At 48.2% G+C, this 54458-nt stretch carries 66 protein-coding genes, 10 tRNA genes and 1 pseudogene (1 of these 77 running past the window's edge); 26 read left to right on the top strand and 51 right to left on the bottom strand.

What is annotated here, in order from left to right; translation table 11 throughout:
• The 4 genes from N7387_RS16195 to N7387_RS16180 form a co-directional block, all read right to left on the bottom strand.
• On the bottom strand, positions 1-195 hold the 5' portion of the coding sequence (locus N7387_RS16195) for a helix-turn-helix transcriptional regulator (RefSeq protein ID WP_279800278.1). The gene continues 99 nt to the left of window position 1, outside the view; the window shows 195 of its 294 coding nt (coding positions 1-195); it begins with the start codon at positions 193-195; the stop codon falls past the left edge of the window.
• A 505-nt stretch (positions 196-700) separates the two neighbouring features.
• Positions 701-1066: a hypothetical protein gene (locus N7387_RS16190; RefSeq protein WP_279800277.1), complete on the bottom strand. Its 366-nt coding sequence runs from the start codon at positions 1064-1066 to the stop codon at positions 701-703.
• A 14-nt stretch (positions 1067-1080) separates the two neighbouring features.
• A complete protein-coding gene (locus tag N7387_RS16185) occupies positions 1081-1473 on the bottom strand; it encodes a M15 family metallopeptidase (protein ID WP_279800275.1) in 393 nt (130 codons plus the stop codon).
• A complete protein-coding gene (locus N7387_RS16180) occupies positions 1473-1808 on the bottom strand; it encodes a phage holin, lambda family (RefSeq protein WP_279800274.1) in 336 nt (111 codons plus the stop codon). Before N7387_RS16180 ends, N7387_RS16185 begins: the two co-directional genes overlap by 1 nt.
• A 275-nt stretch (positions 1809-2083) precedes the next feature.
• Here N7387_RS16180 and N7387_RS16175 point away from each other — a divergent pair, with 275 nt between their 5' ends.
• Positions 2084-2626, top strand: a complete 543-nt coding sequence (locus N7387_RS16175; protein WP_279800273.1) for a DUF2441 domain-containing protein — start codon at positions 2084-2086, stop codon at positions 2624-2626.
• Here the strand turns inward: N7387_RS16175 and N7387_RS16170 are convergent.
• The 14 genes and pseudogenes from N7387_RS16170 to N7387_RS16105 all read right to left on the bottom strand — a co-directional run bounded on the left by N7387_RS16170 (position 2617) and on the right by N7387_RS16105 (position 11315).
• Complete coding sequence (locus N7387_RS16170) at positions 2617-2838, bottom strand: hypothetical protein (RefSeq protein ID WP_279800271.1); 222 nt, start codon at positions 2836-2838, stop codon at positions 2617-2619. The two genes, N7387_RS16175 and N7387_RS16170, sit on opposite strands and share 10 nt — an antisense overlap.
• An 87-nt stretch (positions 2839-2925) precedes the next feature.
• The gene (locus N7387_RS16165) at positions 2926-3462 is read right to left on the bottom strand and encodes an antiterminator Q family protein (protein ID WP_279800270.1); all 537 of its coding nucleotides are present in this window, start codon (positions 3460-3462) and stop codon (positions 2926-2928) included.
• Complete coding sequence (locus tag N7387_RS16160; protein ID WP_279800269.1) at positions 3450-3761, bottom strand: Ref family recombination enhancement nuclease; 312 nt, start codon at positions 3759-3761, stop codon at positions 3450-3452. Before N7387_RS16160 ends, N7387_RS16165 begins: the two co-directional genes overlap by 13 nt.
• A gap of 12 nt (positions 3762-3773) precedes the next feature.
• Positions 3774-4367, bottom strand: coding sequence for a DUF1367 family protein (locus N7387_RS16155; protein ID WP_046024848.1), 594 nt, complete (start codon positions 4365-4367; stop codon positions 3774-3776).
• A gap of 387 nt (positions 4368-4754) precedes the next feature.
• A complete protein-coding gene (locus N7387_RS16150; RefSeq protein WP_279800265.1) occupies positions 4755-5216 on the bottom strand; it encodes a hypothetical protein in 462 nt (153 codons plus the stop codon).
• A complete protein-coding gene (locus N7387_RS16145) occupies positions 5209-6321 on the bottom strand; it encodes a hypothetical protein (RefSeq protein WP_279800264.1) in 1113 nt (370 codons plus the stop codon). The genes N7387_RS16150 and N7387_RS16145 overlap by 8 nt, the downstream gene beginning before the upstream one ends.
• Positions 6322-6816: 495 nt before the next feature.
• A pseudogene (locus N7387_RS16140) lies at positions 6817-6999 on the bottom strand (SAM-dependent methyltransferase); the annotation flags it as partial.
• Positions 6996-7232 carry a hypothetical protein gene (locus tag N7387_RS16135; protein ID WP_279800262.1) on the bottom strand — a complete coding sequence of 79 codons (237 nt, stop codon included), beginning with the start codon at positions 7230-7232 and terminating at the stop codon, positions 6996-6998. The gene N7387_RS16135 and the pseudogene N7387_RS16140, both read right to left, overlap by 4 nt.
• 199 nt (positions 7233-7431) lie before the next feature.
• Complete coding sequence (locus tag N7387_RS16130) at positions 7432-8802, bottom strand: replicative DNA helicase (protein ID WP_279800261.1); 1371 nt, start codon at positions 8800-8802, stop codon at positions 7432-7434.
• A 2-nt stretch (positions 8803-8804) separates the two neighbouring features.
• Positions 8805-9377: an ATP-binding protein gene (locus N7387_RS16125; RefSeq protein WP_279800260.1), complete on the bottom strand. Its 573-nt coding sequence runs from the start codon at positions 9375-9377 to the stop codon at positions 8805-8807.
• Complete coding sequence (locus tag N7387_RS16120) at positions 9370-10332, bottom strand: hypothetical protein (protein WP_279800259.1); 963 nt, start codon at positions 10330-10332, stop codon at positions 9370-9372. Before N7387_RS16120 ends, N7387_RS16125 begins: the two co-directional genes overlap by 8 nt.
• Position 10333: 1 nt before the next feature.
• On the bottom strand, positions 10334-10558 hold the full coding sequence (locus N7387_RS16115; protein ID WP_279800258.1) for a hypothetical protein: 225 nt from the start codon (positions 10556-10558) through the stop codon (positions 10334-10336).
• 15 nt (positions 10559-10573) lie between these two features.
• Positions 10574-11020 (bottom strand): toxin YdaT family protein, encoded by a 447-nt coding sequence (locus N7387_RS16110; RefSeq protein WP_279800257.1) that lies wholly within the window; start codon positions 11018-11020, stop codon positions 10574-10576.
• Between the two features lie 46 nt (positions 11021-11066).
• A complete protein-coding gene (locus N7387_RS16105; protein ID WP_262868398.1) occupies positions 11067-11315 on the bottom strand; it encodes a helix-turn-helix transcriptional regulator in 249 nt (82 codons plus the stop codon).
• Positions 11316-11419: 104 nt separating this feature from the next.
• Here N7387_RS16105 and N7387_RS16100 point away from each other — a divergent pair, with 104 nt between their 5' ends.
• The 9 genes from N7387_RS16100 (at position 11420) to N7387_RS16060 (ending at position 17274) form a co-directional block, all read left to right on the top strand.
• Complete coding sequence (locus N7387_RS16100) at positions 11420-12172, top strand: helix-turn-helix transcriptional regulator (protein WP_279800255.1); 753 nt, start codon at positions 11420-11422, stop codon at positions 12170-12172.
• A 384-nt stretch (positions 12173-12556) separates the two neighbouring features.
• Entirely contained in the window at positions 12557-12889 is a 333-nt protein-coding gene (locus N7387_RS16095; protein ID WP_279800254.1) for a hypothetical protein, read from the top strand.
• Between the two features lie 15 nt (positions 12890-12904).
• The gene (locus tag N7387_RS16090) at positions 12905-14899 is read left to right on the top strand and encodes a hypothetical protein (protein WP_279800253.1); all 1995 of its coding nucleotides are present in this window, start codon (positions 12905-12907) and stop codon (positions 14897-14899) included.
• Positions 14896-15393 (top strand): siphovirus Gp157 family protein, encoded by a 498-nt coding sequence (locus N7387_RS16085; protein WP_279800251.1) that lies wholly within the window; start codon positions 14896-14898, stop codon positions 15391-15393. The genes N7387_RS16090 and N7387_RS16085 overlap by 4 nt, the downstream gene beginning before the upstream one ends.
• A gap of 66 nt (positions 15394-15459) precedes the next feature.
• Complete coding sequence (locus N7387_RS16080; protein WP_279800250.1) at positions 15460-15624, top strand: hypothetical protein; 165 nt, start codon at positions 15460-15462, stop codon at positions 15622-15624.
• On the top strand, positions 15621-15809 hold the full coding sequence (locus N7387_RS16075) for a hypothetical protein (RefSeq protein ID WP_279800249.1): 189 nt from the start codon (positions 15621-15623) through the stop codon (positions 15807-15809). The genes N7387_RS16080 and N7387_RS16075 overlap by 4 nt, the downstream gene beginning before the upstream one ends.
• Before the next feature lie 70 nt (positions 15810-15879).
• On the top strand, positions 15880-16059 hold the full coding sequence (locus tag N7387_RS16070; protein WP_279800248.1) for a hypothetical protein: 180 nt from the start codon (positions 15880-15882) through the stop codon (positions 16057-16059).
• Positions 16043-16261, top strand: a complete 219-nt coding sequence (locus N7387_RS16065) for a DUF4224 domain-containing protein (protein ID WP_046894825.1) — start codon at positions 16043-16045, stop codon at positions 16259-16261. Before N7387_RS16070 ends, N7387_RS16065 begins: the two co-directional genes overlap by 17 nt.
• Positions 16261-17274 carry a tyrosine-type recombinase/integrase gene (locus tag N7387_RS16060; protein WP_279800247.1) on the top strand — a complete coding sequence of 338 codons (1014 nt, stop codon included), beginning with the start codon at positions 16261-16263 and terminating at the stop codon, positions 17272-17274. The genes N7387_RS16065 and N7387_RS16060 overlap by 1 nt, the downstream gene beginning before the upstream one ends.
• 145 nt (positions 17275-17419) lie before the next feature.
• On the opposite strand, the gene N7387_RS16055 is transcribed toward N7387_RS16060, so the two are convergent.
• From N7387_RS16055 to tdcB, 9 genes are all read right to left on the bottom strand, one after another.
• Positions 17420-17506, bottom strand: a tRNA-Leu gene (locus N7387_RS16055).
• Positions 17507-17512: 6 nt separating this feature from the next.
• Positions 17513-17586, bottom strand: a tRNA-Cys gene (locus tag N7387_RS16050).
• 1 nt (position 17587) lies between these two features.
• Positions 17588-17663, bottom strand: a tRNA-Gly gene (locus N7387_RS16045).
• 142 nt (positions 17664-17805) lie between these two features.
• Positions 17806-18354: a CDP-diacylglycerol--glycerol-3-phosphate 3-phosphatidyltransferase gene (gene pgsA, locus N7387_RS16040; protein WP_025152910.1), complete on the bottom strand. Its 549-nt coding sequence runs from the start codon at positions 18352-18354 to the stop codon at positions 17806-17808.
• 209 nt (positions 18355-18563) lie between these two features.
• The gene (gene uvrC, locus N7387_RS16035; protein WP_279800281.1) at positions 18564-20396 is read right to left on the bottom strand and encodes an excinuclease ABC subunit UvrC; all 1833 of its coding nucleotides are present in this window, start codon (positions 20394-20396) and stop codon (positions 18564-18566) included.
• A gap of 52 nt (positions 20397-20448) precedes the next feature.
• Entirely contained in the window at positions 20449-21138 is a 690-nt protein-coding gene (locus N7387_RS16030) for a response regulator (protein ID WP_025152908.1), read from the bottom strand.
• A 216-nt stretch (positions 21139-21354) separates the two neighbouring features.
• On the bottom strand, positions 21355-21975 hold the full coding sequence (locus tag N7387_RS16025; RefSeq protein WP_025152907.1) for a nitroreductase family protein: 621 nt from the start codon (positions 21973-21975) through the stop codon (positions 21355-21357).
• Positions 21976-22121: 146 nt separating this feature from the next.
• Positions 22122-23450, bottom strand: a complete 1329-nt coding sequence (gene tdcC / locus N7387_RS16020) for a threonine/serine transporter TdcC (protein ID WP_279800246.1) — start codon at positions 23448-23450, stop codon at positions 22122-22124.
• Positions 23451-23482: 32 nt separating this feature from the next.
• Positions 23483-24469 carry a bifunctional threonine ammonia-lyase/L-serine ammonia-lyase TdcB gene (gene tdcB / locus N7387_RS16015; protein ID WP_004240287.1) on the bottom strand — a complete coding sequence of 329 codons (987 nt, stop codon included), beginning with the start codon at positions 24467-24469 and terminating at the stop codon, positions 23483-23485.
• Between the two features lie 1330 nt (positions 24470-25799).
• Between tdcB and fabG the strand changes: the two genes are divergently transcribed.
• Entirely contained in the window at positions 25800-26555 is a 756-nt protein-coding gene (gene fabG / locus N7387_RS16010; RefSeq protein ID WP_279800245.1) for a 3-oxoacyl-ACP reductase FabG, read from the top strand.
• Between the two features lie 37 nt (positions 26556-26592).
• On the opposite strand, the gene efeB is transcribed toward fabG, so the two are convergent.
• From efeB to N7387_RS15985, 5 genes are all read right to left on the bottom strand, one after another.
• Complete coding sequence (gene efeB / locus N7387_RS16005; RefSeq protein WP_279800244.1) at positions 26593-27882, bottom strand: iron uptake transporter deferrochelatase/peroxidase subunit; 1290 nt, start codon at positions 27880-27882, stop codon at positions 26593-26595.
• Entirely contained in the window at positions 27879-28778 is a 900-nt protein-coding gene (locus tag N7387_RS16000) for an EfeM/EfeO family lipoprotein (protein WP_279800243.1), read from the bottom strand. The genes efeB and N7387_RS16000 overlap by 4 nt, the downstream gene beginning before the upstream one ends.
• Positions 28768-29607 (bottom strand): FTR1 family protein, encoded by an 840-nt coding sequence (locus N7387_RS15995; RefSeq protein WP_262860572.1) that lies wholly within the window; start codon positions 29605-29607, stop codon positions 28768-28770. Before N7387_RS15995 ends, N7387_RS16000 begins: the two co-directional genes overlap by 11 nt.
• Positions 29608-29630: 23 nt before the next feature.
• Positions 29631-29951, bottom strand: a complete 321-nt coding sequence (locus N7387_RS15990) for a cupredoxin domain-containing protein (protein ID WP_279800280.1) — start codon at positions 29949-29951, stop codon at positions 29631-29633.
• Between the two features lie 99 nt (positions 29952-30050).
• Positions 30051-30605, bottom strand: coding sequence for an iron transporter (locus N7387_RS15985; RefSeq protein ID WP_004240274.1), 555 nt, complete (start codon positions 30603-30605; stop codon positions 30051-30053).
• A gap of 271 nt (positions 30606-30876) precedes the next feature.
• Between N7387_RS15985 and N7387_RS15980 the strand changes: the two genes are divergently transcribed.
• The gene (locus N7387_RS15980; protein ID WP_279800242.1) at positions 30877-31131 is read left to right on the top strand and encodes a hypothetical protein; all 255 of its coding nucleotides are present in this window, start codon (positions 30877-30879) and stop codon (positions 31129-31131) included.
• Here N7387_RS15980 and N7387_RS15975 read toward each other — a convergent pair.
• Together N7387_RS15975 and sra are read right to left on the bottom strand one after the other, a co-directional pair.
• Positions 31124-31642 (bottom strand): YgjV family protein, encoded by a 519-nt coding sequence (locus N7387_RS15975; RefSeq protein WP_262860611.1) that lies wholly within the window; start codon positions 31640-31642, stop codon positions 31124-31126. The two genes, N7387_RS15980 and N7387_RS15975, sit on opposite strands and share 8 nt — an antisense overlap.
• A 152-nt stretch (positions 31643-31794) precedes the next feature.
• Positions 31795-32022: a stationary-phase-induced ribosome-associated protein gene (gene sra / locus N7387_RS15970; protein ID WP_025152896.1), complete on the bottom strand. Its 228-nt coding sequence runs from the start codon at positions 32020-32022 to the stop codon at positions 31795-31797.
• A gap of 161 nt (positions 32023-32183) precedes the next feature.
• On the opposite strand from sra, the gene N7387_RS15965 reads away from it, so the two are divergent.
• Positions 32184-32648 (top strand): HIT family protein, encoded by a 465-nt coding sequence (locus tag N7387_RS15965; RefSeq protein ID WP_143971400.1) that lies wholly within the window; start codon positions 32184-32186, stop codon positions 32646-32648.
• A 36-nt stretch (positions 32649-32684) separates the two neighbouring features.
• Here the strand turns inward: N7387_RS15965 and N7387_RS15960 are convergent, their stop codons facing one another.
• The 7 genes from N7387_RS15960 to N7387_RS15930 form a co-directional block, all read right to left on the bottom strand.
• Positions 32685-33791, bottom strand: a complete 1107-nt coding sequence (locus N7387_RS15960) for a hypothetical protein (protein WP_279800241.1) — start codon at positions 33789-33791, stop codon at positions 32685-32687.
• 235 nt (positions 33792-34026) lie between these two features.
• Positions 34027-34102 (bottom strand) — tRNA-Lys (locus N7387_RS15955).
• Between the two features lie 24 nt (positions 34103-34126).
• Positions 34127-34202, bottom strand: a tRNA-Lys gene (locus N7387_RS15950).
• Positions 34203-34234: 32 nt separating this feature from the next.
• Positions 34235-34310, bottom strand: a tRNA-Val gene (locus tag N7387_RS15945).
• 37 nt (positions 34311-34347) lie between these two features.
• Positions 34348-34423, bottom strand: a tRNA-Val gene (locus tag N7387_RS15940).
• Between the two features lie 55 nt (positions 34424-34478).
• Positions 34479-34554 (bottom strand) — tRNA-Val (locus N7387_RS15935).
• A 40-nt stretch (positions 34555-34594) separates the two neighbouring features.
• Positions 34595-34744, bottom strand: a complete 150-nt coding sequence (locus N7387_RS15930) for a hypothetical protein (protein ID WP_262861443.1) — start codon at positions 34742-34744, stop codon at positions 34595-34597.
• Positions 34745-34890: 146 nt separating this feature from the next.
• Here N7387_RS15930 and gltX point away from each other — a divergent pair, with 146 nt between their 5' ends.
• The 3 genes from gltX to N7387_RS15915 all read left to right on the top strand — a co-directional run bounded on the left by gltX (position 34891) and on the right by N7387_RS15915 (position 36658).
• Entirely contained in the window at positions 34891-36306 is a 1416-nt protein-coding gene (gene gltX / locus N7387_RS15925; protein ID WP_279800240.1) for a glutamate--tRNA ligase, read from the top strand.
• Positions 36307-36465: 159 nt separating this feature from the next.
• Positions 36466-36541: transfer RNA gene (locus N7387_RS15920), tRNA-Ala, on the top strand.
• A 41-nt stretch (positions 36542-36582) separates the two neighbouring features.
• Positions 36583-36658: transfer RNA gene (locus N7387_RS15915), tRNA-Ala, on the top strand.
• Between the two features lie 48 nt (positions 36659-36706).
• Here N7387_RS15915 and N7387_RS15910 read toward each other — a convergent pair.
• Positions 36707-37459, bottom strand: coding sequence for an SDR family NAD(P)-dependent oxidoreductase (locus N7387_RS15910; protein ID WP_279800238.1), 753 nt, complete (start codon positions 37457-37459; stop codon positions 36707-36709).
• A gap of 123 nt (positions 37460-37582) precedes the next feature.
• On the opposite strand from N7387_RS15910, the gene N7387_RS15905 reads away from it, so the two are divergent.
• Positions 37583-38005 (top strand): MarR family transcriptional regulator, encoded by a 423-nt coding sequence (locus N7387_RS15905; RefSeq protein ID WP_045138659.1) that lies wholly within the window; start codon positions 37583-37585, stop codon positions 38003-38005.
• On the opposite strand, the gene N7387_RS15900 is transcribed toward N7387_RS15905, so the two are convergent.
• From N7387_RS15900 to zipA, 3 genes are all read right to left on the bottom strand, one after another.
• On the bottom strand, positions 37999-38220 hold the full coding sequence (locus N7387_RS15900) for a DUF3820 family protein (protein WP_045138658.1): 222 nt from the start codon (positions 38218-38220) through the stop codon (positions 37999-38001). The genes N7387_RS15905 and N7387_RS15900 overlap by 7 nt on opposite strands.
• A gap of 59 nt (positions 38221-38279) precedes the next feature.
• A complete protein-coding gene (gene ligA, locus N7387_RS15895; protein ID WP_279800236.1) occupies positions 38280-40301 on the bottom strand; it encodes an NAD-dependent DNA ligase LigA in 2022 nt (673 codons plus the stop codon).
• A gap of 72 nt (positions 40302-40373) precedes the next feature.
• Positions 40374-41369, bottom strand: a complete 996-nt coding sequence (gene zipA / locus N7387_RS15890) for a cell division protein ZipA (RefSeq protein WP_274371671.1) — start codon at positions 41367-41369, stop codon at positions 40374-40376.
• A gap of 234 nt (positions 41370-41603) precedes the next feature.
• Here zipA and cysZ point away from each other — a divergent pair, with 234 nt between their 5' ends.
• The 7 genes from cysZ (at position 41604) to uspF (ending at position 47642) form a co-directional block, all read left to right on the top strand.
• A complete protein-coding gene (gene cysZ, locus N7387_RS15885) occupies positions 41604-42356 on the top strand; it encodes a sulfate transporter CysZ (RefSeq protein WP_262861446.1) in 753 nt (250 codons plus the stop codon).
• A 189-nt stretch (positions 42357-42545) separates the two neighbouring features.
• Positions 42546-43502, top strand: a complete 957-nt coding sequence (gene cysK / locus N7387_RS15880; protein WP_279800235.1) for a cysteine synthase A — start codon at positions 42546-42548, stop codon at positions 43500-43502.
• 276 nt (positions 43503-43778) lie between these two features.
• Positions 43779-44036: a phosphocarrier protein Hpr gene (gene ptsH / locus N7387_RS15875; RefSeq protein ID WP_004240254.1), complete on the top strand. Its 258-nt coding sequence runs from the start codon at positions 43779-43781 to the stop codon at positions 44034-44036.
• 122 nt (positions 44037-44158) lie between these two features.
• Positions 44159-45883 (top strand): phosphoenolpyruvate-protein phosphotransferase PtsI, encoded by a 1725-nt coding sequence (gene ptsI / locus N7387_RS15870; protein WP_279800234.1) that lies wholly within the window; start codon positions 44159-44161, stop codon positions 45881-45883.
• A 49-nt stretch (positions 45884-45932) separates the two neighbouring features.
• The gene (crr, locus tag N7387_RS15865; protein ID WP_004240252.1) at positions 45933-46442 is read left to right on the top strand and encodes a PTS glucose transporter subunit IIA; all 510 of its coding nucleotides are present in this window, start codon (positions 45933-45935) and stop codon (positions 46440-46442) included.
• Between the two features lie 285 nt (positions 46443-46727).
• On the top strand, positions 46728-47075 hold the full coding sequence (locus N7387_RS15860) for a DUF3024 domain-containing protein (RefSeq protein ID WP_262861449.1): 348 nt from the start codon (positions 46728-46730) through the stop codon (positions 47073-47075).
• A 132-nt stretch (positions 47076-47207) separates the two neighbouring features.
• Positions 47208-47642 (top strand): universal stress protein UspF, encoded by a 435-nt coding sequence (gene uspF / locus N7387_RS15855; protein WP_072870176.1) that lies wholly within the window; start codon positions 47208-47210, stop codon positions 47640-47642.
• A 74-nt stretch (positions 47643-47716) separates the two neighbouring features.
• On the opposite strand, the gene N7387_RS15850 is transcribed toward uspF, so the two are convergent.
• From N7387_RS15850 to N7387_RS15840, 3 genes are all read right to left on the bottom strand, one after another.
• Positions 47717-48652, bottom strand: coding sequence for an alpha/beta hydrolase (locus tag N7387_RS15850; protein WP_279800233.1), 936 nt, complete (start codon positions 48650-48652; stop codon positions 47717-47719).
• A 3-nt stretch (positions 48653-48655) separates the two neighbouring features.
• Positions 48656-49426 (bottom strand): GNAT family N-acetyltransferase, encoded by a 771-nt coding sequence (locus tag N7387_RS15845; protein ID WP_279800232.1) that lies wholly within the window; start codon positions 49424-49426, stop codon positions 48656-48658.
• A 107-nt stretch (positions 49427-49533) separates the two neighbouring features.
• Positions 49534-50709, bottom strand: coding sequence for a benzoate/H(+) symporter BenE family transporter (locus N7387_RS15840; protein ID WP_279800231.1), 1176 nt, complete (start codon positions 50707-50709; stop codon positions 49534-49536).
• A 93-nt stretch (positions 50710-50802) separates the two neighbouring features.
• Here N7387_RS15840 and N7387_RS15835 point away from each other — a divergent pair, with 93 nt between their 5' ends.
• Positions 50803-51375 (top strand): XRE family transcriptional regulator, encoded by a 573-nt coding sequence (locus N7387_RS15835; protein ID WP_279800230.1) that lies wholly within the window; start codon positions 50803-50805, stop codon positions 51373-51375.
• Between the two features lie 487 nt (positions 51376-51862).
• Here N7387_RS15835 and catA read toward each other — a convergent pair whose 3' ends face one another.
• The 3 genes from catA to N7387_RS15820 form a co-directional block, all read right to left on the bottom strand.
• Positions 51863-52504: a type A chloramphenicol O-acetyltransferase gene (gene catA / locus N7387_RS15830; RefSeq protein ID WP_279800229.1), complete on the bottom strand. Its 642-nt coding sequence runs from the start codon at positions 52502-52504 to the stop codon at positions 51863-51865.
• A gap of 196 nt (positions 52505-52700) precedes the next feature.
• The gene (locus N7387_RS15825) at positions 52701-52823 is read right to left on the bottom strand and encodes a hypothetical protein (RefSeq protein ID WP_279800228.1); all 123 of its coding nucleotides are present in this window, start codon (positions 52821-52823) and stop codon (positions 52701-52703) included.
• Between the two features lie 202 nt (positions 52824-53025).
• Positions 53026-53634, bottom strand: coding sequence for a hypothetical protein (locus N7387_RS15820; RefSeq protein ID WP_279800227.1), 609 nt, complete (start codon positions 53632-53634; stop codon positions 53026-53028).
• Between the two features lie 542 nt (positions 53635-54176).
• On the opposite strand from N7387_RS15820, the gene N7387_RS15815 reads away from it, so the two are divergent.
• Positions 54177-54404, top strand: coding sequence for a DNA polymerase III subunit theta (locus N7387_RS15815; protein ID WP_279800225.1), 228 nt, complete (start codon positions 54177-54179; stop codon positions 54402-54404).
• Positions 54405-54458 lie beyond the last annotated feature (54 nt).

The raw sequence follows: 54458 nt of genomic DNA, 5'->3' as shown, positions 1-54458 counted from the left end.
ACTCTCATAAGGAACATCAAATATATTTATTATCTTAAATACAGTGCTGGCATCTATTTTATTTATTCCACGCTCATACCTTGATATCTGTTGCGAGGATATTCCCAGCCGATCTGCTAAGTTTCTTGTGGTCATACCGTTACGGCACCTTAAAGTGCGGATATTCTGACCTACAATAAGATTAATGTCTTTCACAACGCCTCCTAATTAACGCAAATAAAGAGTAATTCACATTGTGTGACATGACAAACAAAATAACCTAAAACTCATCAAAACACAGCACTTGTTTAGTTTTAGTTTAACTTAGGTCACTACACTAAACCCCGAGTACTCAAGTGTGTGATTATGACTTACTGCCCGATTCGCCCCATATCTCTCTTGCGGGGCTTTTTTTTGCCTGTTAAAAGCCATGCGGTTTAGCGAGCTGTTATTTATCTTTCGTTTAGTTTTTGTTTAATTTTATTTATATTAAGTCTGTATAATTCACTGATAGTAATGTTAACTTTTTGATTTTGCTGTCCCTTCCGATCTTTCTTGCCCCTTCCCTTGGTTATGGGGCTATTTTTTTACCCTCTCCGCTTCTATCTCTCGTATTGCCCGCTTATCGTGATTGCAGTTGGCAATGTATTTCATAGCATCAGCCAGCAGCTCAACTGCACCACCGAACGTCAGATCATCCGGTATAACTACCTGCTCACAATCAGCGGTCAGTTGTGGCGGAATTGGCACCACCGGCGAGGGAACGTATTCCGTCCGCGTACTTCCGCAGCTCGTCAGTGACACCAACAGGGACAGGAGCAGCAGCACATTCGTTGTCTTTGAAAACCGTTTTGATGACAGTCTTAATTTTGACATTCTCTGCCCCTTCCGTTTGTTTCGCGCTGATGTTATCGAGTGAAATGCGGTGATTGGCGGCTACCGCCGCTAAAGTGATGTCATTAACTGTGGTCAGCCGCGTGTGCTGATCTGATAGTAGCCGGTGGTTATCTTTCAGCCCGTCATACAGATGCCAGAGCAGCAACAGGACAATCAGCATCACCACACATACGCCTGACAGTATTTTCACTGTGCCGCTCATCGTCAGGCCGGGTAAGATTTGTAAGACAACTGGAAGTGCGGCCCATCCTTGAATGTCTTCCAGTTGCCGCCCCATTCAAGATCGATACCGAACTCTTTGGCTGCCGCCATCATTGCGTCAGACACCTTCCGGAACATCGACCAATCATTCCAAGGGATAACACCGTTAATGATGGGGGCACAGTCCACCGCATGACCCGTCAAGTGTCGGCTGTTCATCGTCTGGCTTTTGCCTCCGGCGACCAGGGCACGCTGACGTGCTTCATTGCGTTTACCTTCAATGACCATAAAATCGATATCAGTTAATTCGAGCGCCCGGCGGACGACTCGCTCAAGATCAGGATGAATGCCGCGTAAGTTTTCTTCGCTGCGTTTACTGAATCTGTATTTAGTCATTACTTATTGACTCCGAATCTGTTTTTAAAAAATGAAAACACGGCATCTGTAACCACGCCGATCTTCTTTGTCCCCAGGAACCCGATAAACACGCCGAAGAACTGCGCCAGGCTCAGCGGCAGTGCGACGTATTCCAGACCAGTGATGATCCCGATGCTGATGCAGGAACAGATGAATGCCTCAGAGAGTGATGCTTTCCATCCTGCCCCCTCGCGTTTTTCACGGGTGAACGCTGTCATCGCAGCGAGTGCGACACCGGCCAGCAGCGGCGCATTGATAGATATCCAGCTCCAGACCTGAGTCCAGAGCTCAGTATTTTTTTCAGGCATGCGCATACATCACCCCCTGCGGAGTGTTCCGTGTGTTGATGAGATGGGAAATGCCGCCGAAGCAGCAGGAAAGAAAAAACAATAAGAAGAGCACCGGACCAAATGGTGCAGATTGGGGGATGAGCCCGTTACACCCCAGTGCTCTTCTTATTGCCTTTGGAAATAAAAAAGGCCACGCAATGCGCAGCCCTGTAATAAGTGCCAGTTAAGCGACTGGCAGCGCTAAACCCTGTCTGATAATGTTAAATCGCCAAAAATAACAACCTCAGCAAGGAAATTACGTGGATACTTTTTATACTCTTGACCGATGCCTATCTTTAAAAACAGGCATGCAGTTAACTCTGGCGGCGCCACAATGTCCCGTTATCCCGCTTCAATCTCATGCAACTATGATGCTCCCTGATGGCATATCCAGACACGCGGAAAATTATTTTCTTACCCTTTCGGTCAATCTTGTTAATTCTGATGAAAGGTATTCAGCCATAATCGAAATGATGCTTGAAGACAGAAGGAGGTCCTGCTTTCCTGAAAAACCATCACGATTTCAGTCCATATTTGCATGTGAATCAGTAAAGGACGTGACATGGTTTCGCGGGTATTCAAGAGCGCCAATTGCCACTCCGATATTTGAGATTCATTCAACTACAAATTGTCACCGAGGCGACATGAACTTGCTGAACATGAATTGTCCACCCTTAGAGTTATCCCGCCGCCTGGACCTATACTGGCGCGGGGAAACTGATGTTTTATGGGACAACTACACCCCATTTTGGGAAGTGCTTATTTCGTTACCTGCCACCGTTGGTAATGTCGTTCAGGAATAACGAAATGTAGCTTTGACGCTCTGGCAATTTTTATATTCAGAATTTTCATGATGAAAATGTAAGTGACGCTTCTTTAAATCCTCGACTGCTTTTTCGAGGGTTTTTAACGCCCCGAGGGTTGAGTGCGCATTCACTTCGATTGTGAACGTCTTCGGTCGCTCCTCATCTATGCCAGAAAACAATGAGTGCAGATGTTGCCCTGAACGATTCATGCTACCTCCGGAAACGAAAAAACCCAGCGCATTGGCTGGGTTAGTTGGTAAAGTTACAAAATCGGCAACTTACCTTTAAATAGTGGCTCACTGGTTCAAAGAAGTCAACATGTTTTTGCTATTTCGCCTCAGGATCTTTTCTTTTTCCTTCCTTTTAAACGCATCTACCAGCGGTTGGTATAATAAATACTCAGCTGCTTTTAGTATTTCGTCCACCTCCCGGCGGCATGTAGATAATGATGGTACTTTCTTTGCTGGTAGCCCGTTTTTTTGTGCGACGATGGCTTTTAGCCTGTATTTTCCATGCCGTGCACGGGCTATTGCTCTGTCTGATGTACAATAAACATATCGGCTGAGCAGCATATCAAAGGCTTCCGTATCAATATGGTAAATCAGCTTTACCACCTCATTGATTAGCAGACCTTCATCATCATTACAAACGGGGCGAACGGGGTAATCTCTGCGCTCTACGGTAGCCATAAATTGGGCTATCATACTGCTCCGCCGCTTTTCTAATCTTCCGCTATAAACCCAGGCACCAAACAAAGATAACCAGTTTTGTAACCACTCTTCACGTTCTTTATCGAGCCTCAGCCCATCAGAAACATTTTTCATACCCGGCATAAACGCAGCTCCCTGACTTCCTGTTTTACCTGCTCCAGCAATTCACGTTCGCTGCCGTGGAGCTGCTGCCATGTTTCCGGCGCTGCATGGAATCCCGTTGCGTAGCATGCCCGGTGGTGCTGCGGACACAACGGGAGTACGGAATAATGATCCGCCCGTTGCCCCATACCCTGCCCGTTTCTCACATGATGCAGTTCTGCACGAGATGCCCCGTACCCCATGTTACGGCAGCAGATACAGCCGAGTTCGGCCACATCCGACAGCCATTGCTGTTCTGCTTTGGTCTTTGATTTGGTCATTGGTCTTGCCTCTCAGGTAAAATCTAATAACTGTGCTGCCGCGTTCTCTGCGGCCTGTTGCGTGGAAAAATTGCGGTACAGAATGAAGTTCCACAGCACATCTAGCGTGGATTTATAGAGTTCGCCAAATTGCAGGTCGTCCATTTTGGCAAAGCTGATTGATTTGGCGACACGGCGCAGGCTGCCGTCAGGCATTTCGTAGGTGTCGTACTGGCCGGATTGTTCAATGGCCCAGGATCGGAAAGCGTCGAAGGATTTTGTCGCAGTAATATTCTGAGCGCGTTTTTGTGCTACATCATCAAGATAGACGTCAGCCGCTGACTGCAGAGCATCATCATTGTCCGTGTAATAAGCGAGGAATTTCACATACCCGCGAACCAGTTCTTTTTCTTCCGGCGAAATGGTACCGCCAACCGGTTCCCAATATTCATAACCGAGGTTCAGGAGTGCGAAGTATTTACGGTGAAATCGCGGGTTACGTGCCTTTTTGAAGTCTGCTGACAGCACATCACCGCACTTAACTTTTGAATGCAGATAATCCCTTGCTGCCGGATTTGCAGGCGCAAGAGTATCGTTGGGTAGTTTGATAAAGCTATGCTGTGCCATGGTGTTCTCCGGTGACACAGCGGGTATTCAGGATGCTGGTTGTTCAAGTCAGCACTTTGGATAATACATTGATATAATAAATATTGCTAGTTTGCATTAGCTCAGATTTCGACCAATAAATTTTTGGAGTATAGCGCAACTAAATCTAACCGTCTTGCTTGAATAAATAACTAACATGCTAAAAAATTAATCATATTTACATAATGGAAGTATGATTATCCATCTACTCTAAAATAAAATAGCTATAATTAAATTGAATAAGTTGCGATAAAAAACAAACTAAAGATATAGTGAACTTCTATCTCACAGAATTTTGATAGGTAGTAAAAGTACCCATGCGATATTTTATATAGCATGGGCTGATAGATTCGAAACCAGAAAATAGCTCTACAATTTAGCCGTACGTTTACAGTAGATTGACGTTCCTACTTTAACGGCAAAAAATAATAATATGGCAATAAATTGAGTAATAAAAATAGACAAGGAATTTGAAATATTAAGTTCGGAAATTAAATATACTGATATGGTAGTTATTATATAAGGTGTTACCTTTGCTTTTACCCCCCCCAGTTTTCTCCATAAAACCTCATACTTAGGTGAATCTTCACATAAAAAAACATTAAACTCTGCTTTTATATCTAGCCATATTTTTTTCGATGGTTTTTGGTTGTCATCTTGTTTTTGGTCACCAAAGGCTAGAGGTAATGATTTACCCCCTTGATATAAATACATAGCTATATCATCTGGAGTTTTAATATTACCGTCTATTTCCTGAGCCATTAAAACTGGCGCAATTGAATATAACTCACTCAACTCTATATTATCCTGAATGAAATTTTTCTTATCCATTATTTTTTCCATTATAAAAACTCATAAGTTCACTTTCATAGCTTTTAAAAAAATCCTGATTAAATTCTAACTTTAATAGTTTTCTTATACAAGTTATTTTTATTGTTTTTTGTTCCGCTATTTCAGAAGTTTCATATTTATTTATTAGACAATGATGTCCAATAGAACTATCACACCTTGTTATTACACAAACAAACGGGGAGGAAAAACTATTTTTTGCAATAAAATCAGAGCTATTTAAAGTAGACTGAATAGAAAAACTCTCATTGTACGTAATTTTTGAAAGTAGCACTTCATCACCTAAACCTTCAATGGCCTCAAAGTTTATTTTATTAACAATAATCTCCTCATTATTTAAACATTGTTTAATTATACTACCAGACCCATTAATTATTATAATCCCAGAATCGTTTGTATTTGCATCCAAAAATATAAAAGTCACCTCATTTAACCTTTGAAATTTATTATCATAAAATATAACAAGGTCATAGTACCCACCAAACTTATCATTTAGAGTATTTGCTTTATCCTTCATCAGCATTTCGTGATTCATCAAATGACTAAACATAAATAATGCGGTGCACGCAGAGTCAGCAACTACATCATCTATAGTTATAGATTTGCTTTTACTTTTAAAAATATCATCTGCTTCTTCTACAATAGAATCATTTGTTCCTGCCACAACTGATTTATCAAAATATTTTTTACCATGATTCTCCTTGGCATTATAACCACGTAGTTCTAATCCTGAGTCATTTTTTATGATCCAAATAAATTGTACACAATTAGCTTCATCTATACAATCAAAAATCTCTTGATGGGTTGGTATTCTATTCCTAAACTCCATCTTTATTTTCTTTATTATCACCTTTGCTTTAAATACATCACCAGCCCAAGAAATAACAAAGTGATCATTTATTATCTCTATTTTTGTCAGTAACCCTAAAATATTATAGTCATCCTGAGTGACAAAGTTTGAAACATCCCCAAGTGTAGGGATGGCATTATATTCATAGCTATCTACATCGTTACTCTTATTTGTTATTAGCGTATCACTAATTAAAAATGAGTAGTTATTTATTTCAAGGCCTGCGATTATCGTCATAAGCATATCCATTTGGGAGTTTAATAACACTTTAAAATGCAAGCTAATTGTTAACTTGCTTCATACTATTATGATAAATTAAAGATAGCTAGAGTAAACGTTATATATCCCTTTATAGCCTCATGGACTAATTTTATGTGAGTATGTAAAACACCAGTTTCCTGCGTTATCGAATTACATTAGTTATCAGCCACATTAATACCATTAAATCCAATAAGTAACAATACGTAAAAACACCGTATAAAATTAGCTCATAGCCTTACAACTAAAAGAGTATAGATTTTAAATAACTGGCTCCGGAATATGGCAAGTTACCATATGCGGCACCACCTAAATAGCTACACAAAATAGCGCTACACTTTTTCCAGCCCTTACGGAAAAAGGGATCGGGAGTGTTCTCCCTTCTAAGCAGCTCCGTACATAGCTTACGATATACCGCTCTTTTGCGTGCCAGCAAATGGCAAGTGTAGCGCTATTTTGTGCAGCTATTTAGTGAAATGTTTCATCCGGAAATGGCGATTTTTTAAAATCAGCGATAATATCTGGTGTTATGTTTAATTTTCTCCCGTCACAGAGAATATGTTTTTCAATCCTGATATCGCTGAAAACCACTCTATTATCTTGCTTGTCAAACCAAAACATCCGGCTACCACAACACATATCAAGAATTGGTTTCATACCTTAATCACCCCCTGCCAATAATTCAGACGTTCCCGGAAAAACGGTTGCTGATCCGCCGGTGTTTTTTCGATAGCCACCAGTACAGCCGTTCTGTGTATTTTCTGCATTCTGAACTGCTTAATCAGACGGCTGGCAGCCAAATCAAGCTGCTCTTTTTCCTGATACTCAGCAGGCCACAGTGCGCGATTGTGAGGCAGACCTGCAGGTAAATAATTTGATTGTCCGGACATACTCACTCCCCCTGTTTCTTTGGTTCAGGGGCAGACTGATACGGGATTTTTTTCTGGGCCCGGCGCGCGGCATGCAGCCGGTCTAAGTGACAGTTGGTATGATCACAGCCATCATCCGGCATGCGGGGATAGTTATCACGCACGAGAGACTCGCACGTAACAGGGTCTTTGATTATCATGGTCTTTGCCTCTGTTAGTCTTAAAATGCCTTATCGGCGTAGCGGCGTCTTTTAGGCACCTCCGCCTGTTGCTGCATACGGCTTACTTCTGCTGCTGAAATCTGGTCGGTTGACAGATAGTGGCCGTTTTTAAATTCCTGATACACAGTGCCGGTTTCTCCGTGCCGGTTCTTCTCGATGATGATCTCCGCATAATTTTTTGCCGGGCTGTTCGGGTTATAAACCGCGTCCCGGTAGGTGAGGAAAATATAATCGGCATCCTGTTCCAAGCTGCCGGAGTCACGCAGATCCGCAGCCACCGGGCGGCGCTGGTTCAGTGGTCGTTTATCCACGTCACGGGATAACTGACTCAGAGCCACAACCGGGGTGTGAATACGTTTAGCCAGGCCTTTCATGCCAGCCGATATCGCAGCAATCGCCAAGTCGTTACGCTCCGCTTTAGGCTTCTTAATCAGCCCGAGGTAGTCGATGAAAATACCTTTTGTGGCCGGATATTTGCGCTTATGGCGCTCACTGATAGCGCATATCTGATCAATGGTCAGATTACTGGCATCGATAATGTGAATATCCCGGTCAATCAGATGAGCGATTGCTGAACTGATCCGCGCCCAGCCCTCGTCGTCCAAATCACAGTTGCGCATTTTGGATACCGGCAGCTGCGCAGCCCCGGCAATCATGCGCTCGGCGATCTGCATGTTTGCCATTTCCATGGAGAACATCAGCACAGAGTCACCGGCGGTTGTCATTTTTTCCATCATCGTGAGTGCCAGTTCAGTTTTACCCATACCCGGCCGGCCGCCGATAAAAATCAGGTCCGTAGGGTTAAAACCACCGATTTTATCGTCCAGTGCTTCAATACCGGTCCGGATCATCATGCCGCTGCCCTCGCCCCGGTTCCGCTTCTCCAGCACATCAACATAACCGTCAATCAGTTCGTTGAGATGTACCGGTACCAGGCTTTCTTGCTCACTTGAGAGCAGTGTGAACTCACTGCTGAACTTCTGAATTACGCTTTCAGCCTGGTCATGAGTGGCCGCGTCAGTAATTTCTTTCTGAAATTTATTTATCAGCGCTGTAATTTTACGAACAGCCGCATAGTTCCTGACTTTTTCGGCATACCCTTTCAGGTTTGCGTATGAGATGGTTTTTCTGGTGAGCTCCATGATATGAGCAAAATCACCATTTCCCCCGAGTGCGTCCGCGATAAATACCGGATCGATAATCGCACTCGTCAGTGCCTGTTTTTTAATTTCCCGGTACACCCTGGAAAAGTACCCGACACTGAAAGCATCATCAGGCAGTGTTGCCAGAACGTCATAGGCATCCTGAGTGGCACCACCGGCCAGCAAACCACCAATAACCGCGGCTTCTAATTCCTGCTCACTGAACATAATCAATTACTCCGGTAGCTTGACCAGTTGAACGACAGCACTGCGCCACCTTCCAGCATGCGGTCAACAACGCGTTCACCCAGCAGCGGGGCCAGTTCGTTCAGCGGCAGATTGCTGATCATGATGGTCGGCAGCATGTCCTCATACCGGTCGTTAATCACTTCAAACAAAATATTGCGCTCTGAGTCAGTTCCGTACTGAACACCGATTTCGTCGATAATCAGCAGGCCCGGCCCGCAGTATTTTTCCAGTACGTCGAGCTCGCTGTATTCCGCATCGCCAGCCCATGTACGGCGAAAAGCCCGGATGATACGCGCCGCTGTGGTGATAAATACCGATTCCTTCGCCTCAGTGGCAACCTGACGGGCGATTGACACTGCGAGGTGTGTTTTACCGGTTCCGGGTGTTCCGCACAAAATAAGTGCCTCTCCGGCGGTTTTACGGGACAGCCATGTTTCGGCATACTCGCGGCAGATTTCCAGATTGTTTTTTGCATCAGGATTCGCCGGGTGATACGTCTCAAATGTCGCAGCAGCAAAGCGCGGCGGGATGTTCACGTTCAGTTCGTCAGACATGCTTGCCCCCGTTCACCCATGCCGCTGGGCGGCTCTCGTAGTTTTTATCGCTGAATCCGGAGTGTGTGCTCGGCTTAGCCGGTTTCCGACTTGTGGTGCGTTCCGGGAATATTCCCTGCCAGCCGTTGGCGATCGAGTCACACAGCACGGAATCAGGATCCGGGTGCACGGACAGTTTTTTGGCAATCTGGCGGCAGCTGGTTTCCGTCAATGGTTTTTTAATCTCCTTCCGGAATTTCACCCAATCCTGCCAGACAGGTTCGCTGACGTTTTCCGGACGGACTGACAACGGGTCGAATTTTATTTTTTGTGATTTAGTTTTCCCCCGGGGGATTAAGGGGGTTTTATTCTCTGTAGTATTCTCTGTAGTAATCTCTGTATTTGTCTCACATTTGAACGTAGGAGCTGTTACGTCTGAACGTAGGGGCTGTTCCGTTTCAATGTGACCCCTGTTACGTTCAAACGTAATAGCTGTTCCAGAAACTGAATCACTTTCTGATTCATTATTAATCAAAGGTATGGTGTTCGTTATCTGGTTGACCCGGCCCGGTACTGGTTGAATAAACAGCACGTTGTTACACAGACCAGAAGGCGTGCTGATGGTCCGCAGTTCAAGTTCGATAACACCATGAGCCTGGAGCCGTTTCAGTGCGTCCGTAGCCTGTCGTTTTGTGAACCCGAACTGGTCAGCAAATGACTGATAACTGCGCTGTAATTTGTCGCTCTGGAAACGCTTCCGCCATCCTTTCAGTTCACCGGTAAATTCGTCCCGGATTTCAGCCGGCCGATACCAGTAAATGATCTCTGACAATAAAATAATGGCCGTACTGTCCGGCTTTCCGTCATGCATTTTGATGTGATGCCACCAGTTCGGCGGGATCACATTTCCGGTGATGTTTAACCGTCCTATTTGTTCAACGGTACTCGTTACATTCGATGTGATTGATTTATTCACGTCACACCCCCAGCGCGTCAGCGATATCGCGACATGCGTTCTGGTACTGCTCAGGTGTCAGGTTACGCATACGCAGCCGTGATTTAGCCTGCTCGTACTGCTCCCACACACTGAGCGCCGCCTCCCGGCGCCCGTCGAAAATCGGGCGTATGGTTTCGATATCAACGGGAATACCGTTATGCATAAACCCGTTGCGGTAGGTAATTTTTTCAGTTGTATTCAGCATTGGTCTTTGCCTCTCTTATGCGCTGGTCATACGCATCGCATTTAATGCGGTTACTGCTTTTGATATGCACTGTGACATGTCACGACTGCCTAAAAGTGTTTCGCTGATTGCCGCGGCAAATTCTTTGATTGCCAGGGAAGCCAGATAATTAACCGATTCATCCCCGTTAACCCGCGCCAGCCGATCTGCAGGTAATGCAGTTTTAATTGCCGGGATCAGCTCACTGAATTTTCTCGCTGCCGCCGGAGAGTTCCCACGAAGCCAGCGGAAAATTTGCTGCCTGTTGTTATTAATCGCTTTCCAGTCCGCGTTACCGGCCCTGTCCTCAATCGGGTGTAAGCGGCTGCGTTCGTCGTGTGTAATAAAAAAATAAGCACGACTAATTTCAATTGCTACATGCTCTTGCCCCTTGTCCACCGCCCATGCTTCTATCTCTTTCTTAAGTATCTGGTTTTTATTCATAGCTTTGCGTCTCCTGTCGCGAAATTGATTATGAATAATCAATTTTTTAACTGGCTTGCTGTAATACTGATTCAGCGGTAGGAATTCCATCATGTGGATTTGGATAATCATCCGGATTCAGATCATGGGGAGTCACAAACCATTGAGTTTTTGAAGCCCAATCAATGGCTTTTTTGCCTTTTAAAAAATAATTACCCGCGATCACCTGGCTGACATACCCCTGCGTGACGCCGACAATTTTTGCGAACTCAGATTGACTGATTCCGTGTTTTTTCAGGTAAGCACCTAATTTCATAAAACCTCCTGTGAGTTTGGTTACCTGATATTAGCACCGCTAATTTAAGCGATCAATAGCAATGCTATTGGAAAAGTATTAGCAACACAAATAAACTGGATGATATGAACAGAAAAATATCCGATACAGACAAAACTGCGGCACAAAGATTGCGGGCAATCTGGGAAGCAAAACGTGAATCCCTCGGCTTAACTCAGGAAAAAGCCGCGGATGCCCTTGGGTTTAATACACAAGCGGCTGTCAGCCAATATTTAAATGCCAGAACCGCACTAAACACTGATACCGTATTAAAATTTTCTGCTTTGCTTCAGGTTCAACCTGAGGAAATAAACCCGGAAATAGGGCCTCTGCTTGAACATATAAGAACTACGTCCGAAGCTAACTCCGCCCAACAGACAAATACCATCACAAGCAATGAAATCAACACATTAAGGCTAATGGATATATATGCAAAAGCTGGCCCGGGCGGCTTTATTAATACTGATTTCCCTGACACGATAAAGTCAATCGAGTTTTCACCAGAAAAAGTTTTCGAGCTCTTTGGGAGAAAAAACTTGAAAGGTATAGAGATGATCAACATCAGTGGGGATAGCATGTCTCCGGTTATTAACCCAAAAGATGTTGTATTTGTTGATACACATAACTCTTTTTTCGACAGTGATGGCGTTTATGTTTTTATCTTTGAAAATTCATTATTTATTAAAAGGTTACAGCGCGTAAAAGGTCGCAGACTCGCTGTAAAATCTGATAATGAAGCTTATGAAACATTTTACATCGAAGAAAATGAAACCCATGATCTGCGCATCCTTGGAAAAGTTATAAAATCCCTCCCCATTAAAATGATTGACTTTGCATAAGTAAATCAGTCTCTTAATGAGCGCCGCTATTATTGCGGCGTTTTTTTTGCTCCAAACAATTAGCAATGCTATTGAATAATAAAAATAGCATTGCTAATATCAATATCATCAAAACCCCACAGCGGGTATTCAGGATAAACGTTCACTGTTTTACGCCAGCACCAGGAAACAAATAACGCCACGAAGATGGCAGAAGAGGTAAGACGACCTGACAGTCCGGAAAGACGGGCACCTAATTTCGGACGTAAAAAAACCCACCGAAGTGGGCTCTTTTACCCGGAGTCGCCGACCAAAGCTAATCCGGAGTTCCACTGACGGGACCAACCGTCAGAAGAGGCAAGACCAATGACGAATCATTGGAAACATCATTTTAAAGGAGTTGCTATGAAAGCACAACCTAACCCCCTAAAAGTCACGCTTTACGTCCATGCACAAAAGCAGATCGACGGAAGTATCGCGTATTCAGTATACACCCACAAATACAGCTCAGCTGATTACATGGGGGTTCCTGTTGCTGAACATCAGATTGAACTGCCTGTACCGGAGGTGACCAAATCAGACCTCGCAAACGCAGAAATAGACAGCCTGCGTGATGAGCAGAACAAAATCCTCGCGAATGCCCAGGTCAAATCCTCGCTGATTGAAGATCAAATTCAGGCGCTGTTATGCCTGGAGGGCGAAGTCATTTCCAAAGACGACGAAGCATTACCTTACTGACCAGAGGCAAGACCAATGACCAATTATATCTGTGCATTTAACCCTATAGATGCCGCACTTAAAGACGGCGCTGTAACTGTTGCAATCACTATTTCCGCCAATTCTGAAAAGATGGCCAGAGCAATGGCTGCTGTGATGCTGGAAGAAACCTATCCGGAGAATACGGGGAAATTTGATGTGGCGGGGGCAATAGTCTGCGAAGCTCAGGCAGGCAATCCGGCACCGACCGGCGACAGCTTTGATGAACATTTTGCCAAAGAGTACGAATTCAACGGCACCGACTGGCAGAAGCGTGAAGAAGAAATTGTCGTGTTTGAAAAAACGGCACCAGTCGTCCGCATCGCGGCAATCATGCTGTATGAAAAAACGCAATTTACCCGTAGTGAATACAGTAGTGCCGTAACCTTTGTTCACGAAAGTGACGAATACCCTCAGCTCCGGAATATCGCAAAAGGTATTGCAGCGACACGCACGGTTTCCCTTCTGAATGAGCAGGATTTAGAAGCGCTGGTGAATACTGTGATGGAAAAAGCTCAGGACGGTATTACCGAAGAAGAAGCGCAAAAGTTGGCAGAAGAATACCTGTTCCCTGCAGAACCGGCTACCGGGCAACTCCCTGTCCCGGAGCAAAAGCAACGTAATTTTGAACACAATTACGCGACACTGGATCAGGAAATCGCCCTCGCCCTTCTGCCCGGTGATTTTGACCCATGGGAAATTCAGCCAAGCAAACTTACGGCAGCGAAAAAGCTGATCAGTGATGAAGATGAAAGCTGGCGGCGCTGGTCTACTGAGTTCCGTATTATCCCGACAGCATTACAGCTCCCGCGTGAAACAGTCTTTACTGTCGTGCGTGAAGGAAAATCGTCACCTGACCTGATAAATGATGCGGCAGCCCGTAAACAGTTTGTGGCTGACCGTATCGGCATAACACAGGCAGAAAGCAGTCATGATCAGGAAACCGGCCGATCCGGTGCTGATATTACGGAAGATAAACCCTCCGTAGCAGCACCGGAAAAGACCAGGCGCACACGTACTAAAAAATCAGAGAAATCGGCAGAGAAACCAGATCCGGAAGTAGCAGCCAACGATGAACCGACGACTATAGCGCAGACACCGGTACCGGTTCATGCCGAGGAACCCGCTACTGATGACTTCCGCAGCCGTGCCGAGGTGATTGCCGAAGTTCTGGCAGACACGGATAACCTGAGTATCTGGAAGCAGGTACAGCGCACAGATCCACGCTTTACCAAGCCTTTAGAGGGAGCGGGATTTCAGGGTACCAGCATTAACAGTAACTACATGTTTATGCGTGCTACCGAAATTTTCGGACCGATCGGTGAGGGTTGGGGCTATGAGGTGGTTGAAGAAAAATTCCTGGACGGCAAACCACTGACTGAACCTGTTATGGAAAACAACAAACAGGTTGCTCTGCGCTACCTGCGTGACGCAGACGGTTCTCTGTTCTGCGAGCAAAATCATTCAATAAAAATCCAGTTTTGGTACCGCAGCAAAGATGGCAAGTGCTGTTATTTTGAAAGCTATGGCGCGACACCATACCGCTATCAAACCCAATACGGCATAAAGGTTGATGCTGAAGTTATCAAAAAATCCCTGACCGATGCGATTAAAAAAGCACTGTCAATGCTCGGGTTCTCTTCTGATGTGTTTATGGGTATGCATGATAACCCTGAATACCTTATCAAAAATAAAATGGAGTTTGAAATTAAGGCGGCCAGTGATAACGCCGATGACACCGTCCGTCTCCGCGAGGAGCTGGACGAGAAGTTCAAACGCAATACAGAAACTATGCGGACCGCCGTCACGACCAATGAACTGCGTGGTATCGCATCAACCCTGTCACGAGAGATTTCCGTGCATGTTAATAATGCAAAATCCCGTGGCGATAAAGAACATCAGAAATACCTCGAGGGCCGCCTGCGCCGCCTGAAAGCTATTGAAGATGAATGTTTAACCAAACTGACTGAAAAACAAGAGGCAGACCAATGAGTACAACCGCAATCGCATTAGCAGCAGACTACGACAAACTGCAGAAACTGGTGGAAGCTGGCGAATTTACACCGGAAGAAATAGCCGACACCCTGGAAGGTATCGAGGGCGCACTCGGCGATAAACTGGACGCCATCATGATCCACGTCCGCAACCTTGACGGACAGGCCAATACGCTGGGCGAAGAAGCCAAACGTCTGGCTGAGCGCAAAAAGTCCTTCGAGCGCCAGGCCAAAGACCTGAAAAAGTACGCGCTGGTATGCCTGCTGGCATCCGGACAGGACAAGCTGAAAACAGTGAAGAACACATTTACCGCGGCAAAAGGCCGGGCGTCAATTGTCATCGATGATGAAACGAAGATCCCCGATTCATTCGTTGATGTACAAACCATCGTGTCACCGGATAAAAAGGCGATCAAAGAGGCACTGGAAAACGGCATCGAGGTTCCTGGCGCCAGAATTGAAATCGGTGAACGTTCACTGATGGTTCGTTGATTACCCACGGTGCCCGGCAACCGGGCACTTTGTTTCAGCGTGACATGTCACGATAAGGCGAGATCAATGCTAAAACACCAACACTACAAAGACCGGCCGGTAAAGCTCACCTTCCCTGATGGCAGTCACGGCTACATCCGTACTGATCGTCGGTGTGATGTGTATTACGACCTGCCGCCACAGGTGAAGATTGAAGCCCGCGAACAACCACAGAAGGATGAGCCAAAATGATTTACGGTCTGTTTCTTCTGATTTGTTCCGGTGCAGACTGCCAGTATCAGCCATACGGTTATATCTATCCGGATGAAAGAAACTGCCTGATGGATAAAGACGCACTCACCGCCGAAGGTGTGCTGTCAGAGTGCTACCTGATTGATGAAATTATTTCGGCTGATTTTGCTCAGACAAAAAGTTGATTAAGCATAATCAGTTTTATTCCGCCACGGTGATTACCATGATGCCAATACCATTACAGGGGAAAACATCATGGAACCGTGGCAACCAGGACAACAATTACTGACCGACTTTGATATTAAATTAGGCCGCTTGGCCGCGAGTGTAAAAAACAGGCCATGCACTCCGGCAGATGTTAAACGCGCATGCGATACAGCCGACCTTCTTATTTTATTGATGATAAGGCAAGACCAAGATGAAAAACGAGAGTGACGTAATTACCCCGGACGAAATGATAGAACTGACCGGCTATCAATTCCCGTCAAAACAGTGCGAAGCCCTGGAGCGTGCCGGTATCTTTTTTATAAAGCGGCCGGATGGATACCCGAAAACGACCTGGGCGCATTTTAACAGCCCGCTGGCTAAACGGCAGGCATTACCGGTATCTGAAGAACCTGACTTCGGGGCTATGTAATGGCAAGAACACGTAAAGACCCGAAAGATAACCATCTGCCAAAGCGGGTATACAGAGGCCGTTCAGCCTATGAATTTAAACATCCGGATGGTCGTACCATTCGCTTGTGTTCATTGGACAGCGATAAATCTGTCATTTGGTCACATTATGAAAAGCTAATAAATGAAGATAAGTGTACAGAAACATACGCCTCACTTGTTGAAGAATTTTTCAAGTCGGTTGATTTCATGGATCTGTCAGGTGAAACTCAAAAAGACTATACAAAATACTCACGCAAAGTACTACCTGTCTTCGGGAAAATGAAACCAGACAACATAAAACCTGAGCATATCAGAAAATACATGGACAAACGGGGGCTTAATAGCCGCACTCAGGCTAACAGGGAAAAAACATTTATGTCCCGGGTATTCCGATGGGGATATGAAAGAGGGAAAGTAAAAAGCAATCCATGTCAGGGAGTTAAGCAATTTAAAGAAGTGGCAAGAGAGCGCTACATTACGGACCGTGAATATAATGCATTATATCAGTCAGCACCAACCATTATTCAGGTCGCTATGGAATTAGCTTATCTTTGCTGTGCACGTCAACATGACGTTTTAACACTGACAAAAGAGCAGTTACTGGATGAAGGTATTTATATCAGGCAGGGAAAAACAGGAAAAAAACAAATCAAAGCATGGTCAGAGAGACTTAGAAAGGCGATCAAACTGGCAAAGCAATTACCGCTTACTGTGACTATCCCAAGCCTTTATGTCCTCCACCAAAAAAATGGTTGCAAATATAGCCGTGATGGTTTTAACAGCAGATGGCAGGCAGCCAGAGAAATAGCAGCCGCTAATAATCCTGATATTTCATTTGATTTTACTTTTCATGATTTAAAAGCGAAAGGGATATCGGATCTGGATGGAACGCTGCAGGATAAACAAAAAATATCTGGGCACAAAACCATCACTCAGACTGCAAGATATGACAGAAAAATTCAGGTTGTTCCGGTGGTAGGTAATCAGAAATGATGAATATTCATTCAATATATGAAATTTATATTCTGAACGGATATTCTGAAAGTATTCTGAACCGTGATTTTAGTCACAAAAAAAGCGACCATAAAGGTCGCTCTCTTTTAACTCTAACTCACTGATAAATCAATGAATTTCTGTATGGTGCCCAGAGCGGGACTTGAACCCGCACAGCCTTGCGGCCGAGGGATTTTAAATCCCTTGTGTCTACCGATTTCACCATCTGGGCTGAATATGGAGGCGCGTCCCGGAGTCGAACCGAGGTACACGGATTTGCAATCCGCTGCATGGCCACTCTGCCAACGCGCCCTGGAGCGGGAAACGAGACTCGAACTCGCGACCCCGACCTTGGCAAGGTCGTGCTCTACCAACTGAGCTATTCCCGCATCTCTGAACTTACTGATTTACTTATCTGTTTTCGTAAACCGCTGTGTCGTTCGGATGCGTTGCATTCTACTGATTTCACGCTGTGAGTCAACCGCTTAATTCATGAAAAATGATCGTTCGCTGTTTTTTACAGCATATCGATCAGGCTTCACTCAAATCCGCCCATGCAGCGCGTAAATATTGGAACATAGACCAGAAAGTCAGGATCATTGCAATGTAGAAAAGGATGAAAGCCGCAATTTCCGTCAGGTCATTTGGCTTCCAGATGAGCCCCACCAGCGCCACCATTTGTGCCGTGGTTTTGACTTTACCCATCCAGGAAACGGCAACGCTGTTGCGTTTGCCCAGCTCCGCCATCCATTCACGCAGTGATGAGATAATAATTTCACGGGCAATCATTGTGATGGCAGGCAGTGTTATCCACCAGCTCGCATAATCTTCTGTTACCAGTACCAGTGCGGTCGCCACCATCACTTTATCCGCGACAGGATCCAGAAAGGCCCCGAAACGGGTGGTTTGCTTCAGACGGCGGGCAAGGAAACCATCAAACCAGTCTGTCATCGCAGCAATGACAAAAATAGCGGCGCTGACAACCGGTGCCCAACTGAACGGTAAATAGAAGGCAAGAACAAAGAACGGTATCAGGATAACGCGAAACAGAGTCAGCCATGTAGGGATATTTAATCGCATAACGGAGCCATTATTTTATAAGTCAGATGAAAAAGCCGCTTGCGCATCTGCCGGCACAATATTACCGCCCCGCTGATTCCGGGGCACGTTGCGTGATTTTCAGGTTCTGCGCAATCCTACCGGATAACACCATACTACCACAGTTACGGATAACTCACCGCTGTTATTGAAAAAATTCTCTCGTTTGCCACACCGATAAGCCCTGTTTATTAATGCTTAAGCGCATGGTAAATTTTTTCCGCCAGTGCATACGAGATAGTCGGGACTTTGGCGATTTCATCAATACTGGCGTTACGCAGCGGCTGTAACCCGCCCATGTATTTGAGCAGCATTTGCCGCCGTTTCGGCCCGATGCCTTCTATCGATTCCAGCGCACTGGTGTTTTTAACTTTTGCCCTGCGCTGCCGGTGGCCGGTGATCGCATGATTGTGAGATTCATCACGGATATGCTGGATCACATGCAGCGCCGGTGAGTCCGGCGGCAATGCCATGCCTTCCCCCGAGGCAGCAAAAAAGAGGGTTTCCAGCCCCGCTTTACGGTCACTGCCCTTCGCTACCCCGATCAGTTTTGGTCTGTTTTTATCCCAGTCCACATCCAGGCCGGCAAAGGCTTCAATCGCTTTACCGAGCTGACCTTTGCCCCCGTCGATAAAAATAATATCGGGGATTTTTTCGTCACCGATATGTTTGCCGTAACGGCGGTGCAGTACCTGATCCATCGCCGCATAGTCATCCCCCGGTGTGATACCGGTGATATTGTAACGGCGGTATTCCGATTTCACCGGCCCGTTGCTGTCAAAAACCACACAGGAAGCCACTGTCTGGTCACCCATGGTATGGCTGATATCAAAACATTCCATGCGGTTAATGGCTTCAATGCCGGTCAGCTCTGACAGGGCTTTCATACGTGTCGCAATAGTGGATTGCTGCGCCCGTTTTGTCATCAGCGCGGTAACGGCATTGGTGTGTGCCAGCTTCAGATAACGGGCGCGGTCACCGCGCGGTTTTGGCTGAATCAGGATCCGCCGTCCGGCAAACTGAGACAGCGTTTCCTCCATAATCTCTTTTTCCGGTAACGGGAAATCCAGCAGAATATCATCCGGTAATGAACGGTTCTCACTGCCCTGGAGATAGAACTGTCCGATAAAGGTTTGTACAATTTCATCCGGTTCCGTACCGGCCGGAACTTTCGGGAAGTAACTGCGGCTTCCCTGTACCCGCCCGTTGCGGATAAACAGGACATGAATACAGGCCAGACCGGTATCAAAATAAACACCGACGACATCCAGGTCATCACCGGATCCGGTGACAAACTGTTTTTCAGTAACAGCGCGAACAGCCTGAATCTGATCCCGCAAACGGGCAGCCTCTTCAAAACGCAGTGTCTGACTGGCCTGCTCCATTTTTTCCACCAGTTCTGTCAGCACCTGCTGATCTTTACCTTCCAGAAACAGGCGGACCAGGTTCACTTCTCTGTCGTAATCCTCATCACTCACCAGCCCTTTGACACACGGCCCCAGACAGCGGCCAATCTGGTATTGCAGACACGGGCGGGAGCGGTTGCGGTAGACGCTGTCCTCACACTGACGGACGGGGAATAATTTTTGCATCAGCGCCAGCGTTTCACGCACAGCATAGGCGTTCGGAAACGGCCCGAAGTATTCCCCTTTGGCGTGTTTAGCCCCGCGGTGAACAGCCAGCCGCGGGTGCTTGTCATTGCTGCTCAGATAGATGTACGGATAGGATTTATCATCGCGCAACAACACGTTGTAACGCGGCTGATATTTTTTGATGTAGGTGTGTTCCAGCAGTAACGCCTCCGTTTCCGTGTGCGTCACTGTGACATCTATCTGAGCAATGTTTTTAACCAGCTGCTCGGTTTTTTTTCCCGAAACCTGCGTACGGAAATAGCTGGAAAGCCGTTTTTTCAGATCTTTGGCTTTCCCGACATAAATCACTGTACCTTCAGCATCATACATCCGGTACACTCCGGGCTGGCTGGTTACAGTTTTTAAAAATGCTTTCGCATCAAATTCAGTCACAACCGGTTTTTCCATACGGAATACAAACTCTCTGTTTTCGGCGTTAATTCAGTCATCGTGTATCGCGCCTGCTGCCCTCCGCAGGTACGAATGGCACCACGCTGTCAATGTGGATCAGCCCGTAGCGCAATGCCAGATGGGTGAGTTTAATATCACCATCAATATTCAGCTTATTAAATATTCTATATCGATAACTGTTCACCGTCTTGCTGCTGAGACACATTTTGTCAGCAATTTGTGTGACTTTAATGCCCTGCGCTATCATGACCATCACCTGACGCTCCTGGTGGCTCAGTTTATCCAGCGGGTTGCTGTCATGTGCATGCAGGCGGGTGTCAAGAATGGTCTGCTGGGCGATATCCGGTGCCACATAACGCTGGCCCCGGCTGATAATCCGGATGGCGTGCAGTAAATCCTCACTGTCACTGTTCTGATACAAATACCCCGCTGCACCACTGTTCATCACTTTATACGGTGAAATCAGGCTGTGTTCATCTGTCAGAATGACCACTTTAGTTTCTGAGGTATAGCGGGTAATTTTTTTTGCGGCATCCAGGCCACTCATCACCGGAAAGCCGATATCAATCAGCGCCACATCCGCATGATTATCACGGCACCAGCGCACCGCAGTGGCACTGTCCCTGACCTCTCCTGCTATTTTCATACCTTGTGTTGCCGTGATAATGGCACCAATCCCTGCACGGTAAAATTCATTCGTATTTGCCACTAATACTGAAATCACACAGAACTCCTTTCTGAATTTTCAATAAATTTACCGAAATTATACAAGCACCAGTTAAACCGTTATTTAATAAAAATGATATTTTTAATATAACAGACTGAATATTATAAATATATTTCGTTGTTAAAAATTGATTTCAGTGATGATTCAACAGAAACATAAGGGATAAAAGGAGATGGCTGCCGGGAGACAGCAGCCGGAGACAAACAGATAATGTTACGGCATGTCAGGGTGAAAACGATCAATGCTGACCAGCTGGTCAAAAGGCAGTTTACCGGTACGCGGATAAGGCTCACCGGCGGATTTGCCAATCGCCACCATCAGGCAGATTTCATAGTTTTCCGGCAGGTCAATGACTTCAGCCACCGCATTAAAATCAAATCCGTCCATCGGACAGCTGTCATATCCCTGCTCTTTTGCCAGCAGCATCAGGGTCTGGGCAAAAATACCGGCACTGCGCATAATTTCATCACGCTGGGTTTCCGGTTTACCGCGATAGTAGTTATCAACCGCACTGACCATAAAATCCCGCACCAGCGGATCTGCATCATGCCAGATTTCACGGGTGCGGGAACTCCAGGCCGCGATATCACCGCATAAAATCACCAGCATGGAAGCATCCGTCATCTGCGGCTGATCCCAGCCCACTTTGCGGATGTTGCGGCGTTGTGCCGGATCTTCCACCAGCAGCGGACGCCAGTGCTGAAGATTAAAGGCACTCGGGGCATTTTCCATCGCCAGTGACAACAAGGCTTTTTTTTCATTCAGCGGGATCACAAAATCAGGATCAAACTTCTTGGTTGCTCTGCGCTGGCGTACAGCATCAATAACATTCATACAAGCTCCTGTTTATTCCATTTATTATACGGATGATGTCTTTACCATAGCATGAATTTTACCCCGGATGCGGGGAGAAGATGACGCCGCAAAAAAAACCTGCACTCCGGTGAGTGCAGGTTTTCAGTCATTAACTGTCAGTAAAATTACGCGACCAGTTTGAATACGATGTTACCGATGGTCAGCAGACCGATGATGGTAACGAAGTAGTTAGATGCCTGACCTTTGTATTTGCTCAGAGCCGGTACACGGTTAACCGCATACATTGGCAGTAAGCACAGCAGAGATGCGATGATTGGTGCACCCATTGCTTCGATCAGATCCAGGATGTTCGGGTCGAGATACGCGATAACCCAGGTCGAACCCATGATGAAGACCATGGAGATCAGGTTCAGTTTACCAATGCTGACTTTGTTTTTGTCGCCACCGAAAGCAAATTTCAGTAACAGGCCGTTCATACCTTCCAGAGTCCCCAGATAGTGACCGAAGAAAGATTTGAAGATGGCAACCAGTGCGATGATTGGTGCAGCCCAGACCAGGATAGAGGCCAGAGTACCGTTAGCACCGCCCACGTTGTTGAAGTGGTAAGCCAGGTAAGTCAGAACAGGGATGTTCATCTCTTTCGCTTCAGCCATGTTAGCCGGAGACAGCGCGAACAGGCAGCTGAATGCGAAGAACATAACCACACCCACCATCAGTAAACCGGCACGGGAGATGATTTTGTTCACTTTCTGCTCGGTGAAATCTTTACCGCACGCCGCTTCATACTCTTCACGTTTTGATACCACGAAAGAAGAGACGATTGGTGAGAAGTTGAAAGAGAACACCATGATAGAAATACCCAGCCATACGGTTACCAGGATACCGCTGTGACCGAACAGCTGGAAGCTGTCTGCATTCACAGTATCAAATACCGCTGAGTTCCAGTAAGGGATCAGCGCCAGAGATAACAGTACCAGGCTGGCAATGAACGGGAACACCAGGTAGCTCATGACACGGACCATCAGGTCTTTACCGAAGTAAATAATGATAGCCATGGCTAACAGCAGAACCAGAGCAACCACACCACGGTTCAGCGGCATCAGACCCAGCTGCTGTTCCCAGAATGCCATAAAGGTATTGGTAATAGTTACGCCGTAGATCCACAGCAGCGGACAGATTGCGAAGAAGTACAGGAACGTGATGACAACACCACCGCCTTTACCAAAGTGTTCTTCAACGGTTTCTGTGATATCGCCTGACGGATTGCTGCCTGACAGACATAAACGGGCTAATGCACGGTGACATAAGAACGCAATCGGATATGCCAGAACCAGCATGATCAGAATCGGGATCAAACCACCGTAACCGGCACGAATCGGGAAGAATAGTACCCCTGCACCTATAGCAGTACCGAACAGACCGAGTGTCCAGGTCGTGTCCGATTTACGCCAGCTTTTATACTCAGCCGGAATCTGGGTTTTGTCAGTACTCATGTTGCTTTTCCTTTTAAAAGACTATGCAAATATTATTTTTCGTGGGTACCAATAATTTCAGAGATACGAGTCAGGTCAATGTTCCCGCCGGAAATGATGCTGACTGTCTTCTTATGTTCAATATATTTTTTCAGTTTTCCGCTCAGAATCGCAGCAGACGCCAGTGCACCGGCACCTTCGGTCACGACTTTGTTGCGCTGAATTAACGCAATCATGCTTTCGCGGATTTCTTCTTCTGTTACCAGAATGATGTCTGTCACCAGCTCTTTCACGATATCATACGTGATACTGCCCGGCGTCGAAACATCGCAACCATCTGCCACAGTACCGGCATCACGATGGGTCGTGATTTTACCAGCACGGTATGATGCTTCCATACCATGAACGTTTTCAGATTGGACACCGATCACATTAATAGTCGGGTTGATGGATTTCAGAGCCACCGCAACACCGGCAATCAGACCGCCGCCGCCGATTGGAACGATAACGTTATCGACATCGTACAGATCTTCAAGGATTTCCAGACCAATAGTCCCCTGGCCTGCGATCACTTTTTCATCATCGTATGGCGGGATAAAGATACGGCCTTCCTGCTCAATGATTTCTCTTGCTTTAGCAATGGTGTCATTGAAGTTATTACCGTGCAGAACAACTTCCGCTGAGTAATCGGAGGTTGCTGCAATTTTGGATTTTGGTGCCCCGGTAGGCATAACAACTTTGCCGTTGATACCTAACATAGCGCAGGATAAAGAAACGCCCTGAGCATGGTTACCGGCTGAGCAGGCAACGATACCCTGTGCTCTTTCTTCTGGTGTCAGCGAACTTAACTTGTTAAATGCACCACGGAGTTTGAATGAACCTGTGCGCTGCATGTTTTCAAATTTTAAGTGGATTGTGCCGTTGCACTTTTCACTTAAATAGTTGGACTTCGGCATACCCGTTTTGTAGACATGTCCTCTGATGGTTTTTTGTGCATCAATGATATCTTTAATGGTTACCGGAAGATCGTATGTAATCATGACAAACCTCGTCCTATCTTTTTATATATATTAAAATTGAGTCTAACTATACCGACAAATTTAAAAACAACTGTATTTCAAATCATATTTTTAAAATATTCCCGAAAAACTTTCTCAACGTGTGATCCAATCCAAACTTCTTTCGCTTTTCTGTCTTTTTTAATGTTTTATATTTCATTTCAAGTTAAATGAAAATGCCTTAATGTTGATAATTTGTTAAATTCGGGCGATTAGTTTACCTCCCCGTTGCACATGGCGATCTGTTTTCCGTTTTTTGTTGTTTATGTTGTCTTTTTGTAAAGAAATAACTGCATAAAAAGGCATGTGAATGATCCGAACACGTAAAAAAGCACAGGTATTTTGACAAAAATTAATCTTACTAAGGCCCCATCTCACAGCAAAATATCCTGATTTTTTTAACAATCCTTAAAATGCGATGTGATATAAATCACTAAAAAAATCATATCCATTTGTTTATTATGAATTTGACTAATTATCATCCGATACACGCCTGATTTATGGTAGATCGTAACATGTTCAGTTCGTCTGTATGCATTATCGCCGAATACTTACCCGGAGCAAATCAGAACAAAAAATCATCAAATAATTTGTTTACATGTTAATAATTCCCATTTATCGCCGTGATGTTACATTTGCATGACATAAATCGTAACGTTTTTTTGCCTGACAGCCCGAAAAAGTGTTCACTTTAGGAAACAGCTAAATGGCTGTTTTTTTGGCCTGAATCTGTATTTTTTTTAACCTAGCGATTAATTAAATATATCTCTAATTTGTGACAACTTTATTTATCTGTCATCTTTAAACCAAAATTAAACAGAAGAAAATATAAATTTGCTAAATGCATTTTTTAATAATCAAAAAATGATACCCACCTGTTTTTTTATAACCTATTTTCTTTCTTTTATTTTACCCGGGACGAAAATAGCCGGTTTTTGACTGTGGGAATAGCCTCTAATATCAACATAAGCCAACTACAGGCGGTGTATTAGTGATTTATTCTTCAAATCGCGTCAAAATCAGTCTGTTTCGTTTACTGTAATAATAACCAGCCCTATGGCAAACCCTGCGCCGCTCCGCATTAAAACCGAAGAAAATGTTATTTTTCTAAAATCGATTCAGTCATAAGAATGGTTTTCTGCGGTATCAGTACAATTATCTGTTACAACACACTGCTCGTGTGACTCAAACTAACCGGTGTGACTGTCCTCATACTTCATCAATCATGGCGGCTTTGCCATTGTATTCCGGGACAGTCATGGTGTAATGATTTACGACTTAAGTGTTAACCCCGGTAAACAGGAGAATGCATATGTTCGACTTGACAGGTAAAATTGCGGTAGTTTCCGGCGGCGCCAAAGGGATCGGGCGCGGCATCGTTACTGCGCTGAAAAAGGGCGGTGCCACCATTATTATTGCCGATATTGATGAAAAAACCGGTAGTGCTACCGCTGCAGAGCTGGGAACAGACTTTATAGCACTGGATGTGACCTCTCAGTCTCAGTGTCGTGCAGTCGTCAGTAAGGTCAGAGAAAAGTACGGTCGTCTGGATATCCTCTGCTCAAATACGGGTATTTTCCCGCAGTGCACCATCAAATCCATGACGGAGCAGGACTGGGATACCATGCAGAAGGTGAATGTGAAGGGAATGTTTTTCCTGGTTCAGGCCGCGCTGGCTGTGATGGAAGAACAAAAACATGGCCGGATCGTAATTACGTCTTCCATTACCGGCCCGGTCACCGGCTTTCCGGGCTGGAGCCATTACGGCGCAAGCAAAGCCGCGCAGCTCGGCTTCATGCGCAGTGCCGCACTGGAATATGCCCGCCTCGGGATCACCATTAACGCAGTCCAGCCGGGCAATATCCTGACTGAAGGACTGAAAGCACAGGGTGAAACCTATCTGGACCAGATGCGCGCCACAATTCCGACACACACGCTCGGTGAGCCGGAAGATATCGGTTATGCAGCGGCGTTCCTTGCCTCCGATGAAGCTAAATACATCACCGGACAGACCATCATTATTGACGGCGGCCAGATTTTACCGGAATCCCCGGAAGCACTGCTCTGATAAAACAGCACGGGTGAGGATACCGCCCGGTATCCTCTTATCTGCCCTGCTCTCTCGCAGCAGTAATCAGTGTCTCGCCCAGATAGCTTTTCTCTGAGGTAATACCCGGTAATACCAGATAATATCCGCCGCCAAACGGTTTGATGTAACGCTCAAGCGGTTCGCCGTTCAGCCGTTTCTGGGTATCAATAAAGCCTTTTTTCAGGTCTTTCTGGAAGGAGATAAAGACCAGCCCCATATCCAGCTGTCCGGACGGAGTGAGCCCCAGCGAGTAGCTGTAACTGCGGCGGCGCAGTTTGGCAACGTGTCTCTCTGTGGAGCGGGGCTCTGCGCGGCGCATGTGGGAATCAAATAAAACCCGGTCACCGTGCGGATCCTGCTTAAAATCCGGATCATCGTGCTCATGCACTTTCCCCATCGGCGCTCCGCTGGCTTTGTGACGGCCAAAATCATTTTCCTGATCTTCCAGCGGCGTCCGATCCCAAAATTCCAGTTCAAAACGGATAAGACGCACGGCCTGATAACTGCCGTTTTCCGCCCAGGCGGGTTCCCGGCCGGTGATCCAGATAAGATCGTTCATCAGGGCATCATCACCGGCATCAGCATTGCCGGTACCATCTTTAAAGCCAAACAGGTTAACCGGTGTTGTGCGGCATTCAATATCCCGTGCGGGCAGAAAACCGTCAATTTTCCACAACGGTGCCACCCGACCGGAGAGACGGCGTAATACTTCACGCAATGCATAAATCACCGTTTCACGGCTGTTGGCACAAAACTGCAGCAGGATATCCCCGCCGCACCATGCCGGATCAAGCCGGTCATTCGGAAACGCCGTCATAGCCGTAAATTTTTGTGGTTTCAGTGGCGATAAACCGAAGCGCTCATCAAACAGGGAATGGCCGAGAGAAACCGTGACCGTCAGCGCATCAGCCGTCAGTGCCGTACCGAGAATACCGGATTCCGCAGGCGGCATTCTGTCATCGCCCGGTGCCGCTGCCTGCCGGTTGCGGGTCAGTTCCGCAATACAGCCGGTCAGCCGCCGGAAAACATCCTCAACCTCATCCAGTGTTTTCACCGTCAGGTTCAGTGACAGAAAAATGGCTTCTTTCTGCTCCGGCGTGATAACCCCGGCCTGATGTTTGCCGAGATACGGAATTTCCCGCAGCCGGGCGCTGTTATCACACGCCGCCGGTGCGGCAGCGGCAGAAAAGGCCGGTAACCCGCCGGATAACAGGACACTCCCTGCCCCCAGCCATTTCAGGGTATTTCGTTTGCTGAGGCTGACAGACTCTTCTGTCTCAGTCAGTTTCACTTTGCCATCTTTCATGGTTCATTCCGGTATTTGTAATACACATCTATTTTCAGTTCTGCACGCAGTTGTGCCAGCGATTCCGCCAGCAGAGTCAGATCGGCATACAGTTGCTGTTTGTCTTCTGCTGTCAGTTTTTCATATTCTGCATACTGCCCCCGGGTATCCCGGTAACGGGCCATGACCGCATCCGGCCCGGCAAACTGTTTTCTGAGTGTCTCATTGGTTTTTGCGGATAATAACGGCGCCAGCCCGCTGACAATGCGCCTCGCGCCCTCAATATTAGCAGCGATATCTGACAGATCTGAACGGCTGTAACGGTTTTCATCACCGCTCAGTTTCGTGCTGAGAATCAGCTCAATACTGTCATCCGCTGACTGCACCAGTTTTGCCGCCGGCAGCGTTTCCACGGCGATCCGTTGTTTCAGGTCATTAATATTGCGCAGCAGATCTGCTGTCGCGTCCTGTGCGGCAGCGGGATCATTTTGTGCAAACAGCGCATATTCGATGCGGTGAAACCCGGTAAATTTCGGATCCTGCTCGCGGCTGAGAAAATACCCGGCGTGAGGATTAATCACTCTGTCAGCATGACCGAAAACCACCACTGCCGCGCGGATAATCTCATAATCATAATGTGCCTGAATATAAGCCTGCCGTGCGGCTGCCATATCTCCGGCAGCCAGTGCTTTTTGTAACAGCAACAGCTGATGTTCAGCCGCTGCCGTTTGTTTCCCCATCATCGTCATATAATCCGCCACAACCGGACGAAATATTTCCGGTGACGGAATATCCCCTTTGGCGATCACCACATCACTGCCGGTATCCGGATTACCTGCTCGGTATTTTTCCGCATAGCCGGGAGCGCTGAGCAGCAGTGATGTCAGAACCAGTATGGCTGTCCGGTTAATCCGCATGTTTTTTTCCTTTGCGGCAGAACAGCGCAATAATCACCAGCCAGTACACCACAAAAGTAATAACACTCAGGCCAATAGGCTGGGCGCGATAACCGAACAGGCTGGCCAGGAAGCTGCCGGTGGTGCTGGTGTCATCCAGCCAGTTCGTGGTATCCCACAGCGGATAGATAAGGAAGTCATTCAGTTCGATATCATGCTCGGTCAGCAGGTTGACGATTTCTTCCGTTCCTTTGAGCAGCAGAGAACAGGCCAGGAACAACAGCACAATACCGGTGATGCGGAAAAACCATTTCCAGGCAATTTTCCGGTAGGTGAACAGAAACAGCCACAACGTCAGTGCCGCCACGGCGATACCGGCCACGACTTCCCCGGTAAATGACCACAGGGTGTCCGCATTCAGTCCCATCACAATACCGGAGAGGAACACCACTATTTCACTACCTTCACGGGCTATTGCGATCGCCACAATAAACAACGCACCCCACCAGGAGTGCTGCCGGGCGCTGTCATTCATCTCCTGCTCAATGCCGGATTTCAGTGATGCACTGTGTTGCTGCATCCAGTACACCATCTGCACAATCAGGACTGCCGCGAACAGCGACATGCCAATCATAAAGTACGTCTGACCGCTGTCATCCAGCACATTAAACACGCCATAGATAAGCAGTGCGAGAAAGAGCGACAGCGCAACACCCAGTGCCACACCACCCCAGAGATAGCGGCGCCCTGCGGCGGCATCCGGGTGTTGTTTTATCCACGCATAAATGATGCCGACCACCAGCAGAGCTTCAAAGCTTTCACGCCAGACGACAAAAAGAACCTGTCCCATAATGAATTCCTGTGAACTGACACTTATTCCGCGATAATTTCACCGGCCGGGTGCGACAGATGAAAATCATCAAAAAAGGTATATTTTCCGGGTTTGAGCGGTGCAATCACCACCACGGAAGACGCTCCCGGCGCCAGCACTTTCTCTTTGCGCAGCTGGGTGCTTTCAAATTCGACCGGTTCGGTACCGGTATTGGAGATTTTAATGCGGATCGGCGTTTTCGCGGGTACCTTCAGTACCGGCGGTGTCAGTTCGCCGTTATTCATTTCCAGTTCGACAGTGAATTTCTCTGCCGCCGCGGCGGGCAGTGACATCAGGGAAAGCACCGATAAACACAGTGCCATAACAATGAGTTTCATGAGTGACCTCAGCGGGGTAGTGACATCCGGTGTCCGGACAGCAGACCGCGGTTACCGGCCTGCTGTTTTCCTTAAATAATAAACTCAGTAACTGCCTTTGCGGCCGGTACCGGCATATTCGAAGTCCCAGGAGACATCAAACGGCTCAAACCACGGAGCAACACCGGTTTCTTTGTCAATATGACGACCGAAAGCCACATTGTCGTTCATGCTCGGCGGAGAGATGCGGTATTCGACGCGATATTTACCGTAGCCATCCAGCTTCAGGTTTTCACCGTAATGCGGGCCATCACTGGCAACCATCGCCATAAAGGTACCTGACTGGGCTTTCTTCGGATCATCCAGTTTGGTGACTTTGTAATCCACTTTCAGATACGGGATCCAGTCCCCTTCCGCGAAGCCGTTCGGGTTTTCCTCAACGGCATGGATATCTGCTTCCAGATGGATATCTGACTTATCCGCCGCCAGGTGATGCATTTCATGTTTGCCTTCCACCGCCATGGTGATCGGCTGCAGATACACACCCTGAATCTCCATACCGTTTTTGATAACAGGCTGCCCGAGCGGATATTCCAGTGCCAGGGCAGAGGTTGATACCACGCCCAGTAATGCTGCTGCCACACTCATCCCGATACGCATGCTGATTCCTCATTGTCTTTACGCAAATAGTGCTGACAATAATAATCATTACCATTTACCTCATTCAAGTAAAAGTTATCGCTTACCGCCACATTTTTCAATGAAACGGTTACATTTCAACCCGGATTCAGCCACGAAATACATCCGCAAAAGCAATGTCCGGCAGGAAATATCTATCCGCCGGTGATGACCCCTTCGCCGTATAAAAACTGGACGGCAGGCAACCCTTTACGACATAATGGCGCCTCTGAAATAAAACCGGCGGATGTTTATGTTAGAAACTATCGGATTTGTGCTACTGGTGAGTACCTGCGGCGGCGATGCCTGTGAAGCACTGCCGGTCACGGAAGATATCTATACCAAACATGAGTGTGAACACCGCCTGAAATATATCGCCAAACGCCGTCCGAACCTCTACTTTATGTGTAACGAGGTGATGCGCGAAACCGGCTCCGGTGATGACAGCAGTCCCGGTAATCCGGAAAACACACTTCCCCCGGATGAGCAGCCGGAACCGCTTAACTGAACGGATTAATTCCCTGTTTTATCAGACGCCGGAAACGGAAAATTGCCCAACCGTTGATCACCAGAAACGTCGATTCAATCAGTGTGCCGCCGACCGTTCCCAGCCAGGCGTTATACACCACCCAGCACGCCGTTGAACACCAGATTACATACCGCATACGCAATCCCGTCAGCAGAAAAAATGCAAACGTGCTCATCAGGGTGCCCGTTACCGGCAACACTTCCTGCCAGGTGCGGATATTCGGGACAGCCAGAATCAGCGTCAGCGAAACAAATAACCACAGCACCCAACGCTGGCGGTGACTGATGGACACATACGTCCGGATGCTGTTGAGCGTGGCACTGATCCCGGCGGGATATGCACCAAGCAGAAAAAAGTGGGATGCCATAATGGCGGTGTAAATTGATAACCGGATTTTGAGCTTCCGCTCATTGCGCTGGATAAAAACCGTTGTCCCGATAATAAACGCAACAATACCGAGCCCCTGCCCCGCATAATACAAATAGTCCATCATCCCCTGCCGTCATCACATGCTGAATGGTTTTAATTGTTGTGCTGTCAGCATAAACAGAATTTGTTCAGGTTGCGAGTTATTGCACATTAAAAAAGAGGCCGCAGCCCCTTTTCTTATTGCATCATGCCGTCATCACATGTGCAGTGGTATCAGCATGCCATATAGCCCGGATAATGTGTCTCGATTTTGTGATAGGTCCGGGTTTTTTTATTGTCGTCCTGAATTACACAGATTTTGCTTTTTGACTTCAGCGCCGGCGGGATGTTATCCGCGTTTTCATCTGCGGTGGCTGCAATAAAGATGTTAATTTTTGATTTCCCTTTACTGAATGTATAGGGCATTCCTAACAAACGTCTCGCCGCTCTGTTAGTTCGCATAATAAACTCCTCATTGTTGTGAACGTTCATCCATTATAGCAACTTACTGAAAATAATAAAGTTTTCTCTAAGTGACTGATTTACCGCCGGCATAATGGTATTTCCGTGCCCTATCCTGTATGTTGGGTATGACCTGTTCACTGACCGGGAGAGTCTGATAAATGGCGTGTATTTTTTGTGATATCGCGGCGGGGAAAGCGCCCTGCCATAAGATCTGGGAAGATGAGCATTATCTGGCATTTTTGTCGATATTTCCCAATACCGACGGCTTTACGGTGGTGATCCCGAAAGCGCATTACCCGAGCTATGCGTTTGATCTGGAAGATGATGTTCTGACCGGTCTGGTACTGGCGACCAAAAAAGTGGCAAAAGTGCTGGAAAAAGCATTTCCGGATGTCGCACGCTGCGGCATGTTTTTCGAGGGTTACGGCGTGGATCATATCCACAGTAAACTCAGCCCGATGCACGGCACTGCGGATATGACAGAATGGCGGCCGATAGAGCATAAACAACCCGCGTTTTACACGCAGTATCCGGGATTTTTGTCATCTCACGACTGTGAGCGGGCAGATGATAAAAAACTGGCTGAACTGGCTGCGGCTATCCGCGCAAGTCAGGAAAAGTAAGTGATTCCGGTGGTATCTCACCACCGGAATGTTGTGTCAGCGGACTTCGCACCCGACCACGGTGGCATACCCGAGGCCATCACTGTCCATCATCAGCAGACACTGCGGGCTGAGGGTCTCCATCGCTTTTATCAGCATCATTGCCATCACAAAAACCGCTTCTCTGTCGGCGCTGACCTGATTATCCGCAATATAGATATTATTTTTCAGGAAAGTACGGCTCTGCGCTTTATTGCAGTACTGATAAATCACATCCTGCGCCAGTTCATTTTCCCGCATCAGCCAGAAGGATTTTTCTTCCTCTTTATCCAGCAGGTTCATTTTTTCCAGCATCGGCAGATCGGCAGATAACTGCATTTCATTGATTGGCATAAAGCGGGACAGGCTGCCGTTAAACGGAAAGGTATTGCGCTCAAAGTAGTAGCAGGATGTCAGCAGAACAGCACTTGCCATTTCATGGTACGCAGGAATTTGCCCCGCCTGCCAGATATTCAGCCCGACCAGCAGCCACATGGCGCTGTTGTCTTCCTCATCAAACAGATGACCGATATCTTCCGGTGTCTGAATAAATTCCGTCGCACAGCCCCAGATTTTCGTTATATTGCGTTCAATTTCTGTATTTTGCAGCGGATTCGGGGTGATAACATACACCGTTTTTAATTTTGACTGATAACCTTCATGCTGCTGATCCAGATCTTTTGCCAGTGCGGTAAAAACCGCTTCGACAGAATGGTCATAACCGGCAAGCAGCTGTTTATCTTCCTCTTCTGTCCGTTGTTTCCGCTCTGAGGTATAAACCTGTCTGACACTTTTCGGCATCAGCAATGAAACCCCGGTAACCATCAGTTTGCGCTGGCACCAGTTGACCCACTCATTGCGTTTGAAAGTAATGGAGGCATTCCAGCTCTGACAGGCGATCCGCGCCTGCTCATGACGGTGCATAGCGTAAGTGAACAGACACATCCAGATAAGAATGTACGGCAGATAGATAAAAATCAGCACTTCCGTCAGCGGGAGTTTTAAAATACAGAAATCGAGAAAAAAGATAAGGGCCAGAACGACGAACAGCAACCCCAGCCACAGCGTAATTTTGGCGCCCGGTGCATCACGTTTAACCGGAAATTCAGGAACAGGCCACGACATCGGAACAGAACTCCATGCTGAAAGAAATACAGATATGCCGCTCCGGACTCCGAAACGACGTCAGTGTTTGTTTTAAAAAGAGAGATCACAAAAAATCGTGACTGATACAGGGGAATAACGGCAGACCGGTTAAAAACTTTAATGGAACAGCATGAAGCAGATCACAAAAATCTGATTGAGTGTACCGAGAAACAGACAGAAACAGGAAGATAAAATACAGGGGAAATAAGAAAGATGGTGGGTCGTACAGGATTCGAACCTGTGACCAATTGATTAAAAGTCAACTGCTCTACCAACTGAGCTAACGACCCATCTTTGGGATTGATTTTCAGGAATGGTGGGTCGTACAGGATTCGAACCTGTGACCAATTGATTAAAAGTCAACTGCTCTACCAACTGAGCTAACGACCCATACCTGAGTGATGCGGGAGAATCATGTGAAGTGGTGGGCGATACCGGGCTCGAACCAGTGACCCCCTCCTTGTAAGGGAGATGCTCTACCAACTGAGCTAATCGCCCACTTCAGGATGACTGCAACTTACATCATTATTATGAATGGTGGGCGATACCGGGCTCGAACCAGTGACCCCCTCCTTGTAAGGGAGATGCTCTACCAACTGAGCTAATCGCCCATTCATAACATTTACTGCTTTACTTCACTATCACAACGTTCATTCTTAAAAAGAATGGTGGGCGATACCGGGCTCGAACCAGTGACCCCCTCCTTGTAAGGGAGATGCTCTACCAACTGAGCTAATCGCCCGTCGTGATGGAGGTGCATTATAGGGATCTGCGCGTTTGAGTCAACGCTTTTTCGAAAGAAAATGATCGTTCGTTGTAATTTTAGTCACCCTGTTCTGATTATCGCCATCCGCGCGCAGTATGTAAGCAGAAACCGGATAAATCGTGATCGCCGTCAGATTCATTGCTGCAAAAACGTCCTGTTTTGTCATATATTTTTCCTTTTAACACGGGAAAAATGACTTTTTCGGCCTTCTTTTCCCCTTTTCATTGAGGAATTATGTCTCAGTGCTAAAATATCCCGCATCGTATTTCTTCATCCACTACGTCTGGCGCAGACGTTATGAAAGGCATTCCAATGAGTAAAGTAAAAACCCGTTTCGCACCCAGCCCTACCGGCTACCTGCATGTGGGCGGCGCACGTACCGCTCTGTACTCCTGGCTGTACAGCCGTCACAACCACGGTGAATTTGTCCTGCGTATAGAAGATACCGATCTTGAACGCTCAACTCAGGAAGCTATCGACGCCATTATGGACGGGATGAACTGGTTAAATCTCAGCTGGGATGAAGGCCCGTATTACCAGACCAAACGCTTTGACCGCTACAATCAGGTGATCGACACCATGATTGAAAACGGTACCGCTTACCGCTGCTATTGCTCCAAAGAGCGCCTGGAAGCCCTGCGTGAAAAACAGATGGCGAATAATGAGAAGCCGCGTTACGACGGTTGCTGCCGTGATCATGCCCATAACCATACTGCGGATGAGCCGCATGTGGTGCGTTTCCGTAACCCGCAGGAAGGCTCGGTTATTTTTGATGACAAAATCCGCGGGCCGATTGAATTCAGCAACCAGGAACTGGATGACTTAATTATCCGCCGTACTGATGGTTCCCCGACCTATAACTTCTGTGTGGTTGTCGATGACTGGGATATGGAAATCACTCATGTTATCCGTGGTGAAGACCATATCAACAATACACCGCGCCAGATCAACATCCTGAAAGCGCTCGGCGCACCGGTACCGGAATACGCCCACGTCTCCATGATCAACGGCGACGACGGCAAAAAATTATCCAAACGCCATGGTGCAGTGGGTGTGATGCAGTACCGCGATGACGGTTATCTGCCGCAGGCGCTGCTGAACTACCTGGTGCGTCTGGGCTGGTCTCACGGCGATCAGGAAATCTTCAGCATTGAAGAAATGACGGAGCTGTTCACCCTGGAAGCCGTCAGCAAATCTGCCAGTGCATTCAATACTGAGAAATTACAGTGGCTCAACCACCACTATATTAACAGTATGCCGGCGGAAGAAGTGGCCGTTTATCTGCAGTGGCATATTGAAAATGCCGGGATCGATACCCGCAACGGGCCGGAACTGGCAGATCTGGTCCGCCTGCTGGGCGAGCGCTGCAAAACACTGAAAGAAATGGCGGAAACCTGCCGTTACTTCTATGAAGACTTTGACAGCTTCGATGCTGATGCCGCGAAAAAACATCTGCGTCCGGTTGCCAGTCAGCCGCTGGAAGTGGTTAAAGCCAAACTGGCCGCCCTGACCACCTGGACACCGGAAGCCGTACACGAAGCCATTCAGGCAACGGCTGATGAGCTGGAAATCGGGATGGGTAAAGTCGGTATGCCGTTACGTGTTGCTGTGACCGGTGCCGGTCAGTCTCCGGGCCTGGATGTGACCGTACATGCGATTGGTCAGTCCCGTTCTCTGGCGCGTATCGATATGGCGCTGGCCTTTATTGCTGAACGCGAAGCACAGTAATCACTATCGGCAATCTCAATACCCGGCTTAGTGCCGGGTATTTTTTTGTCATTTTACTGAATTGACGGCTTTTTCACCGGTCACACACGAATTTCATATTAACCCGTTGACAGTTCAGGGAACCTTGCCTATTATGCTGCGCGTCCAGTCGATTTTATCGGGGCTATAGCTCAGCTGGGAGAGCGCTTGCATGGCATGCAAGAGGTCAGGGGTTCGATCCCCCTTAGCTCCACCAAATCGTTGGTGACTGATAAATACCGTGACATCCGGTTTTCCGGGGCTATAGCTCAGCTGGGAGAGCGCTTGCATGGCATGCAAGAGGTCAGGGGTTCGATCCCCCTTAGCTCCACCAAATTCAAACCCCGGTCTCTGACCGGGGTTTTTCGTTTCTGCCTTCCTGTCATTGTGCGGTATACCCGCCATCCACCGGATAAAACCCGCCGGTACAAAAACGACTGTCATCTGATAACAGAAACGCCACCATTTTTGCCACCTCTTCCCGCGCTGCCATCCGTTTCATCGGGTGACTCTCCGCCATCATGGTCTGCACATCCTGCGGTAACGCCAGAATATTCGGTGTTGCCACATAGCCCGGACCGACCGCGTTAATCCTCACCCCCTGCTCTGCATATTCCAGTGCCGCCGCCCGTGTCAGTCCGAGTACCGCGTGCTTGGCCGCAGTATAAGGCGCAATTCCCGCAATACCGGTGACGCCGTTACAGGCTGATAAATTCACTATCGCTCCGCCACCGCTTTTGATAATGGCCGGAATACCGAATTTCATCCCGAGGAATGTGCCGGTCACATCCGTATCCATCACATCCTGCCAGGCCTCAGCATCGTAATCCGCAATCTTCACGCCGTGCGGCCCGGTGATCCCGGCATTGTTCACCAGTCCGTGCAAAGCACCAAATTTATCTAATACCGTGCTCACCATCCGCCTGCAATCGATCGATTTACGTACATCTGCTTCAATTGCCAGCACGCTATACCCCGTAGGATCCCACTCATTTATTGCCTTTTGCAGATGTTCCGGATTTCGCCCGGTAATCGCAACTTTAGCGCCTCTTTTCAGTAATTCACGGGCAATTCCTTCACCTACTCCGGTTGACGCACCGGTAACCAGAATAATCTTCTGTTGAAAGTCAGTCATCACATCACCTTTTAATTAACTTTAGTTAACCAAAAGCTTAATTGATTAACTTTTGTTAATCAACTTCCTTTTCCTGATTTTGCCTTTCAGCTAAACTAAGGGTGAGGATAAAAGGGAGGTGTTATGTCATTCAAGGAACTGGAAAATACACTGTCATTGTTACAGTGTACATTGGTAGCGCAACGGACCATCAGCTCACCTGAAAAGGTGACATGGGCACAGTATGACGTAATGGAAATGTTGCGCCTTCAGGGGGATTTAACCCCGTCGGATTTAAGTCAGAAACTCGGGATTTCACGCCAGAATGTCTCGAAATCATTACGGGCACTGAAAAAACACCAGTTTGTTTCCCAGTATCAGTCGGAGACCGATAAACGGGAACTGGTGACTCAGCTGACCCCCGAAGGTGAAGAGTTTCTGTCCCGCGCGGCAACAGGACGCACCCGCAATGCAGAAAAAGTATTTGCAAGTCTTGATGACGATGAACAGCGCCAGTTTCGTATACTGAGCCGGAAAGTCATCGATGCACTGACCCGGGATCAGTGAGCAGGACGTTTAAGCGGTTTTATCAGACCACTTAACCCTTCGGTTTTAATCACGAGGGTGATCTGCATCAGCTGGCCCAGGCGCCCTTCCGGGAAACTGTCTTTACGGGCAAACCAGAGCAGGTATTCCTCGGGAAGGTCAATTAAACGGCAGCCTTTGTATTTACCAAATGGCATAGCCGTGTTAGCGACAGCCACTAAATCTTCTTTCTCCATCATCTCTCCTGATGTGACTGAAACGGTCTTCTGCGGAAGACCGTTTTTCAGGTTGTCTGTCAGTTCAGCAGCGCAATAAATTCATCTTCATTGATCACTTTAATGCCCAGCTCTTCCGCTTTGACAAGCTTGGAACCTGCGGCTTCTCCGGCAACCACCAGATCGGTTTTCTTCGAGACACTGCCGGTGACTTTTGCCCCCAGCGCCGTCAGCCGATCTTTCGCCTCATCACGGGTCAGGATCTGCAGTGAGCCGGTCAGTACAACCACTTTACCGGCAAACGGATTATCCAGTGCCGATGCATCCACCGCCACCACATCCGGCCAGCTGATACCGATATCCCCGGTCAGATCAGTGATAACCTCCCGGTTATGCTGTTCGCGGAAGAAATTGACCACATGTTTCGCGACAACCTCCCCCACATCGGGAACGGCTTTCAGTGCCTCTGTATCTGCCTGCTGCAAAGCCTCCAGGGTGCCGAAATGCTCTGCCAGATTGGCCGCCGTGGCTTCGCCGACTTCGCGGATCCCCAGGGCATAAAGAAAACGGGCAAAAGTGGTCTGTTTTGATGCCGCCAGTGCGTCAGTCAGTTTCTGTGCCGATTTTGGCCCCATGCGATCAAGCCCGGTCAGCTTACCGGGGGTCAGCCGCCACAAATCGGCCGGCGTTTTCACATATTCCGCATCCACCAGCTGGTCGATAATTTTGTCTCCCAGTCCGTCCACGTCCATAGCGCGGCGGGAGACAAAGTGTTTAAGTGCTTCTTTGCGCTGCGCGCCGCAAATCAGACCGCCGGTACAGCGGGCAACGGCCTCGCCTTCCACCCGTTCGATATCTGACCCGCACACCGGGCAACTGAGCGGAAATTCAATATCCCGCGCATCTGCCGGACGCTCTGATTCCACCACACCCACCACCTGCGGGATCACATCCCCGGCACGGCGGATAACCACCGTATCGCCGATTTTCAGGCCGAGACGGCTGATTTCATCCGCATTATGCAGCGTGGCATTACTGACCGTCACACCGGCCACCAGCACCGGCTCCAGACGGGCAACCGGGGTAATCGCACCGGTACGGCCGACCTGGAATTCCACATCACGGACAACGGTCATCTGTTCCTGGGCAGGGAATTTAAAGGCTGTCGCCCAGCGCGGGGCGCGGGACACGAACCCCAGCGCCTCCTGCTGTGCAATGGAATCCACTTTGATCACCACACCGTCAATATCAAAGCCCAGCACAGGGCGGCTCTCTTCCACATTGTGATAGAAATCCAGCACTGCCTGACTGCCGGTGCAGCGCATCACACGATCACTGACCGGTAAGCCCCAGGCTTTAAATTGCTGCAGGCGATCATAGTGGCTGCCCGGCAGTATACCGCCTTCCAGCACACCCACACCGTAACAGAAAAAAGTCAGCGGACGTTTCGCTGTGACAGACGGATCCAGCTGGCGCAGTGAGCCTGCCGCGGCATTGCGAGGGTTGGCAAACACCTTGCCCCCGGTGCGGCGCGCTTCCTCATTCATGGCCTCAAAGCCGTTCTGCGGCATAAAAACTTCGCCGCGGATCTCAATACGCTGCGGGATATTTTCCCCGCGCAGTTTCAGCGGAATCGCGCGGATTGTCCGCACATTGGCGGTAATATTCTCGCCGGTGGTGCCGTCCCCCCGGGTCGCCGCCTGCACCAGACTGCCGTTTTCATACAGCAGGCTGACCGCCAGGCCGTCGAGTTTCAGCTCACAGCAGAATGTCAGATCCTGCGTGTCTTTCAGGCGATCACGCACACGTTTGTCAAAGGCGAGATAGCTTTCCTCATCAAACACGTTATCCAGTGACAGCATCGGAATTTCATGTCGTACCTGTTCAAACGCACTCAGTGGTGATGCCCCGACCCGCTGTGTCGGGGAGTCAGGTGTGATAAGTTCCGGATGCGCCGCTTCCAGCGCTTTCAGACGCTGCATCAGGCGGTCATATTCCGCATCCGGCACTTCCGGGTTATCCAGCACGTGATAACAGTATTCATGATGGCGCAACGCGGCGCGCAGCTGTTCAATGTCGTTTTCGTTATTTTTTGGCATCATAGTAATCTGCAATCTGTTTATACCTGAAAAAAACCCCCGTCATTGCGGGGGTTTTTGTGCGATTTGTGGGTCTCAGTTCTGTTTGGCAACGAGAACTTTGCGGATGCGTGCCTTATACACCTCAATTTTCTGCGGTGTCAGCATTTTGCGCTCCTCATCCAGTACCACACCACCGACATCAGAGGCGATACGCTGAGCGGCCTGTAACATCAGTTTGAAGTTCTGGCTTGCATCACCATAGGACGGCACCATCATAAACATGGCCACACCCGGGGTTTCGATCTCTTCCATCTGCTCCGGCACAAACGTGCCCGGATTCACCATATTGGCCAGACTGAATAATACCGGACCACTGCCTGCCGGATCGACATGACGGTGATAAATGTTCATCGCCCCGAAACGGAACCCGGCCTGCTCAACAGCCGTGCGCAAAATGTCACCCGCGACCATCTGTCCCGGATGGGCAGACACAAACAGTGCCAGCACCAGCTCATTGTTTTCCGCACTGCTGTGCGGCGCATCTTCCTGCACCGCAACAACCGGCTCCGGCTCAGCTGCCGGTTGTTCCTCGTGAGGCGTATCTGTTTCAGCCGCCGTTATCACGGCAGCAGTTGTCATCACTTCCGGCGCCGGGGTAACCGCAACCTGTGGTGCCGGGGCTTCCTGCTCAAGGGCATCAAATAATCCGATTTGCGGCTCGGCTTCCGGTGTTTTTACCGGCTGACGGCGCGGACTCTGCGCTTTCGGTATCACAGGCGGTTCTTCCGGCTCCGGTGACGGAGACATTCTGCCGGCAGATAATAACGGATCCTGCTCATTCTGCGCTTCTGAATACGGAGAGATCTGCGGAGCCGGATCGTCCGGTAATGCAGCAGAATGACGGGCACCGTGTGCTTCTGACATGTCATCAGCAGCTTCGTCCTGTGACTCGTATTTTCGACGCTTCATGGGGCGCGCGCGAAACAGGGAAGAACGCTCTTTACGGCTCGTCCACAGTCCGTGGAGTAACAATGCGATGATTGCTACCGCACCCACAACGATTAATATCAGACGCAAATCTTGCATCAGTGCTATCTCTGTTGTTTAAATTAAAGGCCACCATGGCAAAATACTATCGTTTGATTACAAGAGTATTTGTCAATGATGTTAAGTTCAAGTCCCTGCACGTATTTCTTGCAATAAAGATCATTGAATTGCTCTTTTTGACTGATTTTTCATCCTGACATTTCATTTGTGACCGAACAAATCAATAGCTCAGTCTGATAGTATAACGTTTTACAATCATAGGAGTGAATAGGAAGTATGACAAATCCTGTCAGGCCGCTCAGCGGTTTTGCATATGTTGCACAAGGATGGCGGCTGATGATGCGTCCGGGTCTCCGGGCCTTCGTGATTCTGCCGCTGCTGGCCAATATCGTGGTAATGGGCGGTGCGCTCTGGTGGTTGTTCAGTCAGTTCAGCGGGTGGATAGCCTGGCTGATGGACAAAGTACCGGGCTGGCTGCAATGGCTGGATTATTTTATCTGGCCGGTGGCGGTGATCTCCGTGCTGTTGATCTTCACCTATTTTTTCAGCACGCTCGCCAATATCATTGCCTCGCCGTTTAACGGCTGGCTGTCAGAAAAACTGGAAGCGGAACTCACCGGGCGTCCCGCGCCGGATCAGGGCTGGGCAGATCTGATAAAAGATATCCCGCGTATTCTGAAACGGGAGATGGTTAAGCTGCTCTATTACATCCCGCGTGCCGTTATTCTGCTGATCCTGTTTTTTATTCCGGGGATCGGGCAGACACTCGCACCGGTGCTCTGGTTTATTTTCGGTGCCTGGATGATGTCTGTGCAGTACGGGGATTTCCCGTTTGATAATCACAAAGTCAGTTTTCCGGAAATGAAAAACACCCTGCGCCGCGATAATATGACCAATCTCCAGTTCGGTTCGCTGGTCAGTGTGCTGACCATGATCCCGTTTGTGAACCTGTTCATTATGCCTGCGGCGGTCTGCGGTGCCACCGCGCTGTGGGTGGATCGCTACCGCGCACAGTTTGTCCGCGACTGATCCGCAACGCCCTTCCGTGCAGGGTGGTTATCACACCGCCCTGCCGTTTTCCTGCGCCTTATACCTTTTCGCTATGGATCGTCTGTCCGGTTATAAGGATATGCCGATTATGTATTTCCTTTCCGCCGGTCAGCGGGTAATGTGGTTTTATATTTAGTCCGATTATGAATAACCCTATAAGGAAAACCGATGAGTAAGATATATGAAGATAACTCGCTAACCATTGGTCACACACCGCTGGTGCGCCTCAAACATTTTGGTCACGGCAATATTCTGGCGAAAGTGGAATCCCGCAACCCGAGCTTCAGCGTCAAATGCCGTATCGGTGCCAATATGATCTGGGACGCGGAAAAACGCGGCATCCTGAAACCGGGTGTGGAACTGGTGGAACCGACCAGCGGTAACACCGGGATTGCACTGGCGTATGTTGCTGCCGCCCGTGGTTACAAACTTACCCTGACCATGCCGGATACCATGAGTATCGAACGCCGTAAACTGCTCAAAGCCCTGGGAGCCAACCTGGTACTGACCGAGGGAGCGAAAGGCATGAAAGGCGCGATTGAAAAAGCCGATGAAATCAGCGCGTCTGATCCGTCCCGCTATATCGTATTACAACAATTCAGCAACCCGGCCAACCCGGCGATCCACGAAAAAACCACCGGCCCGGAAATCTGGGAAGACACTAACGGCAATGTGGATGTCGTGGTTGCCGGTGTCGGCACCGGCGGCACCATCACCGGTATCGCCCGTTACCTGAAAAACATCAAAGGGAAAAAAGACGTCACTATCGTGGCTGTCGAGCCGGAAGGTTCCCCGGTGATCACCCAGGCGCTAGCCGGGGAAGAGATCAAACCGGGCCCGCACAAAATTCAGGGTATCGGCGCCGGTTTTATCCCGGGCAACCTGGATCTGAGCCTGATTGACCGCGTCGAGCTGGTCAGCAACGAAGATGCTTTCGCCACCGCCCGTAAACTGATGGAGCGCGAAGGTATTCTGGCCGGTATTTCATCCGGGGCAGCAGTCATTGCTGCGGAACGTCTTGCGAAAGAAGATAAATTTAAGGGTAAAAATATCGTGGTGATCCTGCCGTCTTCCGGTGAACGTTACCTCAGTACGGCCCTGTTCGCCGATATCAGTGAAAACTGATCAACTGAACGGATTCAGTTCCCGTCCTGCCTGACCTCGAAAGCACCCGCAAAGGGTGCTTTTTTTGTGCAACGGATCAAAGTTTGACACTCTGCAGGGTGATTTTTGTGCGGTTGTTTAGTATTAAAAAAGTAATTATTTCACAGCTCAAAATAATGACACCAAATACGTATGTCGAATCTTCGGGTTGTGCTATTTTACTTGCTCCGGCTATGATTACTGTTATATGTCTTAATATTAACTGCCGATAAAAAATTTCAAACATGAGGTAACGCTATGTATCAGCAAGAAGTCACCATTACTGCTCCTAACGGCCTGCACACCCGTCCTGCGGCTCAGTTTGTCAAAGAAGCCAAAACCTTCGCTTCTGACATCACCCTGACTTCCGGCGGCAAAAGCGCCAGCGCCAAAAGCCTGTTCAAGTTACAGACGCTGGGTCTGACACAGGGTACCGTGGTGACTATCGCCGCAGAAGGTGAAGATGAGCAGAAAGCGGTAGAGCACCTCGTCAAACTGATGGGTGAACTGGAGTAATCTCCTTCCGCCCTCACCTGCCAGGATCCCCGGCCGCCGTGTCATGCCGGGGATAGTCCGTTTCCGGGTACGCTCACGCAGCCCGCTGCTGTACGTCCCCCAGTAAACTCAAAGGTATTATTATGGTTTCAGGAATCTCTGTTTCACCGGGTATCGCTTTTGGTAAAGCGTTGTTACTCAAAGAAGAACCTATCATTATCAGCCAGAAGTCGATTTCTGCTGAGCAGATTGATGCTGAAATCCGGCGTTTCACTGAAGGCCGCGCCAAAGCGTCCGCACAGCTGAATGCCATCAAAGAAACCGCTGAAAAAAATCTCGGTGCCGAGAAAGCCGAAATTTTTGAAGGTCATATCATGCTGCTCGAAGACGAGGAGCTTGAAAACGAAATCACTGACATCATCAAAAGCAAAAAAACCGCCGATTACGCGGTCAACCAGGTGATTGAAGAACAGGCCACCGCCCTGGAAGGTCTTGATGATGAGTATCTGAAAGAACGCGCGGCAGATGTCCGCGATATCGGTAACCGCCTGCTGAAAAATATCCTCGGCATGCCGATTATCGACCTCAGCGCCATCGCTGATGAAGTGATCCTGGTCTCCAAAGACCTGACACCGTCCGAAACCGCACAGCTGAACCTGAAAAAAGTGCTGGGCTTTATCACCGACATCGGCGGCCGGACTTCCCACACTTCCATCATGGCCCGTTCGCTGGAAATCCCTGCCGTGGTCGGTACCGGTAATGCCACTGAAAATATTAGCAGTGATGATTACCTGATTCTGGATGCGGTTAATAACACCATTTATCTCAATCCGTCTGAAGAAGAGATTGAGCGCATGAAAGAAGTGCGCGATGACTATCTGGCGGAAAAAGCCGAACTGGCAAAACTTAAAGACCTGCCTGCGATTACCCTTGACGGTCATCAGGTGGAAGTCTGTGCCAACATCGGTACCGTGCGCGATATGCCGGGTGCGGAACGCAACGGTGCGGAAGGTGTCGGTTTATACCGCACCGAATTCCTGTTTATGGATCGCGACTCGCTGCCGACCGAAGAAGAGCAGTTCCGTGCTTACAAAGACGTCGCTCAGGCGATGCCGGATGAAGCCATTATTGTCCGCACTATGGACATCGGCGGTGATAAAGACCTGCCGTATATGAATCTGCCGAAAGAGGAAAACCCGTTCCTCGGCTGGCGCGCCATCCGTATCTGTCTGGATCGCCGTGAAATTCTCGATACCCAGCTGCGCGCAATTTTACGTGCCTCGGTTTTCGGAAAGCTGCGCATCATGTTCCCGATGGTGATTTCCGTCGAAGAAGTCCGCGAACTCAATAAGATAGTGGACGAAATGAAACAGCAGCTGCGGGATGAACAGAAACCTTTTGATGAAACTATTGAAGTTGGTATCATGGTGGAAACCCCGGCGGCAGCAATTAATGCACGTCACATTGCAAAAGAAGTCGATTTTTTCAGTATTGGAACCAACGACCTGACGCAGTATACTCTGGCTGTGGATCGCGGAAATGAGCTGATTTCCCATCTCTACAACCCGATGTCTCCTGCGGTGCTGAACCTTATCAAACAAGTCATTGACGCTTCCCACGCGGAAGGGAAATGGACCGGAATGTGTGGTGAGCTGGCGGGTGATGAACGTGCAACGTTATTGTTGCTGGGCATGGGTTTAGATGAATTTAGTATGAGTTCTATTGCTATCCCGCGTATCAAAAAACTGATCCGCAATACGCATTATGAAGATGCGAAAGCACTGGCTGAACAGGCACTCGCTCAGCCGACGGCAACAGAACTGATGGCACTGGTGGAAACTTTCACCAAAGAAAAAACCCTGTGCTGAGAACGCCAAATTCACGCCCGGTCCCGTATCAACAATTAGGAGAGTATTCATGGGTCTGTTTGACAAACTGAAGTCGCTGGTTTCGGATGATAAAAAAGACAGCGGCACGATTGACATCGTGGCACCGCTGTCCGGTGAGATTGTGAATATCGAAGATGTGCCTGACGTTGTTTTCGCAGAGAAAATTGTCGGCGATGGTATTGCCATCAAACCGGCAGGGAATAAAATCGTTGCCCCTGTTGACGGTACAATCGGTAAAATTTTTGAAACTAATCACGCGTTCTCCATTGAATCGGACAGCGGGATTGAACTGTTTGTTCACTTCGGGATCGACACGGTCGAACTGAAAGGTGAAGGCTTCAAACGTATTGCGGAAGAAGGCCAGCGCGTACAAAAAGGCGACCTGGTTCTTGAATTTGATCTGGCGCTTCTCGAAGAGAAAGCCAAATCCACCCTGACCCCGGTGGTTATCTCGAATATGGATGAAATCAAAGAGATGACTAAAATGACCGGTCCGGTCACTGTCGGCGAAACGGTTGTCATCAAAATCAAAAAATAACAGCGTTACACCACAGTCTGTACACTGAAAAACGGTTTCTGCGGAAACCGTTTTTTTTCGTCTGTTTTCCTTTGATTGATTAATTTTGTTGTATTATCCCCTGCCTGTTATCCGGAAGTCACCGGAAAAGTATTTCTCACCTCAGTGAAATGCGCTAACATGATCTCCCGTGACGGTCCGCAATTTACGCAGATAACGCGCTGCCTGATACGGCCGGAGCCGCCGGAACCACTGGCGGGATAAACGGGAAGTTTTCATTTTCGTTCGTCACAAAATGGTAATGCTATGGAATTTAATTCAGTTCAGACACAGCAAATAAAGCAGAACATGCGCCTGTTCACTGAGCGCCTGTATCCGAATGGTCATATCCCCGATGAGTTCGATGTTCAGTACCGCACGGACAATAACAACATACTGATTTATCAGAAACAACTCGTCTGCCCGTGCGGCACTCCGCAAATCATCGAAAAACACATTGCCAGACTGACCTGGTCAGAAGCTGATGATAACTGGCAGCTTTTTTATGTGGATAACAACAAATGGCAGCCTTATCCGGACTGCCCTGCCGGCACGCTGAGTGTACTGCTGAAACAGGTTCTGGATGATAAATCCGACCGTTTTATTTTCAGTTAGTCACCACATCACACAATTAAGCCCCGTTAAGGGGTTTATTTGTGAATTTTGATCGTTTTCACGTATAGTGCTCATTACGCAGGTTACTATGACTGATAACTTATTTGCCGGCTTTCAGATTGCGAGGTGTGTATGTATAAAACGATTATAGTTCCAATCGATATTTCCGAAACCGGGCTGACCCGCGAGGTGATCCCGACAATTCAGACATTAGCCAAATTTGAAAATGCCAAAATTCACTTTGTCGCGGTGATCCCGTCATTCTCTCACTTTGCCTCTTTCGGTATTGCCTATGCCGCCACCCTGCCGGAAAAAGATGAGATTCTGGACAGCGCCAAAGAGCAGCTGGCGAAGATGGTCAGTGATTTTAATCTGCCTGCAGAGCAGTTTGAACTGCACGTGGTTTCCGGCTCACCGAAAGATCAGATTCTGAAACTGGCGGATACCCTGGAAAGCGACCTGATTGTGATCAGCTCACGCCGCCCGGATATGTCCACCTATCTGCTCGGCTCCAACGCCGCAGCGGTTGTGCGTTACGCCCATACCTCGGTTCTGGTTGTCCGCTGATACGCGGCAGTACCTGACTGAACGCCCGCACCGCCGGGCGTTTGTTTTTTTATTTTCCTGAAATCTGCACAGGATCACAGCCGGGCATACCAGTCACGAATAGCTGACAGAACGTGTCCGGTATGCCGGTTTCCGTCGGAATCTTTAAAATAGTGATCCAGATTATCAAAGGTTCTGAATGTCACCACCGGATTCGCCACCGCTTGCTGCATCTGCTTAAACGATGTAACACTGACATTGGTATCATTCAGCGTCTGAATAACCAGCACCGGTTTTATCTGCCCGTTCAGTGTCTGCTGCGCATCGGCTTCCAGAAACTCACGCCACCAGCGCGGCCCGTGCTGGCTGACCAGCATATCGTCCGCCACCTCATTACGTTTTACCGCATCGGTAAATGCCAGAAAACCGGCTAACTGTGACTCGTCAGGCGGCTGAGGGCTATTACGGAAGCTGTCCGTGACATCATCGAGGAAAAAGCGCCCGCCACCATTGATGGCTACCACCGCGTCAACCACCGGCGATACCAGGGCGGTGTGCTCCGCGACCGTCGCCCCTTCGCTGCCGCCCAACAGCAGCACAGTGTCATACGCCCCTTTCAGGCGATCGAGCACCGCAGCATAGTCACTGACCCGCACCGACAGCGAATCATTGAGCATGGTTTCCGCCGGGCAATCTGCCCGCTCGCCATCACGGTCATTAAAAGGCAGTGCATCGGTAATGCCGTATTTCTCCACCAGCAGAATGTCATGATCCGGGAACGCACCGCCGAAAGTATCCACCATAAAACGGTTGTTTTTGGCACTGTTACAGTCTGAACCCTGAATCAGCACCAGTAATTTTCGGGCAGGTTCCGCCTGCCGGTGCAGCAGGTAGTAATGAATATCGCTGCCGTCCTGACGGGCAAGGTTGTCTGTCCGGACCGTTTCTTTCCCGCTATTTTGTATTTCTGATGCCATTGCAGGAGCCATCAGCAGACAACCCAGCAGCGCACAGACGGCGGCCTTACGCATTCTTCATCCCTTCACATAAAACAGATAATTAAACAGTGTGCGGAAACCGAGCTTCTGATACAGGCTCAATCCTTCGGACGACGCTTCCAGATAACAATCCCGGATACCCCGCTTCCGGCATAGTGTCAGTGCATAATCCAGCAACAGTGTGGCGTAGCCGTTGCCCTGATATGCAGGAACAGTTCCGAGATCATCAATCCGCGCGCCGTATTCTGACAGCGACAGCGTAATGCAGCTGACCGGTTTCCCCTGACACAACAGAACGGCATGGTGCAGCTCAGTACCGTTTGCCATTGCCCGCTGATGATAGCGGATATAGTCACTGACAATACTGAAATCCGGCGCTTCTTCGTCATCCTCTCCCACCGGAAAAGCGGCATCCAGCGGCTCCGCCCACAGCGAAAGCTGATCATTCACCTCACGGATCTCGCATCCGGCAGGAAGAACAGAAGACGGCTGCCATTCCTCAACACACAGATGCATGGCACTGGTTTCACCGTCAGCTTCATAACCCGCCGCCATAATCTGCGGGTGCAATGCTTCTGCGACAGATTTCTCCGTCACCAGACAATGGGGCTTATGGCAGGCGGTGAAAAGCTGCTGTGCCTGTGAAAATTCAGCGTTATCCGCACCGGCCTGCAGATAGATATAGTTAAAAACCGGCACCGGCAGCGGTGTCAGATAGCACTCTGCGCGGTCACTGACTGTAATGACATCCTGCGCGATACTGCGCCAGAAATGGCGCTCTGTGGCGAGGTAATTCTGTAAACTCATGGTGTCTCCGGAATGGTATAAGCATCGGCGGAATTTATTATCTCCACTCTATAATATAAGCCGTTATATACCTTATCAGAATGTTAAGGTATTCCTGCGCCTGACGCTCAGCCCCGGCGTATTGCCATAATCTGATGCACCACAATACCCGCCAGCAATCCCCAAAAAGCCGAACTGATACCCAGCAGCGTAATACCGGATGCCGTCAGCAGAAAGCAGATAATTGCCGCATCCCGCCCTTTCTCATCTGCCAGGGACTGATGCAGGCTGTTCATCAGCGTGGTCAGCAGAGCAAGCCCGGCCAGGATCTGTATCAGAACCACCGGAAAGGCATTGAACAACATAAAAACCGCACCGCCGAAAATCCCCGCCAGCAGATAAAATATCCCCGCCCAGACAGCTGCGGTATAACGCCGTGCCGGGTCCGGATGCACATCCGGCGCCATGCAAATCGCGGCGGTGATCGCCGCAATACAGATACTGAACCCACCCCACGGTGCCAGCAGAATGGCCGCCAGCGACGAGCAGCTCAGCAGTACAGAGGTGTGCGGCGGATAACCGTTAGCCTGTAAAATCGCAATCCCCGGCGCATTCTGCGAGGCCAGCGACACAATAAAAAAAGGAATGCCGACACTGATCAGGGATGTCAGGGTAAATGACGGCATCACAAATTCCGGCAGCGCAAACACATTACCCGTCCGGACAAAATGCAGATCACCGCTCAGCCCGGTCACTGTAATACCGGTGATCAGTGCAGCAATAATGGCGTACAGCGGGAAAATCCGCCGCATCACCACATACGCGGCTATCATCGCAGCACACAGCACAAAGCTGGTATTCAGCGCACCGAACGCCGTCAGCCCGAAACGTAACAGAATACCGGCCAGCATCGCCGAGGCCAGTGCGCGCGGGATATAATTCATCAGTCGGGCAAAAATACCGGTCACACCGCACAGAAACATCAGCCCAGAGGCAAAAATAAACACGCCGACGGCTTCATTGATGGTCACCCCCGACAAACTGGTCACCAGCAGCGCGATCCCCGGTGTGGACCAGGCCGTCAGCACCGGCATTTTATACCAGAGCGACAACCCGATCGTTGTCACTCCCATCCCGATCCCCAGCATCATCAGCCAGCCGCCGGTTTGTGCGGCATCAAGTCCCGCCACATTCAGTGCCTGCAAAATAATCGCCACTGAACTGGCATAACCGACCAGCACCGCAACCAGCCCTGTCATCATCATTGCTGGAGAAAAGGCACGAAAAAATGTTAACTTATTCATAGGAACACACCATCGGATGTTATAGCAGACGACCGGACTCTATCACCGGATGCTATAACGGACAATGACATTTACCCGGAATAATGACAATTTATGCACGATATCACACCGGCTGTTGCTGAAACTTTTAAACAACTGCGTGCCGAACGCGGACTGAGTCTCAGCCAGGCAGCACAACTGACGGGCGTCAGCAAAGCTATGCTCGGCCAGATTGAACGCGGACAGTCCAGCCCGACGGTATCCACACTGTGGAAAATCGCCACCGGCTTTAATGTGGCGTTCTCTGTCTTTCTGGAAGGTGCGCAACCGCAACAGCAATCCGCACTCCACGCTTTTGCAAAACTGCCGGTCTTTGAACAGACCCGCTCAGGGATGCGTGTCACACCGCTGATCCCATTTGATGATGAACTGAAAACGGATTTACTGAAGATTGACCTGCTGCCGGGGGCGCTCAGCGAGTCCGGCCCACATGAACCCGGCGTTATCGAACATGTTATTGTGCTGGAAGGGGCATTACAACTGCAGCTGGGGAATGAATGGCACACCGTTTCCGCCGGGGAATCCCTGCGCTTCCATGCCGATATTCCGCACGCTTACGCTAATCTCGGCAAGACCATTGTGACACTGCATAACCTGATCCATTATCCGCGCTCTGCGGAAAAATAAAAAAGCAGGGTATAAAAATATACCCCGCTTTGACTTAACAGATCGTCTGATTTTTAGTAATAATAATACAACCAAAATAAATACCTGCTCAGCTTAACTTATAATAGACCTTCCCGGAATAGCAAGGGTTTACGTTTATACTGAACATAAAAATATGCCATTCAGAATACTGTCCTCTGTTATGTATGGCGGTTTATTTATTGTTTAATTAAACATCGTCAGGCATATTTCTATGCTGTCATGATGTTTTTTCTGGTGTTGTTTCTTCTGGTGTTGTTTCTTCTGGTGTTGTTACTACTGCATAATTTATTATTATCGCTACATGGTTTTACTGCATCTTTCTTATTAAGGGTATTACCAAACTACAGGTGTAGTATCGTACAGTGATCCTGAACGATTCTGAAACGAGATTACAGATCACAGTGAAAATATAAAAAAAAGCCACCATTCCTGCCGGATACAGTGGCTTATTACAGGATTAACTAACTTATTTTAGTATGTTGTTACACATCATCTGAAGTGTATTAATAAACCGGGCTGCATGAAAACCATCACAGACTGCATGGTGCACCTGTACAGAAACAGGTAATAATACGCAGTCACCTTCCTGCTGAAATTTCCCCATCGTAAAAACCGGGGCAAAATAATCATCCTTTCCGGTGATATTCAGGTTAAATCCGTCAAAACTCACCCAGGGTAATGATGATATATTCAGATGGTTCTCTGGTAACTCTCCCTGCGGAAACAATGCAGTATCATGCTGATATTCTGCCATTACCGCATTATAGCCCGCCATAAATTCACTGATATCCGGACAATAACGGCAGAAGAGCACAGAGAATGTTTCAGTGTCTTTATGAAAAACAGTAAATACAGGATCGGTCCGATCCCAGTAAATCAGTGCATTATCTTTCATTGCCATCCGGAACTCCGGAAACTGATTAACAACCCCGGAGATCAGATAAATCATTACCGGATAAAATTTATAATCCGTTTCCGCCAGAGCGGTACGCAAAACGGTAATATCGAGTTTGGTGGTCAGGCTGAATCCGCATTTAATCTGCTGACGATAAAGGGCAAAATGTTCCCTGCGATTCCAGGTATTCAGGTCAATCCGGGTAAAATTCATGTTTATTCCTTCTGATTAATAGTGAAAAATATTAATAATCAGAAGGCAGTCTGGTTGTCTCAATGGGTAACATTCCGTCCTCCGTAAGCTGTCTGGTATTCAGTAATAATACCCGATACGGGCCTGATTGTATTAAGCCCGGCTTTATTTATTTCGGCCAATCATCCGCAAACACATAGCGGATCAGTTCTGCGGATTAACGGGGTGGTGCTTTCAGCACATCCGCCATTACGTCAATTTTCATCTGACAGGTTTGCAGTTTGTCTTCCGCCAGTACATACGGATCATCAGCCAGGAAACGGTGACCGTATTTATCCACTGATTCCTGTATTTACGCCGAAAATAATGACTTTCAGTGTCGGAACCATCTCAAGAACCGGAGTTTTTATTTGTTCATTTTTTTCCACCACCGCACTTTTAATAAAAAATGCAAAAAACAATGCAATCAGTGACAGATAAACAGGCCGCCCGCAAATAAAAAACCACCGGATAACCGGTGGTTTTTTGTACTTAGCGATAACTTACTCTCCCCGCTGCTTAATGCAGATCTCTTTTATTTTTTGTATATTATTCTTCAGAGAAACCTGATGTTCTGTGGGAAAATAACTGTAGTCCAGCGAAATATAAAAACGGGCATCACGCATCATGACAAACAAACTGATTTCGTTTTCTTCCGATTTATAAATGAAATGTTCTTCATCTGCTTTTTTGCTTTCCAGTATTGAAGGTTTACCATATTCCGCTTCAAGATTGTGCTGCAATGTTTTCAGCAGCGTCTGATATACTGTTTCATCATCTGTGGAATAAAAATAACCAATACCGACCAGCCCGCTGAAATCCGGCTGCCCGTACTGCGGTAAAAAACGGAATTCGTATTCACCGGCTTCATTTAATCCGCCGGAAAATGTTTTGGACGTCACTTTGGTCAGCGGGCAGGCATATTCGCTGTTATCCGTTTCCGGCTGACTGCCGAGCCGTGGTGCCAGAGCTTCTTCCGTCATTCCCCAGGTCAGACCGAAAGGAGCAGCATAACGCTCATGTTGTCCTGTATCCGCCGCCTCTGTTTTATCACAGCCACCCAGTAATAGTGATGCTGCAACCAACGCAGAAATTATCGTTATTTTTTTCATTGTTCAGTATATCCGCTGATTTAATGTGACGTTAGCCCGCCATATTTAACTTATCATTCAATCCGGCTGTTTTCCGGCAACAAACGATATCAATCCAGAATAAAAGTACCAGTAAAAAATAAAGCCTCCGTAAAAAAGGATCGTATCAGTGACCCGGCCCCGGCTGCATTAAATTGACGATTTCCGCTTTCGCGGCCTGAGACACACCCGGGCGAGCTGGTTAATTCAGGCCGGTGAGTGCCAATGTCAGCACTTCAGGAAATGGGAGGGCGGGAGGATGGGAGGATGGGAGGATGGGGGGATGGGAGTCGATCGAAGTGGTGCCGGATACCGGATTCGAACTGGTGACCTTTTCATTACGAATGACAGCATCCGGATATAATTAATTGATTAATAACGATATATCAGTATTCACACATCACATCCGTGACATTTAATGTACTTTTAGTGGCACGTAATAGTCACGCAATGACGACACGAACATGTCACGCCACAAATCCCCCTGCTATACTCCCATCATCACCCACAACTCCGAAACCAACATGCACAATATCGCCAACCTCACCCAAGACGAAAAAGACAAAATTAATGCCGATTTAGCCGCATCCGGTATCGCGTACAAAGAAAGACTCGGACTACCGTATGATCTGTACGAAACAGAAAACCAGCAGCCCGAGCATTTACGCCCGTACTTCAGAGAGAGACTTGAGCACTACAGGGAGATCGGGAAAAGGTTTCCACGCGGGTTCGAGTATGAGAAGGAAAGTTAAGGCTTAACCGGCCAGACAATAACCGCGTCTGTGGATACGTCAAGCGCCTGCAAT

The organism is Morganella sp. GD04133, from assembly GCF_029835375.1.
Classification (GTDB): domain Bacteria; phylum Pseudomonadota; class Gammaproteobacteria; order Enterobacterales; family Enterobacteriaceae; genus Morganella; species Morganella morganii_B.
This window is presented reverse-complemented; position numbering and strand designations above follow the sequence as displayed.

What these genes read in the sequence shown, in the direction of transcription:
- N7387_RS15815 (WP_279800225.1), top strand. Translation starts at nt 54,177, where the DNA reads ATGCACAATATCGCCAACCTCACCCAAGACGAAAAAGACAAAATTAAT.
- N7387_RS16170 (WP_279800271.1), bottom strand. Translation starts at nt 2,838, where the DNA reads ATGAATCGTTCAGGGCAACATCTGCACTCATTGTTTTCTGGCATAGAT.
- N7387_RS16105 (WP_262868398.1), bottom strand. Translation starts at nt 11,315, where the DNA reads ATGAAATTAGGTGCTTACCTGAAAAAACACGGAATCAGTCAATCTGAG.
- gltX (WP_279800240.1), top strand. Translation starts at nt 34,891, where the DNA reads ATGAGTAAAGTAAAAACCCGTTTCGCACCCAGCCCTACCGGCTACCTG.
- N7387_RS16110 (WP_279800257.1), bottom strand. Translation starts at nt 11,020, where the DNA reads ATGAATAAAAACCAGATACTTAAGAAAGAGATAGAAGCATGGGCGGTG.
- sra (WP_025152896.1), bottom strand. Translation starts at nt 32,022, where the DNA reads ATGCGAACTAACAGAGCGGCGAGACGTTTGTTAGGAATGCCCTATACA.
- N7387_RS15910 (WP_279800238.1), bottom strand. Translation starts at nt 37,459, where the DNA reads ATGACTGACTTTCAACAGAAGATTATTCTGGTTACCGGTGCGTCAACC.
- N7387_RS16185 (WP_279800275.1), bottom strand. Translation starts at nt 1,473, where the DNA reads ATGACTAAATACAGATTCAGTAAACGCAGCGAAGAAAACTTACGCGGC.
- catA (WP_279800229.1), bottom strand. Translation starts at nt 52,504, where the DNA reads ATGAATTTTACCCGGATTGACCTGAATACCTGGAATCGCAGGGAACAT.
- N7387_RS16150 (WP_279800265.1), bottom strand. Translation starts at nt 5,216, where the DNA reads ATGGATAAGAAAAATTTCATTCAGGATAATATAGAGTTGAGTGAGTTA.
- N7387_RS15985 (WP_004240274.1), bottom strand. Translation starts at nt 30,605, where the DNA reads ATGCGTATCGGGATGAGTGTGGCAGCAGCATTACTGGGCGTGGTATCA.
- cysZ (WP_262861446.1), top strand. Translation starts at nt 41,604, where the DNA reads ATGACAAATCCTGTCAGGCCGCTCAGCGGTTTTGCATATGTTGCACAA.
- N7387_RS15900 (WP_045138658.1), bottom strand. Translation starts at nt 38,220, where the DNA reads ATGGAGAAAGAAGATTTAGTGGCTGTCGCTAACACGGCTATGCCATTT.
- N7387_RS15860 (WP_262861449.1), top strand. Translation starts at nt 46,728, where the DNA reads ATGGAATTTAATTCAGTTCAGACACAGCAAATAAAGCAGAACATGCGC.
- tdcB (WP_004240287.1), bottom strand. Translation starts at nt 24,469, where the DNA reads ATGATTACATACGATCTTCCGGTAACCATTAAAGATATCATTGATGCA.
- tdcC (WP_279800246.1), bottom strand. Translation starts at nt 23,450, where the DNA reads ATGAGTACTGACAAAACCCAGATTCCGGCTGAGTATAAAAGCTGGCGT.
- N7387_RS16075 (WP_279800249.1), top strand. Translation starts at nt 15,621, where the DNA reads ATGATTTACGGTCTGTTTCTTCTGATTTGTTCCGGTGCAGACTGCCAG.
- N7387_RS16125 (WP_279800260.1), bottom strand. Translation starts at nt 9,377, where the DNA reads ATGTCTGACGAACTGAACGTGAACATCCCGCCGCGCTTTGCTGCTGCG.
- N7387_RS15995 (WP_262860572.1), bottom strand. Translation starts at nt 29,607, where the DNA reads ATGGGACAGGTTCTTTTTGTCGTCTGGCGTGAAAGCTTTGAAGCTCTG.
- N7387_RS16165 (WP_279800270.1), bottom strand. Translation starts at nt 3,462, where the DNA reads ATGCCGGGTATGAAAAATGTTTCTGATGGGCTGAGGCTCGATAAAGAA.
- N7387_RS16145 (WP_279800264.1), bottom strand. Translation starts at nt 6,321, where the DNA reads ATGACGATAATCGCAGGCCTTGAAATAAATAACTACTCATTTTTAATT.
- crr (WP_004240252.1), top strand. Translation starts at nt 45,933, where the DNA reads ATGGGTCTGTTTGACAAACTGAAGTCGCTGGTTTCGGATGATAAAAAA.
- N7387_RS15975 (WP_262860611.1), bottom strand. Translation starts at nt 31,642, where the DNA reads ATGGACTATTTGTATTATGCGGGGCAGGGGCTCGGTATTGTTGCGTTT.
- N7387_RS16180 (WP_279800274.1), bottom strand. Translation starts at nt 1,808, where the DNA reads ATGCGCATGCCTGAAAAAAATACTGAGCTCTGGACTCAGGTCTGGAGC.
- N7387_RS15845 (WP_279800232.1), bottom strand. Translation starts at nt 49,426, where the DNA reads ATGAGTTTACAGAATTACCTCGCCACAGAGCGCCATTTCTGGCGCAGT.
- N7387_RS15990 (WP_279800280.1), bottom strand. Translation starts at nt 29,951, where the DNA reads ATGGCACTGTGTTTATCGGTGCTTTCCCTGATGTCACTGCCCGCCGCG.
- N7387_RS15965 (WP_143971400.1), top strand. Translation starts at nt 32,184, where the DNA reads ATGGCGTGTATTTTTTGTGATATCGCGGCGGGGAAAGCGCCCTGCCAT.
- fabG (WP_279800245.1), top strand. Translation starts at nt 25,800, where the DNA reads ATGTTCGACTTGACAGGTAAAATTGCGGTAGTTTCCGGCGGCGCCAAA.
- N7387_RS16025 (WP_025152907.1), bottom strand. Translation starts at nt 21,975, where the DNA reads ATGAATGTTATTGATGCTGTACGCCAGCGCAGAGCAACCAAGAAGTTT.
- N7387_RS16070 (WP_279800248.1), top strand. Translation starts at nt 15,880, where the DNA reads ATGGAACCGTGGCAACCAGGACAACAATTACTGACCGACTTTGATATT.
- N7387_RS15840 (WP_279800231.1), bottom strand. Translation starts at nt 50,709, where the DNA reads ATGAATAAGTTAACATTTTTTCGTGCCTTTTCTCCAGCAATGATGATG.
- N7387_RS16090 (WP_279800253.1), top strand. Translation starts at nt 12,905, where the DNA reads ATGACCAATTATATCTGTGCATTTAACCCTATAGATGCCGCACTTAAA.
- N7387_RS16130 (WP_279800261.1), bottom strand. Translation starts at nt 8,802, where the DNA reads ATGTTCAGTGAGCAGGAATTAGAAGCCGCGGTTATTGGTGGTTTGCTG.
- ptsI (WP_279800234.1), top strand. Translation starts at nt 44,159, where the DNA reads ATGGTTTCAGGAATCTCTGTTTCACCGGGTATCGCTTTTGGTAAAGCG.
- cysK (WP_279800235.1), top strand. Translation starts at nt 42,546, where the DNA reads ATGAGTAAGATATATGAAGATAACTCGCTAACCATTGGTCACACACCG.
- N7387_RS16085 (WP_279800251.1), top strand. Translation starts at nt 14,896, where the DNA reads ATGAGTACAACCGCAATCGCATTAGCAGCAGACTACGACAAACTGCAG.
- uspF (WP_072870176.1), top strand. Translation starts at nt 47,208, where the DNA reads ATGTATAAAACGATTATAGTTCCAATCGATATTTCCGAAACCGGGCTG.
- pgsA (WP_025152910.1), bottom strand. Translation starts at nt 18,354, where the DNA reads ATGCGATTAAATATCCCTACATGGCTGACTCTGTTTCGCGTTATCCTG.
- ligA (WP_279800236.1), bottom strand. Translation starts at nt 40,301, where the DNA reads ATGATGCCAAAAAATAACGAAAACGACATTGAACAGCTGCGCGCCGCG.
- N7387_RS15960 (WP_279800241.1), bottom strand. Translation starts at nt 33,791, where the DNA reads ATGTCGTGGCCTGTTCCTGAATTTCCGGTTAAACGTGATGCACCGGGC.
- N7387_RS15820 (WP_279800227.1), bottom strand. Translation starts at nt 53,634, where the DNA reads ATGAAAAAAATAACGATAATTTCTGCGTTGGTTGCAGCATCACTATTA.
- N7387_RS16000 (WP_279800243.1), bottom strand. Translation starts at nt 28,778, where the DNA reads ATGCGGATTAACCGGACAGCCATACTGGTTCTGACATCACTGCTGCTC.
- N7387_RS16100 (WP_279800255.1), top strand. Translation starts at nt 11,420, where the DNA reads ATGAACAGAAAAATATCCGATACAGACAAAACTGCGGCACAAAGATTG.
- N7387_RS16135 (WP_279800262.1), bottom strand. Translation starts at nt 7,232, where the DNA reads ATGTCCGGACAATCAAATTATTTACCTGCAGGTCTGCCTCACAATCGC.
- N7387_RS16080 (WP_279800250.1), top strand. Translation starts at nt 15,460, where the DNA reads ATGCTAAAACACCAACACTACAAAGACCGGCCGGTAAAGCTCACCTTC.
- N7387_RS15835 (WP_279800230.1), top strand. Translation starts at nt 50,803, where the DNA reads ATGCACGATATCACACCGGCTGTTGCTGAAACTTTTAAACAACTGCGT.
- N7387_RS16065 (WP_046894825.1), top strand. Translation starts at nt 16,043, where the DNA reads ATGAAAAACGAGAGTGACGTAATTACCCCGGACGAAATGATAGAACTG.
- N7387_RS16095 (WP_279800254.1), top strand. Translation starts at nt 12,557, where the DNA reads ATGAAAGCACAACCTAACCCCCTAAAAGTCACGCTTTACGTCCATGCA.
- N7387_RS15930 (WP_262861443.1), bottom strand. Translation starts at nt 34,744, where the DNA reads ATGACAAAACAGGACGTTTTTGCAGCAATGAATCTGACGGCGATCACG.
- efeB (WP_279800244.1), bottom strand. Translation starts at nt 27,882, where the DNA reads ATGAAAGATGGCAAAGTGAAACTGACTGAGACAGAAGAGTCTGTCAGC.
- N7387_RS15905 (WP_045138659.1), top strand. Translation starts at nt 37,583, where the DNA reads ATGTCATTCAAGGAACTGGAAAATACACTGTCATTGTTACAGTGTACA.
- N7387_RS16115 (WP_279800258.1), bottom strand. Translation starts at nt 10,558, where the DNA reads ATGCTGAATACAACTGAAAAAATTACCTACCGCAACGGGTTTATGCAT.
- N7387_RS16155 (WP_046024848.1), bottom strand. Translation starts at nt 4,367, where the DNA reads ATGGCACAGCATAGCTTTATCAAACTACCCAACGATACTCTTGCGCCT.
- ptsH (WP_004240254.1), top strand. Translation starts at nt 43,779, where the DNA reads ATGTATCAGCAAGAAGTCACCATTACTGCTCCTAACGGCCTGCACACC.
- N7387_RS16060 (WP_279800247.1), top strand. Translation starts at nt 16,261, where the DNA reads ATGGCAAGAACACGTAAAGACCCGAAAGATAACCATCTGCCAAAGCGG.
- N7387_RS15850 (WP_279800233.1), bottom strand. Translation starts at nt 48,652, where the DNA reads ATGCGTAAGGCCGCCGTCTGTGCGCTGCTGGGTTGTCTGCTGATGGCT.
- N7387_RS16160 (WP_279800269.1), bottom strand. Translation starts at nt 3,761, where the DNA reads ATGACCAAATCAAAGACCAAAGCAGAACAGCAATGGCTGTCGGATGTG.
- N7387_RS15980 (WP_279800242.1), top strand. Translation starts at nt 30,877, where the DNA reads ATGTTAGAAACTATCGGATTTGTGCTACTGGTGAGTACCTGCGGCGGC.